The 57,671-nt window shown below is 65.7% G+C and carries 50 protein-coding genes (2 of these 50 only partly in view); 24 read left to right on the forward strand and 26 right to left on the reverse strand.

Translation table 11 applies throughout. From position 1 onward, the window contains the following. Both PDM28_RS00275 and PDM28_RS00280 read left to right on the forward strand, forming a co-directional pair. Positions 1-10 carry the end of a response regulator gene (locus tag PDM28_RS00275; protein ID WP_311183320.1) on the forward strand. It extends 413 nt beyond the left edge of the window, so the window shows 10 of its 423 coding nt (coding positions 414-423); its start codon lies off the left edge, out of view; it ends in the stop codon at positions 8-10. Beyond that, positions 7-366, forward strand: a complete 360-nt coding sequence (locus PDM28_RS00280) for a hypothetical protein (RefSeq protein WP_311183321.1) — start codon at positions 7-9, stop codon at positions 364-366. Before PDM28_RS00275 ends, PDM28_RS00280 begins: the two co-directional genes overlap by 4 nt. Before the next feature lie 15 nt (positions 367-381). On the opposite strand, the gene PDM28_RS00285 is transcribed toward PDM28_RS00280, so the two are convergent. Further along, entirely contained in the window at positions 382-1,266 is an 885-nt protein-coding gene (locus tag PDM28_RS00285; RefSeq protein WP_311183322.1) for a LytTR family DNA-binding domain-containing protein, read from the reverse strand. A 155-nt stretch (positions 1,267-1,421) separates the two neighbouring features. Here PDM28_RS00285 and PDM28_RS00290 point away from each other — a divergent pair, with 155 nt between their 5' ends. Continuing rightward, positions 1,422-2,672, forward strand: a complete 1,251-nt coding sequence (locus PDM28_RS00290; RefSeq protein ID WP_311183323.1) for an acyltransferase family protein — start codon at positions 1,422-1,424, stop codon at positions 2,670-2,672. Here PDM28_RS00290 and PDM28_RS00295 read toward each other — a convergent pair. Next, entirely contained in the window at positions 2,623-3,531 is a 909-nt protein-coding gene (locus PDM28_RS00295) for a LysR family transcriptional regulator (RefSeq protein WP_311183324.1), read from the reverse strand. The two genes, PDM28_RS00290 and PDM28_RS00295, sit on opposite strands and share 50 nt — an antisense overlap. 123 nt (positions 3,532-3,654) lie before the next feature. On the opposite strand from PDM28_RS00295, the gene PDM28_RS00300 reads away from it, so the two are divergent. Further along, complete coding sequence (locus PDM28_RS00300) at positions 3,655-4,404, forward strand: SDR family NAD(P)-dependent oxidoreductase (protein WP_311183325.1); 750 nt, start codon at positions 3,655-3,657, stop codon at positions 4,402-4,404. Positions 4,405-4,454: 50 nt separating this feature from the next. After that, positions 4,455-7,862, forward strand: a complete 3,408-nt coding sequence (locus PDM28_RS00305) for a response regulator (protein WP_311183327.1) — start codon at positions 4,455-4,457, stop codon at positions 7,860-7,862. 27 nt (positions 7,863-7,889) lie between these two features. Here PDM28_RS00305 and PDM28_RS00310 read toward each other — a convergent pair whose 3' ends face one another. Continuing rightward, entirely contained in the window at positions 7,890-8,999 is a 1,110-nt protein-coding gene (locus PDM28_RS00310) for an NADH:flavin oxidoreductase (protein WP_311183328.1), read from the reverse strand. 125 nt (positions 9,000-9,124) lie between these two features. Here PDM28_RS00310 and PDM28_RS00315 point away from each other — a divergent pair, with 125 nt between their 5' ends. Continuing rightward, positions 9,125-10,009, forward strand: a complete 885-nt coding sequence (locus PDM28_RS00315) for a LysR family transcriptional regulator (RefSeq protein ID WP_311183329.1) — start codon at positions 9,125-9,127, stop codon at positions 10,007-10,009. Positions 10,010-10,069: 60 nt separating this feature from the next. Here PDM28_RS00315 and PDM28_RS00320 read toward each other — a convergent pair whose 3' ends face one another. The 10 genes from PDM28_RS00320 to PDM28_RS00365 all read right to left on the reverse strand — a co-directional run bounded on the left by PDM28_RS00320 (position 10,070) and on the right by PDM28_RS00365 (position 19,429). Continuing rightward, positions 10,070-10,471 carry a GFA family protein gene (locus tag PDM28_RS00320; protein ID WP_311183330.1) on the reverse strand — a complete coding sequence of 134 codons (402 nt, stop codon included), beginning with the start codon at positions 10,469-10,471 and terminating at the stop codon, positions 10,070-10,072. A gap of 64 nt (positions 10,472-10,535) precedes the next feature. Next, on the reverse strand, positions 10,536-11,078 hold the full coding sequence (locus tag PDM28_RS00325) for a hypothetical protein (protein WP_311183331.1): 543 nt from the start codon (positions 11,076-11,078) through the stop codon (positions 10,536-10,538). Continuing rightward, entirely contained in the window at positions 11,078-11,269 is a 192-nt protein-coding gene (locus PDM28_RS00330) for a hypothetical protein (protein WP_311183332.1), read from the reverse strand. The genes PDM28_RS00325 and PDM28_RS00330 overlap by 1 nt, the downstream gene beginning before the upstream one ends. A gap of 186 nt (positions 11,270-11,455) precedes the next feature. Next, positions 11,456-11,980, reverse strand: a complete 525-nt coding sequence (locus tag PDM28_RS00335; RefSeq protein ID WP_311183333.1) for a DUF6622 family protein — start codon at positions 11,978-11,980, stop codon at positions 11,456-11,458. Between the two features lie 141 nt (positions 11,981-12,121). Beyond that, positions 12,122-12,544, reverse strand: coding sequence for a GNAT family N-acetyltransferase (locus PDM28_RS00340; RefSeq protein WP_311183334.1), 423 nt, complete (start codon positions 12,542-12,544; stop codon positions 12,122-12,124). 134 nt (positions 12,545-12,678) lie between these two features. Then, the gene (locus PDM28_RS00345) at positions 12,679-13,872 is read right to left on the reverse strand and encodes an acetyltransferase domain-containing protein (protein WP_311183335.1); all 1,194 of its coding nucleotides are present in this window, start codon (positions 13,870-13,872) and stop codon (positions 12,679-12,681) included. Positions 13,873-14,005: 133 nt separating this feature from the next. Then, on the reverse strand, positions 14,006-17,827 hold the full coding sequence (locus PDM28_RS00350; RefSeq protein ID WP_311183336.1) for a M48 family metalloprotease: 3,822 nt from the start codon (positions 17,825-17,827) through the stop codon (positions 14,006-14,008). 134 nt (positions 17,828-17,961) lie between these two features. Further along, positions 17,962-18,579: a CPBP family glutamic-type intramembrane protease gene (locus PDM28_RS00355; RefSeq protein WP_102946923.1), complete on the reverse strand. Its 618-nt coding sequence runs from the start codon at positions 18,577-18,579 to the stop codon at positions 17,962-17,964. Between the two features lie 30 nt (positions 18,580-18,609). Beyond that, positions 18,610-18,939, reverse strand: a complete 330-nt coding sequence (locus PDM28_RS00360; protein WP_311183337.1) for a hypothetical protein — start codon at positions 18,937-18,939, stop codon at positions 18,610-18,612. Between the two features lie 88 nt (positions 18,940-19,027). Continuing rightward, positions 19,028-19,429 (reverse strand): hypothetical protein, encoded by a 402-nt coding sequence (locus PDM28_RS00365; protein ID WP_146033493.1) that lies wholly within the window; start codon positions 19,427-19,429, stop codon positions 19,028-19,030. Between the two features lie 327 nt (positions 19,430-19,756). Here PDM28_RS00365 and PDM28_RS00370 point away from each other — a divergent pair, with 327 nt between their 5' ends. Then, the gene (locus PDM28_RS00370) at positions 19,757-20,125 is read left to right on the forward strand and encodes a YfeK family protein (protein WP_102946926.1); all 369 of its coding nucleotides are present in this window, start codon (positions 19,757-19,759) and stop codon (positions 20,123-20,125) included. 13 nt (positions 20,126-20,138) lie between these two features. Here the strand turns inward: PDM28_RS00370 and PDM28_RS00375 are convergent, their stop codons facing one another. From PDM28_RS00375 to PDM28_RS00390, 4 genes are all read right to left on the reverse strand, one after another. After that, on the reverse strand, positions 20,139-20,450 hold the full coding sequence (locus tag PDM28_RS00375) for a SymE family type I addiction module toxin (RefSeq protein WP_311183338.1): 312 nt from the start codon (positions 20,448-20,450) through the stop codon (positions 20,139-20,141). Positions 20,451-20,777: 327 nt separating this feature from the next. Beyond that, positions 20,778-21,488, reverse strand: coding sequence for a 2OG-Fe(II) oxygenase (locus PDM28_RS00380; RefSeq protein ID WP_311183340.1), 711 nt, complete (start codon positions 21,486-21,488; stop codon positions 20,778-20,780). 89 nt (positions 21,489-21,577) lie between these two features. Further along, positions 21,578-22,591 carry a class 1 fructose-bisphosphatase gene (locus tag PDM28_RS00385; protein ID WP_070207817.1) on the reverse strand — a complete coding sequence of 338 codons (1,014 nt, stop codon included), beginning with the start codon at positions 22,589-22,591 and terminating at the stop codon, positions 21,578-21,580. Between the two features lie 148 nt (positions 22,592-22,739). After that, on the reverse strand, positions 22,740-23,942 hold the full coding sequence (locus PDM28_RS00390; RefSeq protein ID WP_311183342.1) for an amino acid aminotransferase: 1,203 nt from the start codon (positions 23,940-23,942) through the stop codon (positions 22,740-22,742). Positions 23,943-24,075: 133 nt separating this feature from the next. On the opposite strand from PDM28_RS00390, the gene PDM28_RS00395 reads away from it, so the two are divergent. Further along, complete coding sequence (locus tag PDM28_RS00395) at positions 24,076-26,211, forward strand: TonB-dependent receptor family protein (protein WP_311184738.1); 2,136 nt, start codon at positions 24,076-24,078, stop codon at positions 26,209-26,211. 48 nt (positions 26,212-26,259) lie between these two features. On the opposite strand, the gene PDM28_RS00400 is transcribed toward PDM28_RS00395, so the two are convergent. Beyond that, complete coding sequence (locus tag PDM28_RS00400; RefSeq protein ID WP_311183343.1) at positions 26,260-26,586, reverse strand: hypothetical protein; 327 nt, start codon at positions 26,584-26,586, stop codon at positions 26,260-26,262. 179 nt (positions 26,587-26,765) lie between these two features. On the opposite strand from PDM28_RS00400, the gene PDM28_RS00405 reads away from it, so the two are divergent. The 3 genes from PDM28_RS00405 to ligD all read left to right on the forward strand — a co-directional run bounded on the left by PDM28_RS00405 (position 26,766) and on the right by ligD (position 30,779). Continuing rightward, positions 26,766-27,164: a hypothetical protein gene (locus PDM28_RS00405; RefSeq protein WP_102946931.1), complete on the forward strand. Its 399-nt coding sequence runs from the start codon at positions 26,766-26,768 to the stop codon at positions 27,162-27,164. A gap of 102 nt (positions 27,165-27,266) precedes the next feature. Further along, positions 27,267-28,229 (forward strand): non-homologous end joining protein Ku, encoded by a 963-nt coding sequence (gene ku, locus PDM28_RS00410; protein WP_311183344.1) that lies wholly within the window; start codon positions 27,267-27,269, stop codon positions 28,227-28,229. A 6-nt stretch (positions 28,230-28,235) separates the two neighbouring features. Further along, on the forward strand, positions 28,236-30,779 hold the full coding sequence (gene ligD, locus PDM28_RS00415; protein WP_311183345.1) for a DNA ligase D: 2,544 nt from the start codon (positions 28,236-28,238) through the stop codon (positions 30,777-30,779). A gap of 101 nt (positions 30,780-30,880) precedes the next feature. Here ligD and PDM28_RS00420 read toward each other — a convergent pair whose 3' ends face one another. Genes PDM28_RS00420 through PDM28_RS00430 form a run of 3 tightly spaced genes read right to left on the reverse strand, consistent with a single transcriptional unit; the run spans position 30,881 to position 32,949 of the window. Then, a complete protein-coding gene (locus tag PDM28_RS00420) occupies positions 30,881-31,264 on the reverse strand; it encodes a hypothetical protein (RefSeq protein ID WP_311183346.1) in 384 nt (127 codons plus the stop codon). A gap of 43 nt (positions 31,265-31,307) precedes the next feature. Beyond that, complete coding sequence (gene eda, locus PDM28_RS00425; protein ID WP_311183348.1) at positions 31,308-31,946, reverse strand: bifunctional 4-hydroxy-2-oxoglutarate aldolase/2-dehydro-3-deoxy-phosphogluconate aldolase; 639 nt, start codon at positions 31,944-31,946, stop codon at positions 31,308-31,310. Beyond that, positions 31,933-32,949 carry a sugar kinase gene (locus PDM28_RS00430; protein ID WP_425507618.1) on the reverse strand — a complete coding sequence of 339 codons (1,017 nt, stop codon included), beginning with the start codon at positions 32,947-32,949 and terminating at the stop codon, positions 31,933-31,935. Before PDM28_RS00430 ends, eda begins: the two co-directional genes overlap by 14 nt. A 271-nt stretch (positions 32,950-33,220) precedes the next feature. Here PDM28_RS00430 and PDM28_RS00435 point away from each other — a divergent pair, with 271 nt between their 5' ends. Then, positions 33,221-35,980: a TonB-dependent receptor gene (locus PDM28_RS00435; RefSeq protein WP_311183349.1), complete on the forward strand. Its 2,760-nt coding sequence runs from the start codon at positions 33,221-33,223 to the stop codon at positions 35,978-35,980. A 245-nt stretch (positions 35,981-36,225) separates the two neighbouring features. Further along, on the forward strand, positions 36,226-39,972 hold the full coding sequence (locus tag PDM28_RS00440) for a LamG-like jellyroll fold domain-containing protein (RefSeq protein WP_425507619.1): 3,747 nt from the start codon (positions 36,226-36,228) through the stop codon (positions 39,970-39,972). A 24-nt stretch (positions 39,973-39,996) separates the two neighbouring features. Here the strand turns inward: PDM28_RS00440 and PDM28_RS00445 are convergent, their stop codons facing one another. Then, entirely contained in the window at positions 39,997-40,830 is an 834-nt protein-coding gene (locus PDM28_RS00445; protein ID WP_311183351.1) for a PhzF family phenazine biosynthesis protein, read from the reverse strand. Between the two features lie 337 nt (positions 40,831-41,167). Between PDM28_RS00445 and PDM28_RS00450 the strand changes: the two genes are divergently transcribed. Further along, positions 41,168-42,712 carry an MASE1 domain-containing protein gene (locus tag PDM28_RS00450; protein WP_311183352.1) on the forward strand — a complete coding sequence of 515 codons (1,545 nt, stop codon included), beginning with the start codon at positions 41,168-41,170 and terminating at the stop codon, positions 42,710-42,712. A 7-nt stretch (positions 42,713-42,719) separates the two neighbouring features. Here the strand turns inward: PDM28_RS00450 and PDM28_RS00455 are convergent, their stop codons facing one another. From PDM28_RS00455 to PDM28_RS00470, 4 genes are all read right to left on the reverse strand, one after another. After that, complete coding sequence (locus PDM28_RS00455) at positions 42,720-43,121, reverse strand: hypothetical protein (RefSeq protein ID WP_311183353.1); 402 nt, start codon at positions 43,119-43,121, stop codon at positions 42,720-42,722. A 235-nt stretch (positions 43,122-43,356) separates the two neighbouring features. Beyond that, positions 43,357-43,947 (reverse strand): cysteine dioxygenase family protein, encoded by a 591-nt coding sequence (locus tag PDM28_RS00460; RefSeq protein WP_311183354.1) that lies wholly within the window; start codon positions 43,945-43,947, stop codon positions 43,357-43,359. 234 nt (positions 43,948-44,181) lie between these two features. Beyond that, on the reverse strand, positions 44,182-45,798 hold the full coding sequence (locus PDM28_RS00465; protein WP_425507620.1) for a carboxylesterase/lipase family protein: 1,617 nt from the start codon (positions 45,796-45,798) through the stop codon (positions 44,182-44,184). Beyond that, positions 45,795-46,796 carry an alpha/beta hydrolase gene (locus PDM28_RS00470; RefSeq protein ID WP_311183355.1) on the reverse strand — a complete coding sequence of 334 codons (1,002 nt, stop codon included), beginning with the start codon at positions 46,794-46,796 and terminating at the stop codon, positions 45,795-45,797. Before PDM28_RS00470 ends, PDM28_RS00465 begins: the two co-directional genes overlap by 4 nt. Before the next feature lie 146 nt (positions 46,797-46,942). Here PDM28_RS00470 and PDM28_RS00475 point away from each other — a divergent pair, with 146 nt between their 5' ends. The 10 genes from PDM28_RS00475 to PDM28_RS00520 form a co-directional block, all read left to right on the forward strand. After that, positions 46,943-47,764, forward strand: a complete 822-nt coding sequence (locus tag PDM28_RS00475) for a 2-keto-4-pentenoate hydratase (RefSeq protein WP_311183356.1) — start codon at positions 46,943-46,945, stop codon at positions 47,762-47,764. A gap of 37 nt (positions 47,765-47,801) precedes the next feature. Continuing rightward, complete coding sequence (locus PDM28_RS00480) at positions 47,802-48,806, forward strand: TRAP transporter substrate-binding protein (protein WP_311183357.1); 1,005 nt, start codon at positions 47,802-47,804, stop codon at positions 48,804-48,806. An 11-nt stretch (positions 48,807-48,817) separates the two neighbouring features. Continuing rightward, on the forward strand, positions 48,818-49,354 hold the full coding sequence (locus tag PDM28_RS00485; RefSeq protein ID WP_311183358.1) for a TRAP transporter small permease: 537 nt from the start codon (positions 48,818-48,820) through the stop codon (positions 49,352-49,354). Positions 49,355-49,357: 3 nt separating this feature from the next. Beyond that, the gene (locus PDM28_RS00490) at positions 49,358-50,641 is read left to right on the forward strand and encodes a TRAP transporter large permease (RefSeq protein ID WP_311183359.1); all 1,284 of its coding nucleotides are present in this window, start codon (positions 49,358-49,360) and stop codon (positions 50,639-50,641) included. 45 nt (positions 50,642-50,686) lie between these two features. After that, the gene (locus PDM28_RS00495) at positions 50,687-52,270 is read left to right on the forward strand and encodes a family 43 glycosylhydrolase (RefSeq protein ID WP_311183360.1); all 1,584 of its coding nucleotides are present in this window, start codon (positions 50,687-50,689) and stop codon (positions 52,268-52,270) included. 41 nt (positions 52,271-52,311) lie between these two features. Continuing rightward, a complete protein-coding gene (locus PDM28_RS00500) occupies positions 52,312-53,370 on the forward strand; it encodes a LacI family DNA-binding transcriptional regulator (protein WP_102946948.1) in 1,059 nt (352 codons plus the stop codon). A gap of 196 nt (positions 53,371-53,566) precedes the next feature. Then, positions 53,567-54,415, forward strand: a complete 849-nt coding sequence (gene kduI / locus PDM28_RS00505; protein ID WP_311183361.1) for a 5-dehydro-4-deoxy-D-glucuronate isomerase — start codon at positions 53,567-53,569, stop codon at positions 54,413-54,415. A gap of 66 nt (positions 54,416-54,481) precedes the next feature. Continuing rightward, entirely contained in the window at positions 54,482-55,237 is a 756-nt protein-coding gene (kduD, locus tag PDM28_RS00510) for a 2-dehydro-3-deoxy-D-gluconate 5-dehydrogenase KduD (protein WP_102946950.1), read from the forward strand. Positions 55,238-55,352: 115 nt separating this feature from the next. After that, on the forward strand, positions 55,353-56,459 hold the full coding sequence (locus tag PDM28_RS00515; protein WP_311183362.1) for a GDSL-type esterase/lipase family protein: 1,107 nt from the start codon (positions 55,353-55,355) through the stop codon (positions 56,457-56,459). Between the two features lie 262 nt (positions 56,460-56,721). Next, positions 56,722-57,671 carry the 5' portion of a Fic family protein gene (locus tag PDM28_RS00520; RefSeq protein ID WP_311183363.1) on the forward strand. Its footprint extends 118 nt past the window's final position, so the window shows 950 of its 1,068 coding nt (coding positions 1-950); its start codon is at positions 56,722-56,724; its stop codon lies off the right edge, out of view.

Raw genomic sequence — 57,671 nt, forward strand, 5'->3', positions numbered from 1 at the left:
TAGCGCATGAAAGAGCCCGTCGATGTGTTCACTGCCCTTCGCGATCTCCTGCTCCCCCATCGGCAGCGGTTGCTCGTTGTCCACGATGAAGACGGCCACTTCTACGCCAACTGCCAGAACGCAGATGCCAAGGGCAAGGCACAGTTCTTTGGTGCAGTGAAGACGTCAGGTCGCAAACACGTGCTCCACTTCATGCCCATCTATGACTTTCCGGAGTTGCTGGACACCATCAGCCCAGCGCTGAAGAAGCGCATGCAGGGGAAATCCTGCTTCAACTTCGACGCCCATGATCCAGCGCTTATGCAGGAGCTGCAGGCGCTGATCGAGCAGGGCGTTGCGCGCTACCACGAGGCCGGAAAGCTCTGACCCAGGGATCGATCCTCAGGCCGCCATCCCGCCGGCGTTGTCCCGCAGTTCCTGCCGATAGGTCCGGCTGCACGGCAAGGTGGTGCCATCGCGCAGGTGCACGCGTGCATCGCCGGTTTCCAGTGGCTCGATCGAGGCCACGTGTGGCAGGGCGACCATGTAGCTGCGGTGGATGCGCACGAAGCGCTGCGGGTCCAGCCGCGTTTCCACGCCGGCCAGAGTGCTGCGCAGCGGGTAGTCATGCCCGCGCACGCGCAGGTTCACGTAGTTGCCGGCCGCCTGCACCCACTCGATGTCGCTGGCGGCGATGAGGAACTCCCGGCCGAGCTTGCGCACCAGGAAGCGTTCCGGCCGATCTACCGGCTCCAGCGGGGGGCCCTGGTCCGGCGCGCTCAACAGGCTCACCTCGCCCTGCCAACGTCGCATCACGAACCTGTAGCCCTCCATCACCAGCACGATGGAGATGAAGCTGCGCACGTCCTTGAGGTACTCGTAGGCCAGCTCGCGCGGCCATGGGCCGAAGTCGTACTCCTGGCCGACCGCGCGGTACGCCAGCATCCGCAGCGCCACCATGGCAGTTACGTGTACCAGGCACACCGCCATGCTCACCGGGATGTACTGGATCAGGCGCCGACGCCAGTTGTCCCACAGCAGCGGGAAGCGGCGGGTGTACCAGGCCAGGAACGGGATCAGCACCAGCAGCCAGACCACCGCGCTGCTGGCCTCCCACACCACCGGCTTCCAGGTCTCGAAACCGGCATTGAGCCGGCGCAGGTCGATCACCGTGGTGATGCTGTTGCCCAGCACGTTGGTCCCCACCAGAAACACCCAGAAGCCCCACTCCACCCAGCGTCGCCAGGGGAGATACCGTTCGTAGGGCATGGGATCGGGATGGGTCATCGGGAAAGTGTAGGCCGCAGGCCGGTGGCACACCATTCCGGTTCGTCCCTGTGGGCCCACGGCTCGTCCCCCAGCCCTTGCGGGACGGCCCTTCGCGCTGGCGGCGCCGGGCGACTGGGCCCAGCGTTGGGCTACCTACCCACTGGAGAGCACCCATGCAACGCCGATACGACCTGGACTGGGTGCGCGTGTGCGCCTTTGGCGTGCTGGTCCTGTACCACGTGGGCATGTACTACGTGACCTGGGACTGGCATGTAAAAAGCCCGAATGCCAGCCACGCGCTGGAGCCCTTCATGGTGCTGACTGCGCCGTGGCGGCTGTCGCTGCTGTTCCTCGTCTCCGGCGCAGCGACCGCCTTCATGTTCGGAAAGATCGACGCCAGGGCGGGGGCTGGCGGCAGCCGACTGCGCCTGCTGGGGAGCCGCTCGTGGTTCCTGCTGGTGCCGCTGGTGTTCGGCATGGTCGTGGTGGTGACGCCGCAGTCCTACTACGAGGTGGTCGAGCAGCTGCCGGGTGGGTACCACCACGGTTACCTGACTTTCTGGGGCCAGTACCTTTCCGGCTACGAGGGCTTCTGCGACGCGGACGGCTGCCTGCGCGTACCCACGTGGAACCACCTGTGGTTCGTTGCCTACCTGTGGGTGTACACGGTGGTGATCTGGCTGCTGTGGAGCCTGGCGCCCGGTGCGCTGCGGGCGACTGGAACGGGAATGGAACGCATGCTTTCCGGGTACGGCGCGCTGATCTGGCCTGCCGTACTGTTGGCGGTGCTGCGGGTAACGCTTTCTGCCCGCTTCGAATCGACCCATGCACTGGTGGGCGACTGGTACAACCACGCGCAATACGGGGCAGTGTTCCTGCTGGGCTTCCTGCTGGCGAGGGCGGAGGCGTTCTGGAACGCCCTGGCCCGCTTGCGTTGGACCGCGCTGATCCTGTGGCTCGCCAGCTGGGCAGGACTGATCGCCTACTTCGTCACCTACTACGCCGAAAGTGAGCCGCTGCCGGCACTGCGCATGCTGATGCGGGCGGTGTGGGGCGTGAATCAATGGTGCGCGATCGTCGCGGTGCTGGGCTTTGCCCGGCATTGGAACCCCAGTGACAACCGCGCGCTGCGCTATCTCGTCCCAGCGGTGTTCCCGGTCTACATCCTGCACCAGACCATCATCGTGGTGGCCGCGCACAATCTGAAGCCGCTGGGTCTTGCGCCGCTGGTGGAGGGACCGTTGCTGGTGGTGGTGACGTTTGCACTGGCGTTCTTCCTCTACGAAGTCATCAGACGGATGACATGGGTGCGTCCGTTGTTTGGTCTGAAGATGCGTAGGCCCAGTGCGGCGACCCCGCTGCCATCGTCGCGGGTCAAGGTGTCGCCAACAACGGCGGCATCACCTCCACCAGCCAGTCGATGAAGACCCGCAGTCGATGGGTCACGTGTCGGTTGTTGGGGTACACCGCATGGAACGGATACGGCGCTGGCCGCCAAGGCTGCAGCACCTCCACCAGTGCCTTGCTGCGCAGCGCCGGGCCTGCCGCGTAGCTGAAGGTCTGCACCAGTCCCATGCCGGCAACGGCTGCCGCCAGATGCGCGTTGCTTTCATTGATGCCGAGGCGGTGCTCTGCCTTGATCTCGAACGGGCCCTGCTCGCCCCGGAAGCGGAACGGCACCGCGCGCCCGTTCGAGGGCAGCAGATAGCTCACCAGCCGGTGCCCGTTACGCAGCTCATCCGGATAGGCCGGTACCCCATGTGCCTTGAGGTAGCTTGGGCTGGCGCAGGTGATCAGGTGCGCATTGCCGAGGTGGCGGGCCACCAGTGACGAGTCGTCCAGCGCGCCGCCGCGGATTACGCAGTCCACGTTCTCGCTGATCAGGTTGACCGTGCGATCAGAGACGCCCAACTCGATACGGATGTCCGGGTAACGCGCCATGAAGTCGGGCAGTGCCGGGATCAGCAGGTCGCGTGCGGTGGAACCGCCAATGTCCACGCGCAGTAACCCGCGCGGCGCGCCACGGGCGGCACTGAAGGAGGCGTCGACGTCCTCCAGGTCGCGCAGCAGGCGACCCGCCTTCTCGTAGTACGCCTGGCCTTCGGCGGTAACAGACACCCGCCGGGTGGTCCGCTGCAGCAGGCGCACGCCAAGGTGGCCTTCAAGCTCGCGCACGAGCTTGCTCAGGGTGGTCACCGGCATATCCAGCGAGTCTGCGGCCCGGGTGAAGCTGCCGGCTTCGACGACACGCGCGAAGGCGCGGATGGCGATGAGTTGGTTCATGGCATTGGATTATGCACCTGCGTGCATAGTCAATGTAATTCGGCAGTATTTATCGGACTATCGCCCGCGCCCATGATTCCTCCACCCCGCTGCCACCTTCCGGCAGCCCCAACGGAGAACATCATGAGCACTACCCTCAATGGCAAGGTCGCACTGGTCACCGGCGGCACCACCGGCATTGGCCTGGCTACCGCCCGGCACCTGGCTGCGCTGGGCGCCAAGGTCTTCATCACCGGCCGCCGCCAAGCTGAGCTGGATGCGGCAGTCGCCGCGATCGGTCCCGCGGCAACCGGCATCCGCGCCGATGCATCACGGCCCACCGACCTCGATGCGGTCTATGCGCAGATCGCCAGGCAGGCCGGCAAGCTGCACATCCTGTTCGCCAACGCCGGTGGTGGCGACATGCTGCCGCTGGGCGCCATCACTGAAGAACACTTCGACCGCATCTTTGCCACCAACGTACGCGGCGTGCTGTTCACTGTGCAGAAGGCGCTGCCGCTGCTGGTAGACGGCGCTTCGGTCATCCTCACCGGGTCCACGGTGTCCATCCAGGGCACCGCCAACTTCAGCGTGTACAGCGCAAGCAAGGCCGCCGTGCGTAACTTCGCCCGCTCCTGGGCACTGGACCTGAAGGACCGCCATATCCGGGTCAACGTGGTCAGCCCCGGCCCGATCCGCACGCCGGGGCTGGGTGATCTGGTGCCGGACGAAGCGCGGCAGGGATTGTTCGATCACCTGGCGGCGCAGGTGCCACTGGGTCGGCTGGGCGAGGCGCAGGAAGTGGCCAATGCCGTTGCCTTCCTGGCATCGGATGAAGCGAGCTTCGTCAACGGCATCGAGTTCTTCGTGGATGGCGGCATGGCGCAGGTCTGAGCCTCCGGCCGTGCTAGCCTGCGCGGCTGCGCCCAACCACTCGCTTGCCCATGCCCTCGTCCCAAGCCCGCCTCGCCACCCGGGACACCGGATCCGCCTTCCGCACCCTCTGGCCGCTGTTGGCGGTCATGGTCTTCTTCCTCGGCAGCGGGTTCCTGGCCGGCAAGAACATCCAGACCATCCGGAAGGGCAGCGCCCTGGTTATCCGCTCCCAGGAGACGATGAACGCCATGGGCGACGTCCTCTCCGCGGTGCAGGACGCCGAAACCGGCCAGCGTGGTTACCTGTTGACCGGTGACGAGAGTTATCTCGAGCCCTACCGGACCGCGCTGGCCGTTGCCAGCACCCGGCTGGAGGCGATGGAAAGCGCGCTCTCAGACGATCCCGCGCAGCGTGACCGGCTCAAACTGCTGGCGCGCCGCGTCCAGGACAAGATGGACGAGCTGCGTGAAACCATCGACCTGCGCCGCAGCCAGGGGTTCGAGGCGGCGTTGGCCGTGGTCAACTCCAACAGCGGCAAGGCGGCCATGGATGACATCCGTGCGCGGCTGGCCTCCATGCGCGCGATCGAACTCGACAAGCGGGCTGAGCGCCTGGCGGAAATGGAGTCCGCCTACAACACGGCGCTGAGCTCGGGCACGGCCAGCGCGGTGCTGGGAACGGTACTGACCATCTTCATCGCCTTCCTGCTGCGCCGACACACCCGCGCCCGCGAACGCGACGCCTGGCTGCAGCGCGGCCGGCTGGAGCTGGCCACCGCGACCGGTGGCGACCTGGACAGCGGTACGCTGGCGCGCACCAGCCTGGGCTTCCTCGCCCGGTTCACCGGCGCCGAGGCCGGCATGCTGTTCGTGCCGGAGGGCACCGGCTTCAGGCAGATCGGTGCGGTCGGCACCGCCTCGCCGGCCAATGCGCCCGAAGGCGGCGAGCTGCGCGGCACCGGCAGCCTGCTCGGCCGCGCCGTGGACGAAAAGCGCGTGATCGTGGTTTCGGACGTGCCGCCGGGCTACTTCACGGTGGGTTCGGGCCTTGGCCAGGCCCAGCCGCGCCATCTGGTGATCGCCCCCAGCCTCCACGAAGGCGAAGTGAGCGGCGTCATCGAGCTGGGCTTCTTCGGTGCGGTGCCGGCCGAGGTGGTCGAACTGCTTGAGCGCGCCTCCGGAGACATGGCCGTTGCCCTGCGCTCCGCCGCGTACCGCGCCAGGCTCTCCGAGCTGCTGGCGAAGACCCAGCGGCAGTCCGAAACGCTGCAGGTGCAGAGCGAGGAACTGCGCGTTTCGAACGAAGAACTTGAAGAACAGAGCCGCGCGCTGCGTGCGTCCCAGCACGAGCTGGAAGAACAGCAGGCCGAGCTGGAGCAGACCAACAACCAGCTGTTCGACCAGTCGCAGCAGCTGGAAGACGAGCGCGACAAACTGGCCCGCGCCAATGCGGCGATCGTGGCCGAATCCAACAACGTACAGCGCGCCAGCCAGTACAAGTCCGAGTTCCTGGCCAACATGTCGCACGAGCTGCGCACGCCGCTGAACTCCGCGCTGATTCTGTCCAAGCTGTTGGGCGACAACCGCGAAGGCAACCTCAGCGCGGAACAGGTGAAGTTCGCGCGCACCATCCACGCCTCCGGTACCGACCTGCTCAACCTGATCAACGAGATCCTGGACCTGTCCAAGATCGAGGCAGGCCACATCGAAGTGCACGCCGAGCGCTTCGGGGTGGAGAAGCTGCTGACTGACATCTCGGCCCTGCTGGGTCCGGTTGCCAACGAGAAGGGACTGACGTTCGATGTCTCGGCGACAGCTGACTGCCCGGCAGTCATCGAGTCGGATCGCCAGCGCATCGAACAGATCCTCAAGAACCTGCTCTCGAACGCGTTGAAGTTCACCGACGTCGGCGGAGTCAGCGTGGTCGCCTCTGCAACGCATGATGGCAAGGTGGCGTTCGCGGTGACTGACAGCGGCATCGGCATTGAACCCGAACAGCAGTCGCGCATCTTCGAAGCCTTCCAGCAGGCCGACGGCTCCATCAGTCGGCGCTACGGCGGTACCGGCCTTGGACTGTCGATCTCGCAGGAACTTGCGCGACTGCTTGGCGGCGACATCAGCGTGCAAAGCGAACCCGGCAAAGGCAGCTGCTTCCGCCTTGTGGTGGCGGCCCGGTTGGCCAGTACGGAGCGCCCGGCGGCATCTGCAGCGGTATCCGTGCCTGCCGCAATGGCCCCCGTCCGCCCGGCCAAGGCGCAGGATACGCGTAGCCCGGCGCCCAGCAGCAACGGTCGTGGCCTGATCCTGATCATCGAAGATGACATCGCCTTCGGCGAGATCGTGAGCGACCTGGCACAGGAAATGGGCTTCCGGGCGCAGGTGGCACGCACCGCGAGCGAGGCGCTCGCGGCAGCCCGCAGCGAGCTTCCGCACGCCATCGTGCTGGACATCGGCCTGCCCGACCAGTCCGGTCTCTCGGTGCTCGACGTGCTCAAGCACGACATGCGGACCCGCCACATTCCCATCCACGTCGTCTCTGCAATGGACCATTCGCACAAGGCGTTGTCGCTGGGTGCGGTGGGGTACCTGGGCAAGCCGGCCACCCGCGAAGAGCTCGCCGGCGTGCTCGACTCGCTGGAGCGCCGTCTGTCGCAGCGCCCGCGTCGGGTGCTGGTGGTGGAGGATGACGCCGTGCAGCTGGATGCCGTGCGCGAACTGCTGGCGGTAGCGGATGTCGAAACCATCGGCGCGCGCTCCGCATCGGAGTGCCTGCAGGCGCTGGAACAGCACAGCTTCGACTGCATGGTGCTCGACCTCACTCTGCCCGACGCCTCCGGCTTCGAGCTGCTCGAGCTGCTCGCCGAGAAGAGCGTGCACGCACTACCGCCGGTGATCGTCTACACCGGTCGCGTACTCTCGCAAGCCGAAGAGATGCGCCTGGGCCGCTACTCCAGTTCCATCATCATCAAGGGTGCGCGCTCACCCGAGCGCCTGCTCGATGAGGTCACCCTGTTCCTGCACAAGGTAGTCAGCGACCTGCCGGAATCGCAGCAGGGCATGATCCGCACCGCGCAGCATCGCGACACCGCGCTGGAAGGGCGCCGCGTGCTGATCGTCGAAGACGACGTGCGCAACATCTACGCGCTGATGAACGTGCTGGAGCCGCATGGCTGCAAGGTCACCATCGCGCGCAACGGCCAGGAGGCCATCGACACGCTGAACAACGCTGTCGAAGGCCCCGCCCCCATCGAGCTGGTGCTGATGGACATCATGATGCCGGTCAAGGACGGCCTGACCGCCACCCGCGAGATCCGCCAGGACGGGCGCTTCAGCAAGCTGCCGATCATCGCCCTCACCGCCAAGGCGATGCCCGACGACCAGCAGCAGTGCATCCAGGCCGGTGCCAGTGACTACGAGGCCAAGCCGTTGGACGTGGACAAGCTGGTTTCGCTTATCCGGGTGTGGCTGATGGCGTGAGCTTCGCTGCCCGGGATTGCCAATGGCTCAGGAGCGCAGCGCCAGCTCCGAGTCCTTGATGTCTGCGATTGGCCCAAGGATCGACGGGTCGAACTGGCGAAGCGGCTCCCCGTTCTGGATTCGGCGGGGCAGGTCTGGATTGGCGAGGGCGCCGCGCCCCAACGCAACAATGTCTGTCCCCTGCTCAAGCAGTTGTTCGGCGCGCGACAGGTCATGGAGGCTGCCGTTGGCGATCAGGGGTACCCCCGGCGCATAGCGGCGAGCCAGCGCCGCCAGTGACTCGGTCTCCCCGGCAAACGCGGGTTTCCACGCTTCAAACTCCGTTACATGCAGGAAGTCCACGCCGGCATCGGCCAAACTGCCAAAGATGACTTCTGCATCCTGCTCGCCGCCCTCCCACTTGTGCAGGAAGTCGTTGACCTTGCCTTGCGAGATACGTATGCCCACCGGTGCCCGGCCTGCCACCCTTGCCTTCACTGCAGCGAGTACTTCCACCAACAGCGCCACCCGGTTGTGGATGGAGCCGCCCCAGCGGTCGCGCCGGGTATTGGTATGCAGGGTCAGGAACTGGTCCAGAAGGTAGCCGTTGGCGCCGTGGATCTCCACGCCATCAAAGCCGGCAGTGCCCACCGCGCGTTCGGCCGCGTCAACGAAACCCTGGATGGCGTCCTGGATCTGGGCGTCGGTCATCTGCGCCGGCAAGGGATATGCACCGTGTCCGTAGTAGAAGGACATCTGCTGGCCTTTGGGCTGCACTGCTGCAGCGCCAACGGTATCGTCGCGGAAAGCGTTGCCTTGGGACAACGCACCGGCATGCATGATCTGGGCGAACGTCATCGCGCCATGGTTGCGCATCGCGGCGGTCAGCGGAGCCCATGCCTGCGCCTGTGCTTCGCTGGCCAGGCCGGGCTGATTGAGATATCCCTGCGAATGGGCCTGATCGCTGTACAGCCCTTCGGTGATGACCAGGCCGAACCCGCCGGCCGCGAAGCCGGCGTAGTAGTCGCCCATGGTGGAGGTGGGCAGGCCGTCTGCGGTCGCAGTGACCCGCGTCATCGGCGCCACAGCGAGCCGGTTGCGGAGTACCGCACCGGAAATATCGAACGGCGTTAGAATCGTGGGGCGTGAAGTCAACATCGGAAGCAGCCTCTTTATGGGGAATTGGCCACGTGAGCTGGCCTCATGAAGCCATGCTATCGGCTTGAATCCTCAGTCCCAGTCCCGTAAAAGAGATGCCGTCATATCTTTCCGGGATATAAACCGTGCAGATCTCCGATGTGCGTATCTTCTTGGCCGTGGTCGCAGCCAAGGGACTCGCCGCTGCATCAAGACAGCTGGATCTCGCGCCCATGCAGGTCACGCGACGGGTCGCCGCGCTTGAGGACGAACTGGGCGTCAGGCTGCTGCACCGGACAACCCGGTCGGTGTCGCTGACAGCGGAGGGGGAAGCCTTCCTGTCCTATGCCACCGCGATGCAGGAGGCCGAAGACAGTGCCAAGCGCGAGCTCGGGCGATCGCCCACGCAGGTCACCGGCCACTTGAAGGTTTCCGCACCCACCGTGTTCGGGCAGGCCGTGATCGTGCCGCTGCTGGGCCCCCTGCTTCGTGAACATCCGGAACTGCGCATCGAACTGGACCTGTCGGACCGCGTGCTCGACATCGTGGCGCAGGGATTCGACCTGGCGATCCGTATTGCAACGCTGCGCGACTCGGAGCTGGTGGCGCGGCGCATGGCCGACAATCCGCGCGTGCTCTGTGCCTCGCCGGGGTATCTGGGCATGCGTGGCACGCCCCGGATCCTCTCAGACCTGGAACGCCACGACTGCATCCAGCTCAGTCCCGTCTCGCACTGGCCCTTCATCGTCGCTGGAAGCGTTACCCGCAAGCGGCTGCATGGGCGCGTCGCCACCAATAGTGTTGAAGCTGCGCGCAGCGCTGCACTTCAAGGGCTGGGCATTGCAATGCTGACCTACTGGGACGTGCACCAACAGCTGCTGGACGGCACGCTGGTTGAAATCATTCTGGACGATGCCGGAACCGAAGCCCTCGCTGTATGGGCGGTCATGCCAACCCGGCGCTTCGTGCCCGCCCGGGTCAATGTATTTCTGGATGCGTTGGCGCAGGCAATGAAACGGACAGCGCCGTAACCGATTCACCCACTGGCGCAATCACTCAAGCCGTACGTTCACGCCCTGAAGCGCCGGTGCTCAGCCCGTTCTGTCTGCCGGATGATGGACCCCATCCTCAACTGGCACGTCCGGAATGGCGAACGGGTTGATACCTTCCAGACAACCTACGTTGAAGCCGTACTGCTCCGGGTTTGAACGGCGCTGGTGGTGCGTGTAGATCCCACAGATACCACAGAAGTAGTGCTTGGCCGCGTGGGTGTTGAACTGGTAAAGCTTCAGGTGTTCCGCCCCCTTTACAACGCGCAGCCCGGCCAGGGGCACGGACGCCACCACAGCGCCCTTGCGCCGGCAGATGGAGCAGTCGCATCGGCGCGGGCTCACGATGCCATCGGGTAGGTCAAGCTCAAGCTCTACCGCGCCGCAATGGCAGGTCGCGCGGTGTTTTGGCTGGATGGGGACGCCGCCTACTTCCTTCAGCATGTGTCGGATCTCCGTGAGTTCGCCAGAAATCTACCAGAGGCGGTCCAGCCAGTCTCGCGCGACTTCAGGGCCCGTCCAACCCCGGGAGTGACTGAGGCTGAGGTGATCGTGGTGCGGGCACACTGTCCCGAATCTCCACTCCCATGACCTCGCCAATCACATGGAAGGCACCGAACTTCGAGCTCCAGGCGACGAAGACGATCACGCCAATGAGAAGAACGAACAACACGGAAGAGAACAAACTCTGTGCGACACCCAGCCAGAAGTTTGGACGAAATGATCTGACCAACCGGTTCAGCTCCTGATCGCTGCGCTCTTGAACTTCGTCAACTTCCCGGGCAAGCACAGTGCGAACAAAGTCCCGCGCCAGAGAATCGGCCTTGGCGCGGTACATCGCAATGGATGCAGGACTATTGGAAGCAATGTGGAACGCGCGCAGTTCTGCATCGTGCGGAGCGCGATCATGCTCGGCACTGAATGCCTGCATGAACTCGATCTTCTGCTGTTTGTAGAAGGAGTACGCGACGATGCCGAGAAGGTCGTCGGGATGTTCTACGAGGGTGCTGTAGATGTAGTTGAAGCCATCCACTTTCCCCGAAGTGCTCATCAGGCGTTCCTGAGCTTCCGGGACGCGCTGATGAAGGCGGCCTTCAGTTCTTCATGTGAAATGAACCTGACAACCACGCCCCTTGGAGCAAGAAACTCCGGATGCCCCCGGCTTGCAATCATCTTGCTGTTCGCAGCCCTCACCGTCTGGGTGCTGATGTAATCGCGCTTGGTTCTGCTGGGCTTGTCCATGGGGGCATGCTACCAAACGTTATCTTTCTGCATGATCAGTCAAAAGCGCCAAGCGATGTAGGGCTTGGCTGAGACTGGGATGGTCAAGCTATGCCGAGCGTCAATTGCGACACTCGCATAAACCGCTTCCGATGCAGGACTCGTATCAGTTGCGGCGTATGAACACCTGGGCAAGCTGATAACCCCTCAGCTGGCCGCACCCAAACGCCCTTCCGTGGCTCGCCGCGACGCACGCAGGTAGCGGCAGTACTTCCCGATGAATATCCCGGTGAACCCACCGGACAGCAGCAGATAACCAGCACTGAACGTGACATTCGCGCTCAGCGACGGTGACACCGCCAGTGCAGACTCGAAACCATACTTCACTGCGAATGTGATCAGCAGCAGCGGCAGCAACGTGAAGTCCGCGCTGCGCCACAGCTTGCCCGTGGCCGGGTTCAGGGTCAGCGTGGCGCGACGCAGCAGCATCCAGCCAATGCCCATGCCTGCAACGATGCCAACCAGCCATTCACCCCAGGCGACCCAGGAAGCACCGTAGCGCTGGCTGATCGACCACAGGCCCCAGACGGTGAACAGCGCGGGCACGATCGCCAGCTTGGCCAGCGAGGTTTCCCCGGGCTTCATGGCGGCGATGCCACGGGTCAGCAGGAAGATGAGAAGCGCCCAGACCCAGATCGGGGTATGCGACGCAAACTGCTGCAGCATGTTCATGGGACGTCCTTGGCTTGGATGGGGCGCCGGTACAGCGCCTCGGTGTAGGCAGATTCTCCCGTTGGGCTACCCCGGGGCCAAGTGACAGCTGTCAACCATCGCGGCGTACACCCGGAGGTAGAGCCGGGCTCTGCCCGGCTGTCAGAGTTCCGTCCGGAAGTGGAACGAACTCACCGTAAGCCCCTCCCGGAAATAAAATCGGTGCGCCAACGCGCGCTGCACCCCGGAGTCCAGATGGAGCTGCACGCATCCCCTGGCCCGCGCCTCGGCCTTGAGCCAGTCCAACAGAGCACGCCCATGGCCGCGCGAGCGCTGACGCGTGTCGGTACTCAGGTCATCCACGTACATCAGCGACCCACCGGTATAGAGCATCTCGAAGATCCGGAAACCTCCCACGGCGCGCACCTCGCCCTCCTCGAACACCCCCGCCTGACGGTAGCCGCCTTCCATCATGCGCCGAACCGTGGCGAGGTAGTCTTCGGCCGCAATGTCCGGGCGAAGCTGCCGCATGACATCGCGGGCGGCAAGAATCTCGTCATCGGAGCGCAGTTCGGCAACGTTCATGGCAGATCGCCTCGTGTTGAAACAGCGGTGTACGTCGGACGTCGAAGAGACCGTCAGGAGACAACCACTGATGGCCGCCGCCAGTCTACCGCTGCATACGGCCGGGTTTCATGTGCCCTTCTGCGCCCCGCCGCTTACAGGTATTTCAACCACGCGATATCACGCCGGGCAGCCTTGAAGCGGGAGAACCAGGCGGTCGGGATGTACAGCGGAATGATCAGCGCCACGTACCAGGCCAACACCCAGCCGTAGTTCCCGACGCCGAACACGCTCCCCTGGTTGGGCCCCCAGAGGGCGAGGGCACCGTGGTAGAGCAGGCGCAGCACGCTGAGGTGGAGCAGGTAGAAGAACATCGGGGCGCCGCCGAACACCGCCAGCGCCGCCGAAATCCGGCCTTCGCGCAGCAGCTCGAAGGCGGCCAGCAGCAACGCACCCACGCCCAGCGTGAGCAGCAGGAACAGCAGCGAAGGTGGGTACTTGGTCAGCGCCAGGAAGCTCATCACCGTGCGCATCGGGTCGCCTTCCACCACGAACCAGGGCGTATCGCCGTAACCGTTCCACAGGCGCACCAGGAAGAACGTCAGCAGCATGGCCGTGCCCAGCCAGATCAGCCGACGCCGACGCGCAGGAGCGGCGACACCCGGCGAGAACCACGGGCCAATGGCAAAGCCGAGCACGATCACGCCGATCCACGGCAACACCGGGTAGGTGGTCTTGGCGACAAATCCAAAGGGAAGTTCGATGACGTCACGCTGGTGCAGCATCGCCCACGGCGCGAACAGCGGATGACCCGGTTCCAGCCGGATGCCGTCAAGCAGGTTGTGCCCGCACACGATCAGCAGGCCACCGGCCAGCAGCAGCCGGCGCGGCATTCCGATGAGCAGCGCCAGCACGATCATGCACACGCCGATGCACCAGATGACCTGCAGCCAGAAGGTGGGCGCGGCAATGCCCCAGTACAGCTCGGACAGGAAGAACACTTCAAGCGCCATCAGCACCAGCCCGCGCTTGACCAGGTACATGCGGGTCTCTGCCAGCGTGTGCTTCGTACTGAACAGGTAGGCAGAAATGCCCGTGAGCGCCACGAAGATGGGTGCACACAGACTCACCGCCAGGCGCGCCCAGTACATCGCCGGCAGCGCCGTGGTGGCATCGATGGGATCGGCCACCGGTACATGCAGGAACCAAGTCTCGCGCAGGTGGTCGAGCAGCATCAGGACCATGACGAAGCCACGCAGCGCGTCGATGCTTTGCAGGCGACCCGCACCCGGCTTGGGGCCGAGGGGTGCATTCATCCCCATCGGCATGGCAGTCGGGGTACCGGTCATCTGTTCTCCTTCGCGGGGAAAATGGACCGGAATGTTATAATATTCCAATTACAGAGACAAACCTTGAGCGGCTTGCCCCGCTGCACCAACCCGGACGTGCGCCAGGCAACCTGCCCGGCGCACGTTGACCATCTCACATCAGGTGCGGACGCTCCGAACCGAACAGCAGGCGCTTGGCCCCTTCGCGCCATACCTGCGGGCACGATTGGCCGCGCACTACGGCTGCAACGGTATAGGCGTAGCCGCGGTTGCTCGGATTGACGTGGCCAAGCACGGCCTCGGCCTGCTGTACGGAGGCGTTTGCCCGCACGGCATCCACGAACGCCACCATGCGAGCCGCCTCGTCCGGGTCGGTGGCCAGTACCTTCTCGCGCCACGTTGCTTCATCGCGGCCGTGCCGCAACGCCAGTGCCCACATGGTCCAGATGGAATCCCCATCCACACCCGCTTCGGCCGGGAGCCCCCATGCCTTCTCGGCCACGTCGGCCGACGCGCCATCGGACGCGGCAACCAGGCGAACCATGCGGGGCAACAGTTCGGCATCGGCCTGCGCCAATTCCAGCGCCTGCGCGTACTCGCCCCGCCCAAGCGGTAGATAGGCATCGTACGGCGAGCCGGTAGCCTCGCCGCTGTCGAGCGCCAACATGTTGGTCAGGTGGGCCGACTGGGACGCCAGCGACTCGATCTCGCCCGGGCTGGCGCCCAGCATGCGTTTGATGCGTGCCAACTCCGGTGCCACGAACTCCGCCGTCTGCTCCGACATCGCCGACTTCGACAGGACCTCGTTGGCGCCGGCCCAGTCGCCGCGAGCGGCAAGCACGTAACCGCTCGCAAGCGCGAACCACGGCTCCTGCGGCCAGCGGCGATGTCCAGCGGAGAACGCCTCGTCCTGCTCCGGACCATCAGCCATGCAGCGCACCGCCAGATAGGCCAGCGACGAAGACTCCGGTTTACGCTCGGACATCTGCCGCTGGCGAGCACACACTGCCTCGTGCGCTTGGCCCTCGCCGAGCTCCTGCTCCATGCGCAGCGTCGCCACGTCCTCGGGATACCGCGTCAGTCGATCTGCAATGAGGCCCGGCATGTTGTCCGAGTACATCGCAGCTGCAGAAAGCCACGTTGTCAGGTGGCGCGAGCCCGGCGCATCCCAGCGCGCATGGGCCATGACCAGGGCCGCACGCTGCTCGTCGCTGTTGACGAAGCCCAGCTGCTGCTGCGGAGACAGATCGCCCATGGCCGTCAGCACCGAACGGGTGCCTCCGGTTCCATACTTGGTCGAAATGGAGGTCGGCGGCGTCTCCAGCACGACGTCGGCATCGGTGGCCGACCAGCGCTGCGCACCCAGCTTGCGCTCAGGGGCGCCCTCTGCACCGCCATAGACCGCCGTCCACTCCACCAGCGGCGCCGCACCGGCCACGTTGTACGTGAAGTGCGAACGGCCAGGCATGCGCTCACTGTCGAAGGACTCGATCAGCTGCCCGTCCGCGCTGTGCGTGACCACCTTGTGCGCGGTCCCCGGTGCCACGTCCATGGTGGCGCTCTGCTGCGGCTGCAGCGCGACCGTAGTGCCGTCGACGGTCACCCGCACCGCTGTGGCCAGGCCGTTGTACAGCGAGACCGTCGCGGTGCCGGTGTGCATGCCGAACACCAGCACGCCGACCACGATGGCCGCCGCAACCGACGCACGCACGACGCTGGCCGCCCAGCCGTCGGCGGTCTGGAATCGATCCCACCAGCCCAGCTTGGTCTGCAGCTTGCGCTCCTGGCCGGGGACCAGCACCGGGTAGCCCGCGGGAACCCGCGACGGCGTCGGTGCGGCGGGCGCCGCCTCGCCGGAATCCAGGCGCCCGACCACGGCGTCTTCGTTCGCCAGCAGCGCCTCCAGCGCCGCCGCGCGCAGCAGTGAGAGTGTGCCGCAGGTATGCGCAACCCAACCGCCCGCGCGCTGCACCCAGTCGTTGATGTTCTGCTGCGATGGTCCGAGCAGGCCCAGCTCGCCCAGCGCCTGCGCCAGGGGCTGGCCACCGTGCTCGACCACGGTCGCGTCGACGACGCAGTCCCCGGCGCGGCCGTAGATGAATTCGAGGGCGCGCTGCACGCGATCGGCGTCACCGAGCAGTCGGCGCATCTCCTTGTCGGAAACGCGCTTGTCGGCCGTCACCACGTGCAGCGTGTTGACGAAGACCCCGTACACATCGCGCAGGTCCGCCTCCACGTGTTCGCAGAAGTGCAGCAGGGCGACCTGGCCTTCCAGCACCGCTTCCCAGCCCTCGCTGTTGCGGCGCGCGGCCAGCCGGTGCAGGCTGCGGCACTCCTGGTCGTGCTGGACGACGGCCTGGCGCAGCGGTGCGATCTCTGCATCCAGGGTCGCGATGGCCGGGCCGAGGCGCCGGGCGTCCAGCACCTGGCCGCGCCAATGCACGCGGTTTCCCGACGCACGCAGGTGACCCAATCGGGCGGCGTCCAGCGTCGCGCGCTCTTCTTCCAGCACGCGCAGCTGCTGCAGTGCCTGGCCATGCCGGGCTGCATACAGGCCGGCAATGCGCTCGCGCACCTCGGTGTTGTCCAGCGGCGTCAGCGTACGCAGGAACAGCTCGGCTGGCGTGGCGACACCACGCACGAAGGAGCGACGCAGGTAGGTTCCCTGGTAGCGATGGTGCATGGCGCGGATGTCGAACTCGGCGTCGAGCCGGCTCAGCGTTTCCGCACCGTCGGCGAAGGCCGGCGGCGTCTCGCGGAGCATGTCGCGGGTGATCTGGTGCCGGAGCGCGTCCGCATCGCGGAACAGCAGCATGGCAGGGCGTTCGTCGATGGCAGCCGCCACGTAACGTCGCTTCAGGTTGTTTTCGCGGTCGGCGTTGGCCGGATGCGTGGACCACATCTGCGGCACGCGCACCATCGCACTGCGGAACACGCGATGCTGCTCGCGGTCGCTCTCCGGCAGCTGCGGTGGATCGGCATACAGCGGGTCGGGCGACACCCGGCGCAGGTTGGCGAGCATCCGCGTCTGCACCGCGAACAGGTCGGCCACGGCACGGCCGGCCTCGAACTCGCGCGAGGCGAAGGCCACCGACCGGTCCCAAGCTTCGTCCGCCGCGCCCAGCCGGTGCAGGGCATGCACCAGCGCATCGCTGCCGGCCAGCGAGGCGGCCACCAGGTCGGCCTGGTACTCCATCTCGCGCGACAGGGCACGCTCGGACAGCGCGACCACGCTGAAGGCGGTGTCCACCAGCGAGCGGATGGCCCAGACCACGAGCGAGAGCAGCCAGCCCACCCAGGCGATGCGGAAGTCCGTACGCGAAAGGCCGGCCAGGAAGGTATCCAGCGCATCGCGCCGGGCCACCAGCTGGCTGGCGATCTGGTGGGCCACGTACACCCAGCGCCCCACCGCCATCGTGCGCTGCGCGAAGTGGCCGAACTCATGGCCCAGCACCGCCTTGAACTCGGTCAGGTTCAGCGCATTGACCAGCGCCAGCCCGATGTCCAGGTTCTTGCGCGAGGGCAGCAGCAGGTTGAACAGCGAAAGGTCGTAGAAGACTCCGGCGTTGACCCGCGAGGACAGATACACGCGCTTGGGCCGCGGCGCGCCGGCCTCGTCGGCCAGGCGGCGCAGGAATGCGAACAGCTCGGGCTGGTCGGCCGGCTTGAGCTCCAGCTCCTTGGAGGCCTGGCCACGCTTGAGGAAGATCAGCCCCTTGGCCATGAACGCGGCCAGGAACAGCGCGCACACGCCCACGATGATGTTCACCAGCGTGTTGCCGCCCTCGCCGGACACAAGCGTGCGGAGTACACGGAACGCGGTCCAGCCAAACCAGCCCATCAGGGCAAAGTAGGCAGCGGCGAAACTCAGCAGGCCGGCCACCGCAAGCCATGCATGGCGTCGGTACGCGGAGCTGGGTGCGGTCAACTGAGCAGGCACGGCCGAAGGCCCCGCCGGATAAAGCGAATCCAACATGATCATCCCCCTGTTGTAGTGCCCCGCGCGGTCCCCCCGGACATGGCGCGGAACGTACCCGGCGTCATGCCCGGTCCCGGGGCGATTGTGCACTTTGTCTGGCGGGTGCGATATAGGCCCAGGCCTTTATCTGATTACAGATTTGGATAGACCGGAACCCAGTGTGTAATCACCAGGTTGATTACCCCGTGGATAACCGCCCGCTGCAGGGTATCCAGCTTGAATGAGTACACGCTGGCGCAGAGGGCCACCGAGACGAGGAAGGCAGACACCATTGCATCGGTGTGGACCCATGCGAACAAGGCACTAACGCCCAGGGAAGCGAGGAATCTGCCGAGGTAATGCGCAGAGCCGGACCGCAGCAGGTGCCTGACCACCTTTTCCTCGAACAGGGGCGCGACAATACAGCCCGTAACCAGACCAAGCAGGTAGTAGGCGACCGGGACCTTGTCCCATGTCAGCCACTGCGGGTTGTGCCGGTCCGGATAGCCTACGAACGCTACCCAGAGAGCACCGCCCAGAAGGCCAAGCGAAACCAGGATCAGGACAAGCTTCCCCGACCATGCCGCGCGCTCCTCACGGGGGAACAGCCACATGCAGACCAGGAAGGCGGCCAGCTCCGTCATCGCCTTCGAACCGAAGACGTCGAACGCGTTGAGCAATCCCTGTCCCGCGCCAACGGCGATGGTTGCGATGGCCGCGACGAAGATCCTGTTCTCGGGTTTGCTGACAGGCCGCCAGAATGAAGCCACGGAAGGACTCACAGAAGAGGTCGATCTGGATCATTCATCGTCCCAAGGCCCAACCCTGAAGCTAACGCGCCCCTCCTTGATGCTCATGATCCAGGTTGACTTGAACTCTTCACCAAGACACCGCACCTCCAGCATCCCATCGGTAACCAATGGGGCCATCTCTGCAAAAAGGGTCTGGAGATAAGCGGGGTGTAGGTTGCAGCTAGCCTCGCCCTGTTCAAAGGATTTACGCAGCTGATCGAGCACGTCCGGATGAACACCGTCGCGCTTCAAGTTAGAAGCAACCTCGGCTTCCACAGTTTCGAACGCAACCTCTAAGTCCCCGACGTTCGACACTTGGACGATCGTGTACCAACTCATTCCACGCTCCTTGTGATCACTTCTGAAAATTTGGCCATTCCCAAGAAACGCCGATTAATGCTGTCAGGTCCGCCTGGGCTGCTGAAGGCTACTTTTTCCTGATCCGCTCAACCGGTTGGAACTGGCCGTTGCCCATGCGAGCTATGTGGATAAAATCCAAGTCTTCTGGAAGCTCAACACGCACCACTTCTTCAATCCATTCGTCAGAGTAGTCAAGACCTTCCTCGGGTTCGAAGGACGGATTCCATGATATCTCGTACATGGGAAGCGTCTCGGAAATCAGGTAGCGAACAGCAAACACTGCGAGAGGGCTTTGTCGCAGACCAATCCGACGTGCTTGTCTCCAGAACGCCGGATACTTCGCCGACGAGACCTCCTCTGCTTTGGCCAAAGCGTGACTGACGTCAGCGAAAGCGCTATCTACACTGATCTGCGCGATGCTCAGTTGCTGATCCATCGGATGGGCAGCGTCGTACTCCACGTAGATCATGGTTGAGCCATGCTGGAACTCGCATACGCTCGGATCTGTGTGTGTCCAGTTGCCCAGCATCCTGGCGGGGTGAAGCGATACAGTCACTTGAAAAAGCCCCAGAATTTGTACTTACCAGATCAAAGAGGTCGATAACTCACAACGGGTAGAGCCCTGCTATACAGCCCTGGGGAGTGGCAAACTGCTTCACCAACGTGTAGCTGCGGTAAGGCACGCTCTGCCCCGTCACCACTGGCCCTTCTCGCTGTGCTTCATGCGTGATCCTTCACTTGCGATGCGAGAAGTAGCACATTATCCGATTCAAGTATGACTGGCGGAGCTAACCCGATGAAGATCAGATTGATCCTGGCCATGGCAATAGCTCAAACGGCGCTCACCGGCAGTGCGACAGCCGCGCCGAGCGAAGCGGCGCGCGGCGAAATCGAGTCCTTGATCGGCGCCTTGGACGGTTCAACCTGCCGCTTCCAGCGCAACGGCAGCTGGCACGATGCTGCCGAAGCCCGGGCGCACCTGCAGCGCAAGTACGACTACCTGCTCAAGAAGGACAAGGTGGATACCGCCGAGCAGTTCATCGAGCGGGCGGCCAGCCGCAGCAGCATGAGCGGCAAGCCCTACCGGATCGCCTGCCCGGGGCAGCCCGAGCAGACTGCGGCGTCGTGGTTTGGCGCGCGGCTGCAGGCGCTGCGGACGCGCTGAACCCGGGCTCCTCTCAGTCCGCGACCTCGCCGTATCTCACAGCGAGCACTTTGGCATTTTCGGGCGGCGCATCGCGCCAGTTCGGCCGCACGGTGATCTCGTCGACCCTGCCCTCGATCCTGATCTCCGACCCCACCTCGAACCCCAGGCCACGCAGCCAGGCGCCGCGGATCATCACGAAGGGGATGGGGCCGTACTCGTCGCGGTCGAGGGCGTTGATCTGCGGCACAGCGCGTACGCTGCGGAGCTGGACGGCCTTCAAGGTCTCGTCGCGGGGAGTGAGCCGGCTGTCGTCCGGGTGAACCTGCTTCAAGTTCGCATTCATGGATGTACCTCCAATTCCAACAGGGAATGGCCCTCGCCGGTAAGGGCGAGGGCGTCGGGAGGTCAAAAACCGAAAGCAACCGATCGGCGGGCGTATTCCCCCGTGGAGGGTCTTGTATTAGCCGCCCTCCCGACATGGGTTATCCACAAGTTTGGTTGCTTTGGAGTTTTTGCGCTCCGGCGCGAACCTTGCGGAGATCGAGCGGGAAACACAAAGCGTTTGTTTCTGTTGATTTTTCCGTTTCGATAGACGGCGCCTACTGATTGACGCGTCTGACCCGTGCAGCATCCAAAATGCTGTATTCACATGTGAACGCGGTCGCAGTTCTCACCCAGCGCCAAACAGCTTCTGTGCGTTCTGGAACAGGATCCAGCTTGTCGCAATGAACTTGTCCCCGCCCTCGGGGCGGTTCCCCCGGTGGGTGTGCGTGAAGGCCGTGGGCGCGATCAGCAGGCTGCCGGTGCGTGGCGCGATCTTCCGCTCCTGGAACAGGAATTCGGTTTCCCCCGCGTCGAATTCGTCATTGAGGTACAGCGTCCATAGCAGGTGGCGATGCAGGGTCTCTCCTGCGGGGTCTCGCGGATACAGCTCGCAATGCCAGTAGGGGTAGCCGCCCTCGCCTGCCGCATACCACTGCAGGTTGATGGCGCCCGGGCGCAGGCACGTGCGGGCCAGTTCGGAGAGCGCGTTGTCGTCCATGCCGGGAAAATCATCGGCGCGCAGGCGGCGTGCGCTGCCATCGGTGTCTTGGACCTGCAACATGAGCGGAGAAATCAGCGCCTGTGGATAACGGCGTAGATAACTCAAAACCCCGCTGAATACTGCCTGCTGCAGCTGGATTTCCACCTGGCGCCATTCCGGGCGGCCGCTGATACGGAGATCCTTGCTGTGCTTGAGTTCCGGGAAGACGCCGCTGCCAACCTCGCCGGGCACCAACTGTGCGCTGGCTCGCATCTGGGCCAAGATGGCGGCGCAGGCGTCGGCGGGAATGGCGTTGTGGATTACTTCGATGAAGTCGCGCGGTGTTTCGGCCGTCATGGGGTCATCCGTGGGCGTTTGAGCCCGATGGTGACCTGTGTTGGTGCACGTGTCACCCCGTTGCCATGTGGCAACGGGGTGGCGCGCGGTCAGGCCTGCGCGTCGTGCTCGCGGTGGTAACGGGTGGCTTCGGCCACTTCGTTGCGCGAACCCAGGAACACCGGCACGCGCTGGTGCAGCTGGTCCGGCTGGATGTCCAGGATGCGCTCGCGGCCGGTGGTGGCGGCGCCGCCGGCCTGTTCCACCAGCAGGCCCATCGGGTTGGCTTCGTACATCAGGCGCAGCTTGCCGGCCTTGCCCGGGTCTTTCTTGTCCCACGGGTAGATGAAGATGCCGCCGCGGGTAAGGATGCGGTGCACGTCCGCCACCATGCTGGCGATCCAGCGCATGTTGAAGTTCTTGCCGCGCGCGCCTTCCTTGCCGGCCAGCAGGTCCTGCACGTAGCCCTGCATGGGGGCTTCCCAGTGCCGCTGGTTGGACATGTTGATGGCGAATTCCTGGGTGTCTTCGGGAATCTGCATGCCGCGCTGGGTCAGCACGAACTCGCCGGTTTCACGGTCCAGGGTGAAAGAGTGGGTGCCGTGGCCGGTGGTCAGCACCATCTGGGTGCTGGGACCATAGATGCAGTAGCCGGCGGCAATCTGGGCGGTGCCCGGCTGCAGGAAGCTGGCGTCGGTGGGCTGCTCGGTACCGGCCGGGCTGCGCAGCACCGAGAAGATGGTGCCGACCGAGACGTTCACGTCGATGTTGGAGCTGCCGTCCAGGGGATCGAACAGGAGCAGGAAGTCGCCGCGCGGGTAGGTGTCCGGCACCGGCTGGCAGTGGTCCATTTCCTCGGAGGCGCAGGCGGCGAGGTGGCCGCCCCAGGCGTTGGCTTCGAGAAGGATCTCGTTGCTGATGACGTCCAGTTTCTTCTGCGCTTCGCCCTGTACGTTGCCGGTGCCTGCATCGCCGAGTACGCCACCCAGCGCGCCCTTGCTGACCGCGATGGAGATGTTGGTGCAGGCGCGGCCCACCACTGCAATGAGCTGGCGCAGGTCGGCGTTGATGCGGCCGGCGTGCTGCTCTTCGATGAGGTACCGGGTAAGCGACGTACGGGACATGGAATGGCTGCCAAAGACATTTCGGGGGCCGTATTGTGGCCCGTCGCTGGCGGTATTACGAGGCAGGTTTCCCCGTAAACGGTTTCATGGCGGCCAGATACAACAACGGCCGCACTGGGCGGCCGTTGTGTTCAAACCGTTACGAAGCTCAGCCCTTGGCGACGGTCGCCACGGCCTTGGCCACGTACTCCAGGTTGCCCTGGTTGAGCGCGGCCACGCAGATGCGGCCGGTGCCGACGGCATAGATGCCGTACTCGTCGCGCAGGCGGTCCACCTGCGGGCGGCTCAGGCCCGAGTACGAGAACATGCCGGCCTGGTCGTTGATGAAGGCGAACTCCGGTGCACCGGCGGCCACCAGCTTGTCTACCAGGCCATGGCGCAGGGCGTGGATGCGCTCGCGCATTTCGGTCAGTTCCTGCTCCCACAGCTGGCGCAGCTCGGGGCTGGTCAGCACGCCGGCCACCAGTGCAGCGCCGTGGTTGGACGGGCTGGAGTAGATGGTGCGGATGATGCGCTTGACCTGCGACTGCACGGCCTTGGCCGCGTCAGCGGTGGGCGCCACGATCGACAGCGCGCCAATGCGTTCGCCGTACAGCGAGAACGACTTGGAGTACGAGTTGGCGACCACGAAGCTGTCGATGCCGGCCTCGGCAATGATGCGCACGGCCGCGCCGTCCTGTTCGATGCCCTTGTCGAAGCCCTGGTAGGCCATGTCGATGAAGGGGAACAGCTGGCGTTCCTTCAGCAGCTCGGCCACCTGCTTCCACTGGGCCACGGTGAGGTCGGCGCCGGTGGGGTTGTGGCAGCAGGCATGCAGCAGCACCACGGTGCCCGGCTGCAGCTTGTTCAGGTCGGCCACCATGGCGTCGAAGTCCACGCCGTGGGTCTTCGGGTCGAAGTAGCTGTATTCCACCACTTCGAAGCCGGCCGCGCCGAACACCGCGCGGTGGTTTTCCCAGCTGGGGTTGCTGATGGCGATGGTGGCGTGCGGCAGCAGGCGGTGCAGCAGGTCCGCGCCAACGCGCAGGGCGCCGCTGCCACCAATGGTCTGCGAGGTCGCCACGCGGCCGGCAGCCAGCAGCGGGGAGTCTTTGCCGAACACCAGTTCGCGGGTGGCCTGGTTGTAGGCGGGCAGGCCGTCGATGGGCAGGTAGCCGCGCGGCTTGGCCTCGTTGGCCAGCTGCTGCTCGATCTGCTTCACGGCGCGAAGCAGCGGAATACGGCCGCTTTCGTCGTAGTAGATGCCCACGCCCAGGTTGACCTTGGTGGGTCGGCTGTCGGCGTTGTACGCTTCGGTCAGACCCAGGATCGGGTCGCCCGGGACCAGTTCCACATTTGCAAAGAAGGACACGGCGGTACTCTTTCGATGACGGAGGGGGGGACCGCATCGTAACAAAGCCGCAGCGGGGGCGCGGCGCCTGCCGTCACGTTGAAGTCCGTACCCTGTCGTGCGGTACCTGTTTTCCGGAGAGCCCCCTCTGAATATCTTTCGTTTGACCCCCCTGGCGCACGCGTGTGCGCTGCTTTCGGCCACGGCCCTGCCGAACCTGGCACAGGCCCAGGCCACCGCGCTTCCGCCCGGCTCCATCGAGCGCCTGCCCACGGTTCAGGTGCAGGCTGCGCGGGGCCAGCAGGTGGCCGATGTGGACCTGCCGGCCTCGATCAGCACGGTCTGGCTGGATGACGACGTCAATGGAAACCTGGCCCAGATCGCTGACGCTTTGAGCGGGGTGCCCGGCGTGGTGGCGCGTGATCGGCAGAACCTGGCCCAGGACACCCAGCTGTCGATCCGCGGGTTTGGCGCGCGTTCCACCTTCGGCGTGCGCGGGGTGCGGGTGCTGGTGGACGGGGTTCCGGCCACCATGCCCGACGGCCAGGGCCAGCTGTCCCACGCCAGCATGCTCTCGGCACAGCGGGTGGAGGTGCTGCGCGGGCCGTTCTCGGCGCTGTACGGCAACTCCTCGGGCGGCGTGGTGCAGATCTGGAGCGCCGACGGGCAGGCCGGGGACCCCTGGCGGGTGCGGATGGCCGGCGGCAGCGACGGCACCCTCAGCACCGGCGCGCAGCTGCGCGGCGAGCAGGGGCCGGTGCGCTACAACGTGGCGGCCAACCATTTCCGCACCGACGGCTGGCGCGACCACAGCGCCGCGCGGCGCGAGTCGGTCAACGCGCGGCTGGGCACGGACGTGGCCGGTGGCACGCTGGACCTGGTGCTCAACTACTTCGATTCCCCCGACGCCCAGGACCCGCTGGGCCTGACCCGCGAGCAGGTGCGGCAGGATCCTCGGCAGGCCACGGCCGTGGCCACCCAGTACAACACCCGCAAGTCCGCGCGCCAGGCCCAGGCCGGACTGGTGTTCACCCGCACCGAAGGCGCGCAGACCTGGCGCGCCATGGGCTATGCCGGGCAGCGCAGCGTGGAGCAGTACCTGGCCATCCCGCCGGGGCCGCAGGCCAACCCGCTGCATGCCGGTGGGGTGATCGATCTGGAGGGAGGCTACGGTGGGCTGGACCTGCACTGGGGCTGGCAGGGCCACTGGGCGGGGCGGCCGCTGGAAGTGGTGATCGGCGCCAATGCCGACCAACAGCAGCAGGATCGGCGCGGTTACGAGAATTTCGTGGGGTCCGAGCTGGGCGTGCGTGGCGCGCTGCGGCGCGACCAGAGCGACCGGGTGCGCAACGTGGACCAGTTCGCGCAGGCGTTCTGGCAGTGGGCGCCGCGCTGGTCGCTGCTGCTCGGCGTGCGCCACAGCGAGGTGCGCTTCCGCTCCAACGACCACTACATCACCGCGCGCAACCCGGACGACAGCGGCGCGCGCGACTACTCGGCCACCACCCCGGTAGCGGGCGTGGTGTTCCATGCCAGCGACGCATGGCGGGTGTATGCCTCGGCCGGGCGCGGATTTGAAACGCCCACCTTCAACGAGCTGGGCTACCGGGCCGACGGCGCGCCCGGGCTGGCGCTGAACCTGTCGGCGGCGCGCAGCCGGAACCTGGAGCTGGGCACCAAGTGGCGCGGCAGCGGCGGCGCGGCGTTCGAGGCCGCTGTGTTCCGCGCCGATACCGATGACGAGCTGGCCGTGGCCAGCAACACCAACGGGCGCAGCACCTACCGCAACATCGGGCGCACCCGTCGCCAGGGGCTGGAAGCCACCCTGCTCTACCCGATCAGCACCGAGCTGGAGGCCAGCCTGGCCTACACCTACCTGGAGGCGACGGTACGCCAGCCCTACCTGGTCTGCGCCAGTACCGGCTGCGCCACCCCGAACACCACTGTGCCGGCCGGCTCGCGCCTGCCGGGCGTGCCGGAGCAGCAGTGGTTCGGCCGCCTGCAGTACCAGCCAGGCGCGTGGCAGTGGGCGGGCGAGGTGGTGGCCTCAAGCGATACGGTGGTCAACGACCTGGCCACGGACAGTGCGCCGGGCTATGCGCTGCTCAACCTGGAAGCGGCGCGCCGCTGGACCCTGGCACAGGGCGCGCTGCGGGTCTTCGCGCGGGTCGACAACGTACTGGACCAGCGCTACATCGGCTCGGTCATCGTCAACGACGGCAACCAGCGCTACTTCGAGCCGGGCCCGGACCGCCGTTACAGCGTCGGCGTGCAGTGGGCCTGGCTGTAATTTCCGGCAGGGCACGACCGTTGGTCGTGCCGTTCCGGAGGCTCGCATTCACTTCGGAATCTTGGCCGGTACAAACGGCGACGTAGGATCGCTGGCGGGGAATGTCTCCTCCAGCGCCTCGTCCTGGTTGTCGCTCTCATGCGCCTTGCGCGCGGCGCGGTGGTGCGGATGTTCCTCGCAGTCAGCGTTCGGCTGGCCGGAAGGATCCTTGCGGTCGCGCGAGGCGTGGACCTCGTCGACGCCGGTGCGCAGGTGTTCGGGGGCTTCGGAAGGCGACATGCCGGCGCCGCGGTCTTCGGCGTCCTGCAGGTCATGTTTGGCGCGCTGTTCGCCGGGAACCGGGGGTGTGGCTTCGCGCAGGGGATCGCGTGGCATGGTGATGGGCTCCACAAACAAAGGGTGAAACACGGCCCGATGCCGTGCGGAAAAAGCATACGCACCACGGGTGGATGGCCGACGTGAAGCAATGCCAAGACCACCACAACGCATCTGTCACGGCTGGATAACGGCGCCGGGGCTATTCCTGCCAGCCCCACCCTCGCCGGAGACGTGTCATGCCCCGCCTGGATCGCCGCAACGCCCCCGTGCTGTTCAACGCCTACCTGCAGCCGGACCGGAGTGCGCGGCGGGGCCGCCGCCCGCGCGCTGAAGAGCCCGAAGCGGTGGCGCAGGACTACCTGCAGTACATGCGCAACGACTACGAGCGTCGCCGCAGTCAGGGAAGGCGCAGCTGGAAAGACCTGTACCCGGCCTACACCTTCGCGCTGACCACCCACTACGCCGACTGGCCGCGTGGCGACGACGACGACACCGACGGCGAGCTGGCCGAACATTGGGAGCAGATGCGTGGCCAGTCGCGACTCGGCTGGTCGCAGGCGCGCGCCATCGTGGAAGACGCCTGGATGGCCCTCGACCACATGCCCGCAGCAGCCGTCCACGGCGCCCTGCAGTAACCCACGCGGTGCCAGACACACCCGATACACAGCCCCACCACAACCGTTTCACACCCCCCGAGCTAAAGCTGGCGCCTCTCTCTGCACTGGAGTGGCGCCGCCATGGCCCGACCGATCTGGACCGGAACCCTGTCATTCGGGCTGTTGAACGTGCCGGTCTCGCTGATGTCGGGCGAGCGCAAGGTCGACCTGCAGTTCCGCATGCTCGATTCGCGCGACAAGAAGCCGATCCGCTTCGAGCGGGTGAATGCGGACACCGGCGAAGAAGTGCCGTGGAAAGACATCGTCAAGGCTTACGAGTACGACAAGGGCAGCTATGTCGTTCTGGAAGAGAGCGACATAAAGTCCGCCGCGCCGGAAAGCCATGAAACGGTGGAAGTGGAAACCTTCGTTGACGCGTCCCAGATCGACCCGCGCTACTACGAGAAACCCTACCTGCTGGTACCCGGCAAAAAGGCCGAGAAGGGCTATGTGCTGCTGCGCGAGACCCTGCGCAGCACCGGCAAGGTCGGCATTGCGCGCGTGGTGGTGCGCACCCGCGAATACCTGTGTGCGGTGATGCCGAATGAAGATGCCCTGGTCCTGATGATCCTGCGCTATCCGCAGGAACTGGTGGATCCGGAAGAACACAAGCTCCCCACAGGCTCGCTGTCCGACTACCGGATCAGCAGCAAGGAAACCGCAATGGCCGAGCAGCTGATCGAGTCGATGTCGGGCGAGTGGAAGCCGGACGATTACCACGATGAGTTCCGCGAGCGCCTGCAGACCCTGCTGACCAAGCGCATCAAGTCCAAGGGCGGTACCACCACGGTGGAAGACGAGCCGGCCCCGCGTGAAGATGCCGCTACCAACGTAGTGGACTTCATGTCGCTGCTGCAGAAGAGCCTGGATGCCAAGAAGCGCACCCCGGCCAAGAAAAGCGCGGCCGTCTCGAAGGTGGTGAAGAAGGCCAAGCCGGCTAAAAAGGCAGCCAAGGCCACCAAGTCCGCGAGCAAGGCCACCAAGGCAACCAAGGCCACGAAAAAGACGGCCGCCAAACGCGCGCCGACGCGCAAGGCGGGATAACCCACCATGTCGCTGCAGGAATACCGCCGCAAGCGCCGCTTCGGAGAAACACCGGAGCCGGACCATGACCCGCAGGGCGCCACGGCACGCCGCCCGATCTTCGTGGTGCAGCTGCACCATGCGAGCTCGCGGCATTACGACTTCCGCCTGGAAGCCGACGGCGTGCTGAAGAGCTGGGCGGTGCCGAAGGGGCCGTCCCTGCGCGTGGGCGAGAAGCGGCTGGCGGTGGAGGTGGAAGACCACCCCATTTCCTATGCCACGTTTGAAGGCGACATTCCGAAGGGCCATTACGGGGCCGGGCACGTGGACGTGTTCGACCACGGCACCTGGGCCTGCGAGGGCGACCCGCTGGAGGCGATCGCCGCCGGAAAACTGGACTTCGTGCTGCATGGCACCCGGCTCAACGGTGGCTGGAAGCTGGTACGCACCGCGATGAAAGGCCGCCAGCACCAATGGCTGCTGATCAAGCGCGATGACGGCGAGGCGCGCGATGCCGATGCCGACGCACTGCTGGAGGAACCCGTGGCGAAGACGAAGACCACTCGATCCACGAGAACCTCGACGACCTCAAAAGTTGCAACGAAGACCACGAAGACCACCACGACCCGGACCTCGAAACCGGCGTCCCGCCGCAATGCGGACGCGCGCTGGGCCAAGCGCGCGCTGCAACTCGAGCAGGCACGCGAAAAGCCCTACCCCCACGACTTCAAGCCGCAGCTCACCGACCACCGTGACAGTGCGCCCAATGGCGATGCCTGGCTGCACGAGATCAAATGGGACGGTTACCGCCTGCTGGCCGACGTTAGCGAGGGCGTGGTCTCGCTGCGCTCGCGCGGTGGATTGAACTGGAGCAATGATTTCCCCGAAGTGGTCCAGGCCATCACCGCTTTGCCGGTCACCGACCTGCGCCTGGATGGCGAACTGGTGGTGCTGGATGCCGATGGCCGTAGTGACTTCACCGCGTTGCAGAAGGTCATCGACGGGACCAGCAAGCAGCCGCTGCGCTATGTGGTCTTCGACATGCCCGGTATCGCGGGCGTGGACATCAGCCGCTCACCGCTGCTGGACCGCAAGCAGCTGCTGAAGGACCTGCTGGGCGATGTGCCTGGCACCCTGGCCTACAGCGACCATGTGCTGGACCATGGCTCGGAGGTGTTTGCCGCCAGCGGCGCTGCGGGGTTTGAAGGTATCGTCAGCAAGCGGGTGGACGCGGCGTATGTCAACGCGCACTCGCCGACATGGGTGAAAGTGAAACACGAGAACACCGACGAGTTCCTGATCGTGGGCTACACCGATCCGAAGGGATCGCGCAGTGGATTCGGCTCGCTGCTGATGGCCACCCCCGATAAAAGCGGCCTGCGTTACGTAGGCCGCGTGGGAACCGGCTTCGACGACGCGAAGCTGGCGGCCATGCACAAGCAGCTCAAGGCGCTGGCGACCGACAAGGCGGCGGTGGCCCTGCCTTCGCACGTGCCGTTCAAGGCCAGCAGCGTGCATTGGGTGAAGCCCACGCTGGTGGCCGAAGTCGCGTTCCGGGGCTGGGCCAAGGAAGGGTTGCTGCGCCAGGCCAGCTTCAAGCGTCTGCGCGACGACAAGCATGCGAAGGATCTGGGTGTGGCGTCGACGAAGCCCGCCGGCAACGCGGTGCCAGCGAAATCAAAAGCCAAGGCAAAACACCGAGGCGATGACGCTGCGGACGTAACCATCAGCCATCCCGAACGCGTCGTCTTCGCCAGGGCGAAGCTCACCAAGGGCGACGTAGCCTACTACTACCGGCAGATGGCGCGATGGATCCTGCCGGAGGTCGGGCGTCGCCCACTGTCGCTGCTGCGCTGCCCCGACGGCGTGGATAAGCAATGCTTCTTCCAGAAGCACCACGGCACCGGCCTGGGCGACGCCGTGCAGGCGATACCGCTGCAGCAGAAGAGCGGGCGCGAGGAGTACCTGTACGTCGAAGATGTGGAAGGGCTGCTGCAACTGGTGCAGATGAACACCCTGGAGCTGCATCCGTGGGGCGCCACGGTGGACGACCCGGAACATCCGGACCGGCTGGTGTTCGACCTGGATCCGGGCGAAGGCGTGACCTGGACCGCGATCAAGGCGGCCGCCCGTGACATCCGTGCGCGGCTGCAGGAAGTGGGACTCGAAAGTTTCGTGCGTCTCTCTGGCGGCAAGGGCGTGCACGTGGTGGTGCCGTTGAAGCCCAGGGCGGACTGGGCGCAGGCCAAGGACTTCTGCGAATCATTCGCGCAGGCCATGGCCGAGCACGCGCCGGAGCGCTACGTGGCCACCATGAGCAAGGCCAAGCGCAACGGCGTGATCTTCATCGACTGGCTGCGCAATGCGCGTGGCGCAACGAGTGTGTGTTCGTGGTCCTTGCGCGCACGGCCGTCAGCGGGCGTTGCGGTGCCGCTGCGCTGGGAGGAGCTGGGCAGGATCACTGCCGCCGATGCCTTCCCGTTGGCGAAGGCGCTGCAGCGGGCGCAGCGGCTGAAAGCCGATCCCTGGGAAGGGATCGAAGACGTGGATCAGGTGTTGCCGACGGTGTGATGCGGTGTTCGCATCGCGTGGAGCCGGCCGGCGGCCGGCACTACGGCGTGTCGCGCGGCCGCTGCTGCGTAGTGCCGGCCGCCGGCCGGCTCCACGGAATGCTACCGAGGCCGATAGCGCGCCCCAATCCAGATCCCAACTGCCTGCACCGGCAGCGACACCAGCAGCGTCACCACGAACCAGAACGGGAAGTCGTTGCCCAGGTCCCACGCCGCAAACGCGGACGCACCGGCAATGAGAAACCACACCACGCCGCCATGCACGTACGGCGCATTCGGCGCATAGCGCGCAGCGAAGGCCGTGGCCGCCACCCCACCGGCGATGGTCCAGGCCAGGTCCCACGCCAGCCGCAGCTGGCTGTCGCCCAGTCCCACCCACGGCGCGGTCCAGCCGGCGATGCCACTGACCATGCCCAGCACGAACAGCGCCACCACCACCGACAACACGGACAGCACTACGGTTCTAGCGATCGACAAACCAGACATGGGTCACACAGACGGCAACGGAACTGCCGTCATTATGAGCGCCTCAGCCGACCAGCGCAGCCGATGCCCTTGCCAGACCTTCAATGCCCGCCCAGTCCTTCGCCTGCAGCAGCGCACGCGTGGTCAGCCACGAACCGCCCACGCACAGCACGTTGGGCAGGTGCAGGAAGTCGCGCGCAGTCTGCGCGCTGATGCCGCCGGTGGGACAGAAGCGCACGTCGCCGAACGGGCCGTTCCAAGCCTGCAGCATGCCGATGCCACCGGCCTGCACTGCGGGGAAGAACTTGAAGGTATCGAGCCCCTGTTCCAGGCCCAGCATCAGCTCCGACGAGGTCGCCACGCCCGGCAGGAACGGCAGGTCGGTGTCGCGCGCGGCGGCGTACAGCCGCTCGGTAGCGCCCGGCGCCACCGCGAACCGTCCGCCCACGGCCTTTACCTTCTCCATCTGCGCGGCCGTCAGCACCGTGCCCGCGCCCACCACCGCGTCCGGCACGGCTTCGACCATCGCCTGGATCGCATCCATCGCCACGGCGGTGCGCAGGGTCACCTCGATCACGGGCAGGCCGCCGTTGAACAGGGCCTGGGCCACCTGGACGGCTTCGTCCACGCTCTCCGGGGTGTACACCGGAATCACCGGGGCCAGTTTCAATACTGCGCGTACGCGCGGATCAGCGCCGGACATCGAATCGCTCCTCGCCCGTCAGGGCCAGTACGTCAGCTTCACTGACGGGGTTGAAATCACCGGGGATCGAATGCTTCAGGCTGGCCGCAGCCAAGCCGAAACGCACGATCGCGTCCGGTTCGAAGCCCTGCATCATGCCATGCAGGATCCCGGCAGCGAATGCATCGCCACCGCCGATGCGGTCGACAATCCCGATCATCTCGCGGGTAGGCGCCACCGCTCGCGTACCGTCGCGACCCAGCAGCATCGCGCCCAACGCATGGTGGTCCACGCTGTGCGTGGTGCGCTGCGTGCAGGCCATCCACTGCAGGCGCGGGAACGCGGCGAACGCCTGCACGGCGGCGGCGTCCACGCGCTCGGCCAGCGCGGCCTGCTCGAACTGCCCGCCCAGCACCACGCCGATGTCGCGGTAGTCGGCGAAGGCGACCGTGGCGCAGGCGAACAGCTCACGCAGGATGGCCGGCGCATCGCCTTCCCAGCGCGCCCACAGCGAGGGCCGGAAGTTGCCGTCGAAGGACACCTTGACCCCACGCTCGCAGGCGGCGCGCGCGGCCACCAGGGTGGCCTCGGCCATGGCCGGGTTCAGCGCCGGGCTCACCCCGGAAAGGTGCAGCCACTGCACGCCGCGCAGCAGGGTGTCCCAGTCGTAGTCGCTGGCCTGGCCCAACGAGAACGCCGAGTCCACGCGGTCGTAGACCACTTCGCTGGCGCGCTGCACCGCGCCAGTGGTGAGGAAGTACACGCCCATGCGGCCCGGGCGGGTCTGCACGTGGGCGGTGTCCACCCCGTGCCGGCGCAGTTCGCCGGCCACGTACTGGCCCAGCGGATTGGCCGGGAGCGTGCTGACCATCTGCACACTGTGCCCGAAGTGGGCCAGCGACACGCCCACGTTGGCCTCCGCGCCGCCGGCGTGCACCGCCAGCTGCGGCGTCTGCAGCAACAGTTCACGGCCCGGCGCACTCATGCGCAGCAACAACTCCCCGAAACAGACAACACGACTCATGGCGATGGATCCTTCGTGGTGGTCATGACCCGGGGACAGGCCCCGAATCGCAATGGCTAGCGGTGTCATTCTAGCGGTGTGGCGCGCTCCGTCCACCGGTTCGGAAGGCAGAACCTTTGTCCCGCAGGCGTCTACGGGACATTGCAGGTCTGTTGCGGTGCAAGATGCTCGATTCCCAACGGACTGTTAACGTCGGCTCTGACCAGCGGTGTCATTGCACTGACATGTCGCCGGATAGCTGTTTCATGTAGCACCTTGGGAGAGGGAAAACATGCAATATCGAAACATCCATAAAAAGACACCGGTTACCTTGCTCGCCCTGTCGATAGGCCTGGCGCTGAGCGGAACCACCCTGGCGCAGGACCCGGCCCCGGCTTCGGCCACCGACCTGGACACCGTCACCGTCACCGGCTACCGCGCCAGCGTCGAGAAGGCGCTGGACATCAAGCGCGGCGAAGCCGGCGTGGTCGACGCCATCGTCGCCGAAGACATCGGCAAGTTCCCTGATCTGAACCTGGCCGAGTCGCTGCAGCGCGTGCCCGGCGTGGTCATCACCCGCGAAGCCGGCGAAGGCCGCAACATCTCGGTGCGCGGCTTGGGCCCGGACTTCACCCGCGTACGCATCAACGGCATGGAAGCGCTGACCACGGTCGGCGCCGGCGACCAGAGCGGCGGCACCAACCGCGGCCGCGGCTTCGACTTCAACGTGTTCGCCTCGGACCTGTTCTCGCAGCTGCTGGTGCGCAAGACCGCCTCGGCCGACGTGGAAGAAGGCTCGCTGGGTGCCACCGTCGACCTGCGCACCGCGCGCCCGTTCGACTACGACGGCTTCACCTTCGCCGCCAGCGGCCAGGCCAGCTACAACGCGATGGCCGAAAAGGCCGACCCGCGCGTGGCCGCGCTGATCTCCAACACCTGGGCTGATGGCACCTTCGGCGCGCTGCTGTCGGTGGCCTACTCCGAGCGCCAGGCGCTGGAAGAAGGCTCCAACACCGGCCGCTGGGCCAACGGCCCGAGCAACGGCAACTTCAATGCGGCGTCGCCGTTCACCCAGGCGCGTTCGGCCAGCGTGTACCACCCGCGCTTCCCGCGTTACGTGCAGATGGAGCACGAGCAGAAGCGCCTGGGCGTGACCGGCACCCTGCAGTGGAAGCCGACCGACGCCACCGAAATCTCGCTGGACACGCTGTACTCGAAGATCGACGCCAAGCGCGACGAGCACTACATCGAAGCCATTTCCTTCAGCCGCGGCACCAGCACCACCCCGCGCCTGGTCGGCAAGCCGGCGATGATCGTCAAGGACGGCGTGATCGAGAACAACGCGCTGGTCTACGGTGAATTCGACAACGTCGACATCCGCACCGAAAACCGCCACGACGAGTGGAGCACCGAGTTCAAGCAGATCGCCCTGAACGGCCAGCACCGTTTCGGCGACGACTTCACCTTGTCCGGCAAGGTCGGCATCTCGCGCTCCAAGCACGAGAACCCGATCCAGACCACCATCATCATGGATAAGTACGATGTGGACGGTTACAGCTACGACTACCGTGGCAACAGCCGTTTCCCGAAGCTGAACTACGGTATCGACCCGACCAACCCGGTGGGCTGGGAACTGGCGGAAATCCGCCTGCGCCCGCAGTACGTGGACAACGACTTCGACACCGGCCAGGTCGACTTCAACTGGAACCTGAGCCCCGGCTTCCGCCTGAAGGGCGGCATCCTGGCCAAGAACTACACCTTCGACACCGTGGAACTGCGCCGCGCCAGCGAGCTGGCCGTGCCGAACTTCCCCAACGGCACCAAGATCGTGCCGGTGGACATGACCCAGCAGGCCGGCCTGAAGGGAATCACCGGTACGCCTGACCAGTGGGTGGTGCCGAACCTGGACGCCATAGCCGACCAGTTCGACATCTACAGCAACAGCGGTACCTTCGCCGTCGCCCCGCGCGCCAACAACTCGCGCAGCGTCGAAGAAGAAGACCGTGGCGGCTACCTGATGGGCGAGTTCTCCACCGAACTGGGCAGCATTCCGTTCTCGGGCAACTTCGGCGTGCGCTATGTAAAGACCAAGCAGAGCTCCACCGGTCTTTCCACGCTGGCCACCGGCACCGTGGCAACCACGGTGGATCGTGAGTACGACGACACCCTGCCCTCGTTCAACCTGGTCGCGGAAATCACCCCGGACTTCCTGATCCGCCTCGGTGCGGCCAAGGTGATGAGCCGCCCGGGCCTGGGCAGCCTGACCCCGGGCGCCACCGTGGCCGTAGCCGGCGGTGCGCGCACCATCTCCAGCGGCAACCCGTACCTGGACCCGATCCGCGCCAAGAACGTGGACCTGGGCTTCGAGTGGTACTTCTCCGAAGGCGCGATGGCCGGCATCGGCCTGTTCTACAAGGACATCGAAAGCTTCGTGCAGACCACCCGCGAAGTGGCGCCGTACAGCGCCAGCGGCCTGCCCGACTCGCTGCTGATCGGTACCGGCGCGTCGCCGTCGGATGACTTCACCTACACCAAGCCGGTCAACACCCCGGGTGGCGAACTGCACGGCGTGGAAGCGAACTACATCCAGCCGTTCACCTTCCTGCCGGGCAACTGGTCGAACCTGGGCATCCAGTTGAACTACACCTGGGTCGAATCGCAGATCCAGTACATCAACTCCAGCGGCCAGCCGGTGATGAAGGCCGACCTGACCGGTCTGTCCAAGTCGTCCTGGAACGCCACGCTGTTCTATGAAGGCACCGTCTGGTCCGGCCGCGTGTCGGCCACCAACCGCGACGACTACCTGACCCAGGTGCCCGGCACCGAAGCAGGCTTCAACGTGGACGGTACCCACGGCATGACCGGCACCACCTTCATCGACGCCTCGATCCGCTATGCGATCAGCGACCAGCTGGAGCTGAGCCTGGAAGGCATGAACCTGACCAACGAGGCCAGCGACGAGTGGGTGTACTCGCCGGCCACCGGTCGCCTGCCGCTGCAGTACACCGAAACCGGCCGGCAGTACCAGCTGGGCGTTCGTTACAAGTTCTGAGTGCGCGTAACCGGCAGCGGCGTGGGCAACCACGCCGCTGTTGCGGCGCAAGATGCCGCACTGCTTCCCGTTTGCTAGTTTCTGGCGGCCCTGCGCACACGCTGCGGCCGTGGTGATGTGCTGTGGAAAGGAAAGGTCACATGGTGCTTTGGGGTGGGGTGGTTCGGGCCGTTTCGGGCGTTGACGGGTATGCGAGGGTCGGCCGACGGCCGACGCTACCGCGAACGTTGGCACTGGCGGTGTTGGTGGCCTTGTCCGGTACCGCCGCCGCGCAGAGCACGCCACAGCTGCTGTTCCATGTCTCGGCCGAGCACGGCCTGGAGGCCGACCACGCCGAAGGCGATGCCGTTCCCAACTTCGTCGACAAGGTCACCACCGTGGCCGACGGTGCGCGTGGACGCGGCATCCAATGGGCCGACGACGGTGTGCTGTCGTGGAACGCCCCGGGCAATATCCAGGCGCAGCGCGGGACCCTGGGTTTCTACTGGCGCCCGCGCTACGCGGTGGGCGAAGCGCCGTTCGTGATCTTCCGGGTCGGCTACGCCGACCACAGCAGCTGGGACATGGCCTGGCTGCGCATCGACTGGAACGGTCACGGCTTCGATGCCTTCGTGACCGACGCCAACCTGGCGCGCACCCGCGTGTCGTTCAAGCTCGACAAGACGCCCGATCCCCAGCAGTGGCAGCACATCGCCTTCGGCTGGGACGAAAACCACGGCGTGCGCCTGTACGTGGACGGCAAGGAGGTCGCCCGCGCGGAGACCACCGCCGACTATGACGCGGCGCTGGACCAGCTCGGCCTGGCCGGGCGGGTGATGGCGCCCTACCAGGTGCAGAGCCGCTACAACTTCCTGCGTGGCAGCGATTTGGACGAGATCCGCGTCTACGATCGCCTGCTCGACCCCGCCGGCGTGGCGGCGCTGGCTGCCAACAAGGCGCCGGGCAGCAGCGTGGCCGACACCGGTCCGACGCGCGCCTGGAACCATCGTTTCGGGTGGGACAACGCCGCACCGCCGGTGCTCAGCGCACCCACCACGACCATCCGCAAGATCGAGTTCGCCGATACCAAGGACCACAAGCAGTGGATGTGGAAGGCGACCGACGGCATCGCCGAAACCACCTGGCCGGGCGTGTACAACCGCTCGCGCCTGCCCGGCCGCAACGACTACTTCCAGCTGCCGGACTGGAACACCTACGTGGAAGGCGGCCAACAGCTCGACCTGACCGTTCCCGCCGGCGAGACCGTCAACCGCGTTGAAGTGCGCGGCGCGGCCTTCGGTGGGCTCAGCCACAGCGCCGGCGATGCCGCTGCCACGCCGCTGCTGCAGCGCCCGCAGGGCGTGGTGCGCAGCGTGGACGACATTCCGGCGCAGACCGGTGGCGTGCTGCACTTCCGCAATACCGCACAGGAAACGCCGATCCAGGAAATCTGGGCTTACCAGGTCAGCGACGCCGCCGAGCCGGAAGGCACGGTGAAGCAGCGCTACCTGATCGACAGCCAGGCCCTGCCCGACTACCTCAACATCACCACCCTGCGCGAGTACATCGACGGCCGCTACCCGGCCGCAGAGCGCAGCACGGTGATGGCGCTGCCCAAGGGCGCCGGCTCGCGCCGTCGCGGTGCAGACACGCTGCCGGCCCATCCGCTTCCGATCGTGCACGTGCTGATTCCTTCCGGCGTGGGCGACGCCCCGGCTGCGCAGCCGCTGATCCGCAGCTGGGCGCACAGCTGGGAGAACATGTACGACGGACTCGACGGCGTGGCCATCGACCTGCCGGCGCTGGACCTGCCGGCCGCGCGCGATGGATTGATCCCGCTCAACATCCGCATCAAGGACCCGATCTGGCCGGCGCGCGACATGATCGATGTGTCGGTCTCGGTAAAGCCGAACCAGAAGCGCACGCTGTGGCTGGACCTGCGCGACCGCATCCTCACCGCCGACAGCCTGTGGATCAGCATCGCCTCGGGCGCGCCAGGCTTCAACGCCGGCTCGCTGGACGGTGCGGAGATCCGCATGGTCTACAAGGACCGCGCCGAAGCGAAGAAGGAACACGTGGCCGACCGTTTCAACCAGGCGCGCGACAACTGGGGCTTCCTGGTCGAAGAGCACACCACCTCCAAGCGCCAGCGCCTGTATGCGCGCGTGTACGCGGACCTGAGCGACCTGCTGCGGGTGGACCCGGACCACGCGCTGGGGCGCCTGTACTGGAACTACATCAGTTACAACAGCCAGGGCAAACCGCCGTTCACCCAGCCCGAAGCGCCCAAGGGCGTGCCACTGTGGGCGTTCCGGCAGACTGAAGACCTCAAGTACGTACGTCGCTTCGTGGACTGGTGGATCGACAACCGGCAGATCGCCTACGGCGACTTCGGCGGCGGCATCTCCGACGATACCGACCTGACCCAGCAGTGGCCGGGGCTGGCGCTGATGGGCGTGCAGCCGGACCGCCTGAACCGCTCGCTCACCGCGTTGTCCGACGCGGTGTACCGCAACGGCATGTTCTCCAACGGCCTGAGCACCATCGAAACCGATGAGCTGCATTCCTACGAAGAAGGCATCAACGCCAACAGCGCGATGCTGTACCTCAACTGGGGCGATCCGCTCACCCTGGAACGCCTGATGGAAACGGTGAAGGCGTTCGACGAGCGCATCATCCTGCCCAATCCACAGGGCAACCTGCTGTTCTCCAGCAACTGGTTCGGCGGCAACAAGGTGTATCGCGAGCCGAACTGGCAATGGCAGAAGCCGTATTCGTTCCCGGCGCTGCACCCGGCCTTCCTGGTCGGCCAGTACAACGCCGACCCGACCGGCCGCAAGCTGGTCACCGGGCTGGCCGACAGCTACCTGGCGCACGCCTACACCGACGACAAGGGCCGCTGGGCGCTGCCCAACGAGATCAACTGGCAGACAGGCAAGGTGCGCGGCGGTGAGCTCAACAACGGCTCGGGCGGCGGCGATGTGATGCACACGTTCTGGGCGGCCTGGCGCTGGAGCGGCGACGACAAGTATTTGAAGGCGTTGGACTACCGCGTGCAACGTGGCGGCCCCGGCGCATTGGCCAACCTGGGCGAGAACTTCGTCGAGGTGCTGGGCAAGGGTGCCGAATGGAACCCGAAGCTGGTGGCCGATGCGGACGCCGGCAACACCGGGTTCTCAAGCCTGATGGCGTGGCAAGCCACCGGCGACAAGAAGTACCTGGAAGCGCTGCATGCCGACGGCATCCAGGCCAAGGCGCAGCGCGAGTACATGAACACTGAAGGCCACTGGTGGTCCGACCGCGTGGAAGCGCCGAGCGAGTTCCTGCAGCGGGCACGCCTGGGTGGCATTGCCCTGAAGCGCAACCAGAGCTGGCCCGGGCACACGGTGAGCTGGCGCTTCGCGCAGCCTGACGCGGCCGAGCAGGTGGCGCTGCTGGTGCATGCGCCGTCCACCGAGCACTTCAAGGTCATTGCGTACAACACCGGCAAGCATGCGGTGGATGCGGAGATGAGTACCTGGAACGTCACCGCCGGGCAGTGGCGGATGACCAGCGGCGTGGACCGTGACGGCGACGACCGCATCGATGGCAAGGGCGAAACGCGTGAGGTATCGCTGGAGCGCAGTGCAAGCCTTCCGCTGCGGTTCGCACCGGGCGTGGCGCAGGTGTTCGAGTTCGAACTGATCAAGGCCGGTACGCCGGTGGAGCTGCGCCCCGACCTGGGCGTGGGTCGTGGCGATGTGCGCGTTGACGGACGCCAGGTGCACGTGACCGTGCACAGCTTGGGGCACGTGGGCACACCGGTGGGCACGGCGGTGCTGGAGGACGCGAACGGGCGTGAGCTGGCGCGTATCGAGATTCCGGCGATGGAAGCGCCGGTGGATCTGGTGCCGAAGACGACCACGGTGAGCCTGCCGTTGCCAGCGTGTAATCGCAGCGGCCTTCGCGTGCGCGTGGAGCTGCAGGATGGCGGCGCGGAAGTCACCCAGCGCAACAACACCGTGACCTTCTGACGTAGAGCCGGGCTCTGCCCGGCTCTACAGCGTGACGGTGCCCTCGATGCAGGTCACGCACGTTCCCCCGATCCACAACGCATCGCCATCACGCTCCACCTGCACCCGCCCCGCACGCCCCAACACGGTGCCCTGGCTGATCACATACCGCGTCGGCGCCTCGCCCAGCAACCACCGCGCAATGCCCGCATTGAGGCTGCCGGTCACCGGATCCTCCGGCGCCGCCTCGCCGGCGATGAACGCACGCGACTCGTACTGCGCGTCTACGCCGTCGCTTTCGCTGCACGCGGCAAACACGCCCACCATCAATCCGTCCAACGCCGCGTAGTCCGGCCGCACCGCCAACACGGCTGCCCGGCTTTCCAGGCGCACCACGATCCACGGCGGCCCGTTGTCCACCCACCGGGCGTCCACCACGTCGTCGGCGGCCACGCCAAGGCCTGCAACAACGCGCTCCCGCAACGCGGGCACCAGCGGCCCCTCGCGCAACAGCGGCGGCGCATCGAAGGCAAATCCGGTCTCGCTTCGACGAATCCGCACCAGCCCGATCCCGCACTCCTGCACGATCTCTGCGCCCCGCGGTACGCCACCATTGGTCAACCAGGCATGGCAGCTGCCCAGGGTGGGATGCCCGGCGAACGGCAACTCGCCCAGCGTGGTGAAGATGCGCACGCGGTAATCCGCTCGCGGGTCGCGCGGTGCGGAAACGAAGGTGGTTTCGCTCAGGTTGGTCCAGCGGGCGAATGCCGCCATGCGGGCGTCGCTCAGCCCTTCGCCGTTGAGAACCACCGCAAGCGGGTTACCCAGCAGCGGATCGGTGCTGAAAACGTTGACCTGGGTGAACGGGTGTGTGGACACGGATACTCTCCTGTCATGCGATGAATACGTTTGCGCAGATCGCGTCAGCCAAGCCTGTCAATCCAATGCCGTGGCAGCCATGGTCCATGCAGTTCGCGACAAAGTTTGGACCTCTCGCCCTGTTAGGAATGAGTGTAGTTCACGGCGCGCCAAAGTGTGAGCGAGTTCGCGAGGCGCCTAGAAAACCTTGCGGTTTGTAACACCTTATAACTTGTCATGCCGGCCTGCAGCTCTCCATGAGTTGATGATTCTCTGAAAAGCTCAGGGCGCCATTGCCATCATTTCGCCCCGTCGATACCGTCCGCGCCTCGTCAGTGTTCAAAAGAGGGAACAGCCCATGGAACGGTGGAAGCGCAGCTTTGAAATGAAGCTCCCCATTGAGTCAGTTGGCTTCGTTCTTGCCGCCGCTTACGCGCTGTCCTGCTGGGCGGCGAGGCAGGTATCGATGGACCAGTTTCACCTTCCAGCTGGACTTCGTGTTGCTGCGCTTCTGATGTTTCCCATGCGCCTATGGCCGTACCTGATACTGGGTGAGTACGCGTACTTCGCGCATATGCGCTTTCCCATGATCGATACATATGGTTTGGCGTGGACTATTCTGTCTTCAGCATTTCTAATGCCTGCGGTTGCCCTGATCCTGCACTGGCATCGACGGTTGATGGATGCGAGAACAGACGCCTGGTTCATATCCGCCGCAATGACTTCCGCGGTGGTGGTAACACTGCTCAATCTAGGATTCTCGCATCTGCTATGGCCCGTTCCCCACCGCAACGATTTCCTGACAGACGCCACAAGAGGCGCGTTGGGCCAGTTCATAGGCATCCTCACGCTCGCGCCGCTGGCCCTGCTCTGGACACGTAGGAAGTCCGGCTGGGAGTGGAATCGACGATACGCTGCTGCGACCGCTGGTGCTGCCACCGTGATCGTGGGGTTGGGGCTGTTGACGCTTCTGGTTCCGGCCAGTGCACCATCGCTTAAAATCACGTTGCAGTTGCTGGTCGCGCTGCCTGCCATTGCCCTGACATGCATGCATGGATGGCGCGGTGCCGCGATAGCGGTCCCATTGGTGAACATGGTCATCGGATTGACAAGCAGAGGCAGCGAACCTTGGTCGTTCGACTCATCCACGTTCGTGGCACAGCAGATACTGATGATTGCGGGCGTGGCTTTGCTTACACTCGGGTACAGCATCAGTCACTACTATCACCACTACACAAGTGGTCGAAAGAGGGAGCTCGTAACGGCCGCGCATGCGAGGGCGTCGCACTTCGCCGGCGAGATGGACCTGCGTCGCCGCGTACTGGAGATGCGAAAGATGGGGGATGGCATCGACCATTCCCTAAGCGAGATTGCATACTACCTCCGGGACAATGGTCACCCGGACATGGCGCACTCGCTGCTGCAGGTGTCCGTCGCGAATTCTAGGAGATTTCGGGAGCACACGAGCCTGGTATACCCCACCGCTCTGGAACATGTTGGCCTTTACCTGAGCGTACAGTTGAGCGGCCTGGGAGAGCACTGGAGAAGCTCGCGTCGCGTGTTGTCTCCCCGGATGGTGGGCGATCCATGCGGGATGAGTACCGGTTTGCAGCTCGCTGCGTACCGTGTAATGGCGGAGGCAGTCTCGGTACTACTGGAGCACGAGGAAGACCGGATAAAGGTACATGCGCGCTGTGGCCAGATCGGCGACATGCGGGGAATCTTCGTTGTTGTCTCGCTGATCGACCCGCAAAGGCACATCGCGGAAGGGACAATGGGTATCACCATTGAGCGGCTTACAGGAAGGACGCTGCCCTACGGCGGCACTGTTCAGTGCCGCCGCAACCGGGTTCGGATTCTGCTGGTGGAATCCAGCGAGGTGGAGGAGCCGCCCCTGAAGTGAAGAGCCTTCAGGGGACCTCTTCCACCGACCAGACGGTGTTGCTGCCGTCCTGGTAGTGAATCAGGGAGATCTCCTCATCGGAGTAGACAAGGGTAGGCACGGCCTCTTCGGAAATCTTGAGGCGCCACGAGGGGAGCGAGGTTCTGGCGGATGGCTTGCCGGCAGGCAGCGCCCACATGATCTCGTCGACCTTTCCGACCACGACGTGGACGTTGTCGTTGCGATCATTGACCTGGTAATAGCGGATGCCATCGCGGTCGAAGCGGTAGGCCTTCCAGTTGTCGCTCAGACTCACGTTCGCGGTCGATGGGTGGGGGTGACCCAACCCCTGCGCCTCATTGCCATTCCAATCCTGTTGGGCATTTGAGACGGCAGGGGCGATGGTAAGCAGCAACGCAGTGGTGGCCATGACAATTGCTCGATTTTGCATGCTGTGCTCCAGCACTGGTGACGGGAAAATCCCGCACGATGCTAGGTAGCAGTGGCATCACAAGCTCTACACAATCTCTGATACGGGCCCGGAAAGGCCCGGAAGGAATGGACGCATCGATACGTGCGTCCTGCCGGCCGAAAGTCATGCGGGTCGATCACGTCAGCAGGGAAATCGCGTTGTCTAGAAAGCGAGTTTTTGAGGTTCCAGACGATCAGGCGTCGTCGGTTTCCAGTTCTTTCAGGCGGCGTTCGTACCAGCCGTTGCCTTCGGGTTCGAAGATGGCGGTACGGATCATTTCGCCCTGGTAGACGTGCACGGACACGGCGAGCTCGGTGTCGCTGGCGTTGCGGATAGTGTGGTATTCATGCGGCGGGATCAGGCTGCCGGCACTGCCGCAGCCGCCGACCACGGAAGGCTCGGCCTGGAAGCGGAAACGTTCGCCGTCGCGCTCGAGCAGGGCGTACTGGGTGACTTCCAGCTGGCCCAGCCACACCCCTTCCACGCACCACAGGCCGCTGTGGTCGTGCAGCGGCGTGCCCTGCCCCGGCGCCCAGCTCATTGCCACGATGCTGTAGCCCAGGGTCGGGCTGCGGTAGAGCTCGCGGCGGGCGTAGTGGTCGCTGATCGGCTGGTGCACGCACGCCGGCAGCTGGATGCGGCTGTCGGCGATGGCCTCGCACAGTGCGCCGCGCAGGGTCATGGCGATCTGCTGCGGATCGTCATTCTGGACCGCGTGATCGACGGCGGCGATCAATCGATCGCGTCCATGGAACCGCGGAAAGGCATCGCAATGGGCTTGCATGCCTCCAGTCTAGGCGATGAACGTTAAGGCGATGTTTGATCTGGATCACGGCAGATCGCCGCACGTTGGCCGGAAAATCAATCGATTTCCGTTGTTCGGTAGACTCAGCCTATCGGTATGCCCGGAAAGCGTGCCATTCACGACAACCGCGTAGCGACACGCCATGCGTGTCCCACGGATGGCTGGCCACGTTCTACACACGCATGGCGTGTTCTGGACACGCATGGCGTGTCCCTACGCGGTGCCGCGTTGGACGAACGGTGCCTGCTGGTACAACCTGCGCTCCCCACCCCGCGGGTCGTCGACCTGCTTCGACGTGGTGTCGAACACCATCGTCTGCCGCCGCTCCAACCCGTACGTCTCCCACTGCGGCAGGCCGCGATGGTTCGGGTTCCCGGTGCGGGCAAACGCCAGCAGCGCCTCGCTCATCACATCGGCCATGCGCTGCGCATCGGCCCCCTCCCCGGTGCGCGAGCCTTCCGCTCGCGTGTTATCGAACACCAGCGGGATATCCAGCGTATGGAAGGCGCCTAGTTTCCCGCCGTCCAGTGGTGATCCCCAGTCCAGCTGGTAGGCCCAGGTCGGTGCCCCCTGCCGGGCCCGCGCCTCCAGTTCCTCCACCGCGCCGCGCCAGGAACGCCCGGCCGTGGTGGCGGCAAAGAACACTTCCGACGGCGTGTAGTGCGGATACAGGCGCCGATATTCGGCGATCACCACCGAAGGCAGCAGGTCCACGAACTGCTCCTTTTCCAGCTTCGCCGGCAGCGTTTCCCAGCTCAGCGCGAAGTTGGCCGGATCGTTGCCGAGGAAGGCGCGGGTTTCGTCATGGGTGTTGCCGATCACCATCGGAATTTGTGCGGACTGCGCCGGCGCCTGTGGCCAGAACGGGTGCACCGGCAGGCTGCCGCCGTCCACCACCGGGCCGAAGTACAGCGAGGTGCTCTCCACCCGCGAGGGATCACGCGCGCGGGTGGCGGCCAGCAGGGCGTCGGCCGGGAGGGCCAGCAGCGCGTCCACGTCGCGCGCGCCCACCGCGTCCATCGCAATGCGTGCGCGCTGGGTGGCGGCCCGCGGCCCGGCGGCGGTGACCTGCTGGCCGCTCATCGTCCACGCGCGCTGGAACAGGCCGCGCGCGGCCGGCATGGCCATCAGCGTGGCGATCTTGGCGCCGCCGCCGGACTGGCCGAACACAGTGATGTTGTTGGGGTCGCCACCGAATTCGGCGGCATGTTCGCGAACCCACTGCAGCGCCTGGATCAGGTCGAGCTGGCCGACATTGCCCGAATCGACGAAGCGCGCGTCGCCCAGCTGCGCCAGATACAGGTAGCCGAACACGTTGAGCCGATGGTTCACCGTGACCACCACCACGTCGCCACGCCGGCACAGCGCGCTGCCGTCGTACTGCGGGTCGCTGCCCGATCCGTTGTTGTAGGCGCCACCGTGGATGTAGAACAGGATCGGGCGCGGTTTGCCATCGCGCAGCGCCGGGGTCCACACGTTGAGGTACAGGCAGTCTTCGCTGCCAGGGCCGTCGTCCTTGCTGCCCTGTGGCGCGGCAGGCCCGTAGGCCAGCGCGTCGCGCACGCCGCGCCATGGCAGCTCCTGCAGCGCCGGCTGAAAGCGGCGGGTGGCGGTGTCGGCGCCGTAGGGCACGCCCCGGAAGCTGTGCACGCCCTGCATGTAACGACCCCGCAAGCGCCCACTGCGGACCTTGGCCAGTGAATCGGAAGCGGCGCCGGCAGGTGCGTTGGCCAACGCAGCGGCCATCGGCGACGAACCGGCCGCCAGCATCAGCGCGTAACGCGCGCTGTCGCGCAGGAAACGGCGGCGCTGCAGGTCGGCCGGACTCATGGCGTGCCCTCCCCGCCCTGCGCCTGCATCCAGCGCAGCGCGAGCGTGGGCCATTGCGTGGTGGTCAGCGCGGCGGGAATGCGCACGCCGAAGCCATGGCCGCCGTGCGCGAACAGATGCATTTCACTGGGCACGCCCGCGTCGATCAGCGCCTGGTAGTACAGCAGGCTGTTCTGCACCGGCACCACGCTGTCGTCCTGCGCGTGCACCAGGAAGGTAGGCGGTGTCTGCGCGGTAACCTGGGACTGCTGGGAGAACTGCCTTTCCAGCGCGGCACTGGGCCGTTCGCCGAGCAGGCGGGAGCGCGAACCCGTGTGCGCATGCGCGCCCATGTCGATCACCGGGTACAGAAGCAGGGCGAAGTCCGGGCGCGCGCTGACCGCGTCCACGGCGTCACCGATGCCCGGGAGCGCGGTGGCGAATCCGGTGCTCAACCGCGCGGCCACGTGGCCGCCGGCGGAGAAGCCCATCACCCCGATCCGGTGCGGGTCCAGCTGCCACCGGCGCGCATTGCTGCGGATCAGGCGCAGGGCGCGCTGGGCGTCAGCCAGCGCCGCCTGGCGGTCATCACGGCCGGTCGGCAGGCGGTACCGCAGCACGAACAGGGTCACTCCGCCCTGCTCCACGAAGGCCGGCACCAGCGCAGTGCCTTCCTTGTCCAGCACGATGCGCTGGTAGCCACCGCCGGGAATGACCAGCAGCCCGCTGCCGTTGGGCCGGGCCGGGCGATAGGCCACCAGGTAAGGCGCACTGACGCTGTCGATGTAGCGGTCCGGAAGCGCGCTGTTGTCGCTGCGTTCGACGACGTTCGGCGCGCTGGCCGCACGCGGTTCACCCGGGACCTGACTGGCCGGCCACAGGTCGATGCGGTCTGGCGCGCCGGGAGCGGGCTCGGTCTGCGGCACTGGCCGTTCGGCCGCATCGGCCGGCAGCGGGACAGAGGCGAGGGCGGAAAGCAGGCAGCCCGCCAGCAGGGGCATCAACACGAGACAGCGCATCCGGGGATCCTTGGTATGGGAAACGACCGCGTGCCGGGCGCTGGCAGCTTCTGATGCGCTGCACATTGCCAATGACACCGGTTTACCATATACAGCTCATCCAAGCACTGTCGATGGGCAGTGCAACAAAACAACGGGAGACCCGCTTGAGCAACGATCAGGGCAAACAGGATCTGCCAGAACAGGGATTGGGCGACATCGCCCAGGCGTTCGTTTCGGCCCGCCAGCAGGGCCGGTCACTGCCGGATTTCCCGGGAACCATCCCGGACGACCTGGTCACCGCCTACCAGGTGCAGGACCACGCCATTGCGCTGTGGGACGCCGGGGTCGTGGGCTGGAAGGTCGGCTACATCGCCGCCGAGCGCCGCGATGCCTCCGGGGACGACCGCCTGCTGGGCCCGATCTTCTCCAATCGGCTCTGGAATGCTACCGGTGGAACAACCGACATTCCGGTGTTCGTGGGCGGCTTCGGCGCGGTCGAGGCTGAGTACGTGTTCCAGCTGACCGAGGACGCCCCCGCGGACAAGCTGCACTGGACCCCGGAAGAGGCCGAAGCTCAGCCGGCGCGGCTGTTCATCGGCGTGGAAGTGGCCAGCAGCCCGCTGGCCACGATCAACAAGCTTGGGCCGCTCGTGGTGGTCTCGGACTTCGGCAACAACAACGGCCTGGTGCTGGGCCCGGAGATTCCGGACTGGACAACGCTGGACGATGCCGACCTGCGTGCGGAAACCCGCATTGACGGCGAAGTGGTGGGTACCGGCGGCGCCACCCTGCTGCCTGGCGGCCTGCGCACCGCATTCGCCTTCGCCCTGGGCCGCTCTGCCCAGCGTGGTCGTCCGCTGAAGGCCGGCGATCTGATCGCCAGTGGCAATGCCACCGGTATCCATGACATCGCCGTAGGCCAACAGGCACTGATCCGTTTCGCCGGTTACGGCGACATTACCTGCAGGGCCATCGCCGCCGGGTAACCGGTCGGCCATGGCGAGTACGCTTGGGAGGGCGCAGATGATTACTCGCAGAAAGTTCCTTGCCACCAGCGTGGGCGCGCTCAGCGTGCCCCTGCTGTCGGCGGGGTGTTCACGTTCCAGCGCCGCGCCCGGTGGCGCGCGCCTGCTGACGGCCACGGATGTGCATGTGGCCGACTACCCCACCGTGACCGCGGTGAAGTGGATCGGCCAGCAGCTCGAAGAAAAAACCGGCGGCCGGCTGAAGCTGCGCCAGTACCACTCCGGCCAGCTGGGCCGCGAGTCCGAAGCAATCGACATGGCGCGCTTCGGCGTCATCGACATCACCCGCGTGTACGCCGGAGCGCTCAACAATGCGTTCCCGCTGACCCAGGCGCTGTGCCTGCCGTACGTGTTCGAGTCGGTGGCGCACATGCGTCGCGCACTCGATGGCGGCATCGCCGACGACGTGCTGCGCGGCCTTGAAAGTCGCGGCCTGGTGGGCCTGGCCATCTACGATTCCGGCGCACGCTGCTTCTACAACACCAAGCATCCGATCGTGGAACCGAAGGACCTGCACGGCCTGAAGCTGCGCGTGGCCTCGTCGGACATCTTCATCCAGCTGATGCGCCTGCTCGGTGCCAACCCGACCCCGATGTCGCTGGGCGACACCTTCTCGGGCATGGAAACGCACATGATCGACGGTGCGGAAAACAACATGCGCAGCTTCCATTCCAGCCGCCATTTCGAAGCGGCGCGCTACTGGTCGCAGAGCGATCACTCCTATGCGCCGGACGTGCTGCTGATGTCGCGCCGCACCTTCGAGGAACTCAGCCCGGCCGACCGCCAGCTGCTGCTGCAGACCGCGCGCGAATCGGTGGGCGTGATGCGCCAGCAGTGGGATGCTTCGGAAAGCACCGCGCGCCAGGCCGTGGCCGACTTCGGCATCCAGTTCAACGAGGTCGACATGCCGGCCTTCCGCAAGGCCGCCGACCCGTTGCTGCAGCAGTACCTGCAGCGGCCGGAACTGGCCGCGCTCACCCGTCGCATCCGCGACTTCGCCTGAGGACCAACGCGATGTCAGAGACGACTTCCGGAATCATCGCCGACGTTCGCTCGGCGCCCCAGCGTGCGCTGGACCTGATTGCCGACATCACCATCCATATCGCCGTGCTGGCGCTGCTCGGGCTGGTGGTGGTGCAGGGCTGGCAGGTGTTCGCGCGCTATGTGATCAACGATTCGCCGAGCTGGACCGAGCCGGTCACCCTGCTGCTGCTGGCCACGGCGATGAGCCTGGGCGCGGCCACCGGTGTGCATACCCGCCGCCACTTCGGCTTCTACCTGCTGGCCGCGCACATGCAACCGGGCCTGCGCCGCGCGGTGGACGTGTTCGGTTCGCTGGTGGTGGCGGTGCTGGGCGTGGTGATTGCCTGGTGGGCCGGGGTGCTGCTGATGGACGGGCTGGACATCAAGGCCGCCGGCGCCAACCTGCCACAGAGCATCAACTACCTGCCGCTGTGCATCGGCGGCGCGCTGATGGCGCTGTTCGCGGTGAACCAGATGGTGCAGACCGTGCAACCGGCTGCTGTCGCAGAAGCAGAGGGAGACCGCTGAGTCATGGGTATTACGATTCTTTTCACTGTATTTGCGGTGCTTCTCCTGCTCGGCGTGCCGGTGGCGTATGCGCTCGCGGCGGCGGCCCTGGCTACGCTGTGGTACCTGGACCTGCCCACGCTGGTGCTGGTGCAGCAGATCTCGGCCGGTACCGGCTCAGCGTCGTTGATCGCCATTCCGTTGTTCATCTTCGCCGGCGAAATCATGATGCGCGGCGGCATCTCCGAGCGCCTGATCGCGCTGGCCTCGTCGCTGGTCGGGCGCCTGCGCGGCGGCCTGGGCCAGGTCTCGATCCTGTCCTCGCTGTTCTTCGGCGGTGTGTCCGGCTCGGCGATTGCCGACGTGTCGGCGGTCGGCGGCACGATGATTCCGCAGATGGTCAAGCGCGGCTATGACCGCGACTTCGCGGTTAATGTGAGCATCACCGCCGCGCTGGTGGCGCTGCTGGTGCCGCCGTCGCACAACCTGATCCTGTTCTCGGCCGCCGCCGGTGGCGGGCTGTCCATCGCCGACCTGTTCGCGGCGGGCATCGTGCCGGCGCTGCTGATGACGGTGACGCTGATGGTCACCGGGTACATGGTGGCGCGCCGACGCGGCTACGGGGTGGAAGTGTTCCCGGGCTGGCGCGCGGTGCTGCTGCGCATGGTCTCCGCCCTGCCCGGCCTGGGCCTGGTGGCGCTGATCTTCATCGGTATCCGCGCCGGCATCTTCACCGCGGTGGAGAGCGCGGCCATCGCCGTGGTGTACGCGCTGCTGGTGACCACCGTGCTGTACCGCCAGCTCAACTGGCGCGAGTTCATGGCTACGGTCACCCATGCGGCACGCAGCACCGGCGTGATCCTGTTCGTGATTGCCACCGCGGCCGTGTTCGGCTGGCTGCTGGCCTACCTGCAGGTGCCGGCGGCGGCGGTGGAGTTCCTGCAGTCGTTCGCGCACAGCAAGTTCATGGTGTTGCTGATGATCGTGGTGATGTTGTTGCTGCTCGGCACCTTCATGGACCTGGCACCCATGATCCTGATCTGCACGCCGATTTTCCTGCCGGTGGCCAAGGCCTACGGGATCGATCCGATCCACTTCGGCCTCGTATTGGTGCTGACCGGTGGCCTCGGGCTGGTCACCCCGCCGGTGGGCTCGGTGCTGTTCATCGGCACCGCCATCGGCAAGATCAGCGTAGGCGAAAGCATGCGCTCGATCTGGCCGTTCTGGTTCGCCGCGGTGGCCGTGCTGCTGATCGTGACCTTCTTCCCGCAGCTGTCGCTGTGGTTGCCGGCGCTGCTGCGCGCCTGATTGTGTGGCGGCTTCGGCCGCCACGCTGTTGATGGAGAAACACCCATGCATCTGAAGACCCTGCTGGCCGGGCTGGTGACCGCTGGCCTGTTGCTCACCGGCGCCGCACACGCGGCCGACGCTGCCGCACCCACCTGGAAGCGCGGCATCGAAAACCAGCGCCAGGCCGACCTCGGCAACGGCACCTTCCTCAACCCCGTGTTCGCCGGCGACCGCCCGGACCCATCGGTGCTGAAGGACGGCGACGACTACTACCTTACCCTGTCCTCGTTCGACGCCTACCCCGGCCTGCCGATCTGGCACTCGCGCGACCTGGTGAACTGGCAGCCGCTGGGCCACGCGATCACGAAGAACGTGGGCGCGATCTGGGCGCCGGACATCGTCAAGCATGAAGGCCGCTACTACATTTACTTCCCGGCGCGCACCGGCGAAACCCGCAGCAATTTCGTGGTCTGGTCCGACAGCATCCGCGGGCCGTGGAGCGAGCCGATCGACATCGGTCTGGGCGGCTACATCGACCCCGGGCATGCAGTGGGGGAAGACGGCAAGCGCTACCTGTTCCTGAGCGGCGGCGCTTATGTGCAGCTGGCGGATGACGGGCTGAGCGTGGTCGGCACGCCCAAACACGTCTACGACGGCTGGAAGTACCCGGAAAGCTGGGACGTGGAGGCGTACGCGCAGGAAGGCCCGAAGATCAATTTCCACAACGGCTGGTACTACATGACCACCGCCGTGGGCGGCACCGCCGGCCCGCCGACCGGACACATGGTGATCACCGCGCGCTCGCGCTCGATCCATGGGCCATGGGTGAACGCGCCGAACAACCCGATCACGCGTACGAAGTCGGCGGCCGAGCCGTGGTGGTCGCGCGGCCACGCCACGGTGGTGGAAGGCACCGACGGGCGCTGGTGGATGATCTACCACGGCTATGAGAACGGTTACTGGACGTTGGGTCGGCAGGCCCTGCTGGAACCGATCGAGTGGACCGACGACGGCTGGTTCGTGGCCAAGGGCGGCGACCTCGGCCAGCCGCTGGCCAAGCCCTCGGGCGAATCGGTGGGCCAGCACGGCATGGCGCTCTCGGACGACTTCGGCGGCAGCACGCTGGGCGCACAGTGGAGCTTCTTCAACCCCGCCCAGGACGAGTACAAGCGGTTGGGCTTCAGCGCCGACGGCATGACCCTGCAGGGCAAGGGCGACACCCCGCGCGACAGTTCGCCGCTGACCGCCATTGCCGGCGACCAGGCCTACCAGTTCGAGGTCGAAATGGACATCGAACCCGGCGCGGTGGGCGGTGCCCTGCTCTTCTACAGCGACCGCCTGTACGTGGGCGTGGGCAGCAACGGCGAGAAGTTCATCATGCATCGCTACGGCGAGGAGCGCCCCACCCGGCTGGAGCGCAGTGCCAAAGGCGGCAAGCTGTGGCTGCGGGTGACCAACAACCGGCACATCGTCACGATCCATTCCAGCACCGATGGCAAAACCTGGAAGAAGTACCCGGTTCAGATGGAAGTCTCCGGCTACCATCACAATGTGGCCGGGAAGTTCCTCGCCCTGAAGCCGGCCCTGTACGCTGCCGGCGACGGCAAGGTCCACTTCCGCCAGTTCCGCTACCGCGCCCTCGATTGAGTGGGCCGGTAGACTCTTTCGACCTCTCTCGGTTTGAACACATGTCACTGCGCAGCAAGAGCGACCCGGCAACGAACGGGTTGACCAAGGGCAAGGCCGCCACGATCAACGACATCGCGCGGCTGTCGGGTGTTTCCAAGAAAACGGTTTCTCGGATCATCAACAACTCGCCGCTGGTGCGCAAAGACACCCGCGAGAAGGTCGAAACGCTGATGCGCGAGGTCGGCTACACGCCCGACCCGCTGGCCCGTGGCCTGGCCTTCCGCCGCTCCTTCCTGATCGGCATGGTCTACGACAACCCCACCGCGCAGTACATCGTGGACATGCAGTACGGCGCGCTGGACGCGCTGCGCGGCTCCAGCTTCGAGCTGGTGGTGCACCCCTGCGACTCGCGCAGCCCCGGCTACATCGAAGGCGTGCGCCGCTTCGTGCAGCAGCAGAAGCTGCATGCGGTGATCCTGGTCCCCCGTGCTTCGGAAGACCAGGCACTCGTGGACATGCTGGACGAGATCGGCTGCCGCTTCACCCGCATCGCCTCGGCGGCGCTGGATGAAACCTCGCAGATGGTGGTCACCCACGACCGCGACGGCGCCGCCGAAGCGGCCGACTACCTGCTCTCGCTGGGTCACCGCGACATCGCCTTGGTCACCGGTCCCAGTGCCTACCGCTCGGCCCACGACCGCACCGCCGGCTTCGTGGAGGCGTTGGCGCAGCGTGGCATCGAGCTGCCGCCGGGGCGCATCATCGAGGCCGGCTACACCTTTGAGTCCGGCGTGGCTGCCGCCGAGAAGCTGCTGCTGGGCAAGACCCGCCCGACCGCGATCTTCACCGGAAACGATGAGATGGCCGCCGGTATCTACAAGGTGGCGCTGCGCACCGGGATCAGCATCCCAAGGCAGCTGTCCATCATCGGCTACGACGACAGCCCGCTGGCCTCGCGCCTGTGGCCGTCGCTGACTTCGGTGCGCCGCCACACGCGCGACACCGGGCGCACCGCGGCTGCCATGCTGATCCAGCCCGAGGGCCAGGCCGCGCTGCAGATCGCCAGCGTGCGCCCGCACCTGATCGTTCGGGATTCCTGCCAGCCGCCCGAGGATTGACCGCATAGCGGTCAGTCCCCGGGCGGCTGTAGATCATGGCCGCTGGCCATGATTCCTCAGCCCTGTAACCCTGACCCTCCTTTCCGCCGGGCCCACCCCTACCGCACCGCAAAATGACACCGGTTTCCTGTCTCGCTACAATGCAGGAAATCGCGCCGGGGCCGACCCGTCGGCCCACCCCTGCTCTGGAGACGCCATGTACTGCAAGACCCACTACGCCACCCATCCCGACGCCATCAAGGGCGCCAGCAACGACGACCTGCGCGAGCTGTACCTGCTCGACGGCCTGTTCAATGCCGACGCGGTGACCCTGAAGTACACCCACTACGAGCGTTTCGTGCTGGGCGGCGCCGCCCCGGTGAAGGGCCCGGTGTCCCTGCCGAAGCAGACCGAACCGGCCTCGGCCGCCGGCCATGCCTTCCTGGAACGCCGCGAGCTGGGCGTGATCAACGTGGGCGCCGGCAGCGGCACGGTGACCGTGGATGGCACCGTGTACAAGTTGGGTCCGAAGGACGGCCTGTACGTGGCGATGGGCAGCGAAGACGTGGTGTTCGCCTCGGATGACGCCGCCGCTCCGGCGCAGTTCTACCTGGCCTCGACCCCGGCGCATGCGCGCTTCGAGACCAAGCAGCTGTCGATCAAGGACGCGGTTGCACTGGAGCGCGGCGCGCTGGAAACCAGCAACGAGCGCACCATCTACCAGTACATCGTACCGGCGACCTGCCAGAGCTCGCAGCTGCTGCTGGGCCTGACCGTGCTGAAGCCGGGCAGCGTGTGGAACACCATGCCGCCGCACCTGCACGACCGTCGCAGCGAAGTGTATTTCTACTTCGACCTGGGCCAGAACGACCGCGTGTACCACTTCATGGGCGAGCCGGACGCGCAGCGCCACATCGTCATCCAGAACAACGAAGCGGTGGTGTCGCCGCCGTGGTCGATCCACATGGGCGCCGGTACCAGCAACTACGCCTTCATCTGGGCGATGGGCGGCGAAAACCTGGACTACACCGACATGCACGTGCTGGACATCTGCCAGCTCAAGTGACCCACACCGCGCCGTCTGCAGCACGCGGGCGGCGCGCGTCCCGCATTGGATAAGGAACTACCCGTAATGGCTAATCCGTTCAGTCTGGAAGGCAAGATCGCCCTGGTCACCGGTGGCAACACCGGCCTGGGGCAGGGCATCGCCGTCGCGCTTGCGCAGGCCGGCGCCGACGTCGCAGTGGCCGGCATCGCGCCGCCCACCGAGACCATCGCAAAGATCACCTCGCTGGGCCGCCGCTGCCTGGCGGTGGAAGCGAACCTGATCAGCATCGAGCCGGTGGAGCGGGTGATCCGCGAAACCGTGGAAGGGCTGGGCGGCTTGGACATCCTGGTGAACAACGCTGGCCTGATCCGTCGCGCCGATGCGGTGGACTTCAGCGAGCAGGACTGGGACGACGTAATGAACGTCAACATCAAGTCTGCGTTCTTCATCTCGCAGGCGGCCGGTCGTCATTTCATCGCGCAGGGCCGCGGCAAGATCATCAACATCGCCTCGATGCTGTCGTTCCAGGGCGGCATCCGCGTGCCGTCGTACACCGCGAGCAAGAGCGGTATCGCCGGCATCACCCGCCTGCTGGCCAATGAGTGGGCCAGCAAGGGCATCAACGTCAACGCGATCGCCCCGGGTTACATGGCCACCGACAACACCGCCGCGCTGCGCGCCGATGAGGACCGCAACAAGTCCATCCTCGACCGCATTCCGGCCGGGCGTTGGGGTACGCCGGAAGATCTGGCCGGTACGGCGGTGTTCCTGGCGTCGAGTGCGTCGGATTACGTCAACGGGTCGGTCATTCCGGTAGACGGTGGCTGGTTGGCGAGATAATGCTTCGGTACCGACCAACGGTCGGTACCAACCGCGTAGCGCCGGGCTCTGCCCGGCCCACGCACCCTGACATCATGCGATCGCCGGGCAGAGCCCGGCGCTACGGGGCACGACCATGCTGCGTTCTTCGTTGTTGCTGTGTCTGTTCCTGCTGGCCACCAGCGCACACGCCGCGCCGCACCGCATTTTCATTGCCGGTGATTCCACTGCCGCCGAATACGGGCCGGAACGTGCACCGCTGACCGGCTGGGGCCAGGCACTTCCAAGCTATCTGGATCCCGCGCAGTGGGAAGTACGCAACCACGCCAAGGCCGGGCGCAGTGCGCGCAGCTTCATCGAGGAAAAGCGGCTCGACGCCATTGCCGCCGACATCCAGCCCGGCGACGTACTGCTGATCCAGTTCGGCCACAACGACGCCAAATTCGAAGATCCCACGCGTTACGACGACCCGGACACCGCCTACCCGCAGTACCTGATGCGGTACGTGCAGCTGGCTCGCGACAAGCGCGCTACGCCGGTGCTTATCACGCCGGTGGCGCGGCTGCTGTATGACTTCGGTTCGCTGCTGGACACGCACGGGCTGTACACCCAGGCGGTGAAACAGCTGGCCGCGCGGGAGCAGGTGCCGTTGATCGACCTCAATGCCAGTTCCACGCGCTGGATCCGCGAACTGGGCGAGCAGGGCGCCAAGCCGTACTTCATGTTCGTACCCGAGCAGAACAGGGCCGACGGCACCCATTTCAGTGCGGCCGGCGCGAATGCGGTGGCGTGCCTGGTGGTGCGTGACTGGCTGGTCCTGAAGCCCGAACTGAAACCGGCCCTGAAGCGCGACATCGACTGCGACGTGAGCCAGCCCGCAGGGCAGGGAAGCGACCCGGCCAAGCCGTCGCGCGTGGTGCATGAGCGTGACATCGCGATCAGCCAGCCTGGCCCGCATGGCGGGGCCGGCCCGACCACGGCGTATCCGTTCTTCGCCGAGGACAAAGACCTGCCGTTCGTGCTGCGCAAGCGCGTGCTGCACAAGGGCGCGGGCATCGGCCTGCACCCGCAGCACAAGGATGAGATCTATTACATCGTAAGCGGGCAGGGCAGCTACGTGCTGGATGGCAAGCAGTACGACGTCGCCGCCGGCGATGCGCTGCTGACCCGGGTGGGCAGTCTGCATGCGCTGCAGCAGCGCGGGGAGCAGGATCTGGTGGTGCTGCTGGCGTACCCGCGGTAATGCCGCAGGCGTGCCGCTAACCTTCAAAAGCTCCGGAGACTTTTGAAGTTTATTTGCCCAACCTTCAAAAGCGTGAGAGGCTTTTGAAGGTTAGCAGTCACCCACCTTCCTGCTCCCGGGGTCCAAAATGCGCAGAGAAGACATTGCCGGGCCCCTTCGGGCCTACCTCACCCCGGTAGAGGGGCGCCCCAATCTGCTGGCAATGAGCCCCCCGCCGACGCCACGGCGGCTGCCAGTGGGACACTCAGGATCATTCAGCCTGATGGCAAACGCAAACTCTGCCCTTGACCGGCTAGGCGATGCCATGCGGCATTGGCGCGCGCCTGAGCTGGTGACACGGACGCTGGCGCGTCGGGAGGCGGTACAGAGCTCCCAGATTGAAGGCACCCAGACCGACCTGGATCAGCTGCTCGTCTATGAGGCCACATTGGGCATGGACGGTCTGCCAGTGGACGTACTGGTAACCGAGCGTTACGTGCAGGCGCTTCAGCACGGCCTGGACGCGGTCAGGGAAGGTGGCAGGGCGGCGCTCACCCTGCAGCTGGTCAATCAACTGCATGCCATGCTGATGCAGGATGCTCCCGACGACTTTCCAAAAGGGGTTTATCGAACGGAGCAGGCCATCATCGGCGCCTTGGGCAGCCGGCCGGCAGACGCCCGTTTCATTCCGTCGCCGCCGGACAGGATCGAACCGGCCATGCAGGAACTGGAGCGCTCCATGCTTCAGTACGAACGGCACGAAGACGAGCAGGGCGAGCTGATCGTCATAGCGCAGCTGGCCATCGCGCATGCGCAGTTCGAAACCATCCATCCCTACAAGGATGGCAATGGTCGAACCGGCAGATTGTTGATGCCGCTGATCCTCGCCGCCGAGGGCCATCCGCCGCTGTACCTGTCCGGTGCACTGCTGCGCAGCAAGGATGCGTACTACGACGCGCTCAACCAGGTGCAGATCAAGGGCAACTGGGCACCTTGGATGGACATGGTGTGCAAGGCGATCGTGGAATCGGCAAACGACGCGATATCGATTGCCGACGATATGACCACGTTGGCGAAAAAGTGGGCCGAACAGATGCAGGGCTACCGCCGTGACTCGGTCGCCCATCGCCTTCCCAGCCTGCTCATCGGGCATCCCGTGGTGACCGCGTCGCAGGTTGCTGTCCTGCTGGGTGTTTCAGAACGTTCTGCACTGACCGGCATCTATGCGCTGGA

Origin of the sequence: Stenotrophomonas aracearum (assembly GCF_031834615.1) — a bacterium.
GTDB lineage: Bacteria > Pseudomonadota > Gammaproteobacteria > Xanthomonadales > Xanthomonadaceae > Stenotrophomonas > Stenotrophomonas aracearum.

Bases quoted from the DNA above. Each gene is read 5' to 3' on its own strand.
- PDM28_RS00280 (WP_311183321.1), top strand. From the start codon at position 7: ATGAAAGAGCCCGTCGATGTGTTCACTGCCCTTCGCGATCTCCTGCTC.
- PDM28_RS00285 (WP_311183322.1), bottom strand. From the start codon at position 1,266: ATGACCCATCCCGATCCCATGCCCTACGAACGGTATCTCCCCTGGCGA.
- PDM28_RS00290 (WP_311183323.1), top strand. From the start codon at position 1,422: ATGCAACGCCGATACGACCTGGACTGGGTGCGCGTGTGCGCCTTTGGC.
- PDM28_RS00295 (WP_311183324.1), bottom strand. From the start codon at position 3,531: ATGAACCAACTCATCGCCATCCGCGCCTTCGCGCGTGTCGTCGAAGCC.
- PDM28_RS00300 (WP_311183325.1), top strand. From the start codon at position 3,655: ATGAGCACTACCCTCAATGGCAAGGTCGCACTGGTCACCGGCGGCACC.
- PDM28_RS00305 (WP_311183327.1), top strand. From the start codon at position 4,455: ATGCCCTCGTCCCAAGCCCGCCTCGCCACCCGGGACACCGGATCCGCC.
- PDM28_RS00310 (WP_311183328.1), bottom strand. From the start codon at position 8,999: ATGTTGACTTCACGCCCCACGATTCTAACGCCGTTCGATATTTCCGGT.
- PDM28_RS00320 (WP_311183330.1), bottom strand. From the start codon at position 10,471: ATGCTGAAGGAAGTAGGCGGCGTCCCCATCCAGCCAAAACACCGCGCG.
- PDM28_RS00325 (WP_311183331.1), bottom strand. From the start codon at position 11,078: ATGAGCACTTCGGGGAAAGTGGATGGCTTCAACTACATCTACAGCACC.
- PDM28_RS00330 (WP_311183332.1), bottom strand. From the start codon at position 11,269: ATGGACAAGCCCAGCAGAACCAAGCGCGATTACATCAGCACCCAGACG.
- PDM28_RS00335 (WP_311183333.1), bottom strand. From the start codon at position 11,980: ATGAACATGCTGCAGCAGTTTGCGTCGCATACCCCGATCTGGGTCTGG.
- PDM28_RS00340 (WP_311183334.1), bottom strand. From the start codon at position 12,544: ATGAACGTTGCCGAACTGCGCTCCGATGACGAGATTCTTGCCGCCCGC.
- PDM28_RS00345 (WP_311183335.1), bottom strand. From the start codon at position 13,872: ATGACCGGTACCCCGACTGCCATGCCGATGGGGATGAATGCACCCCTC.
- PDM28_RS00350 (WP_311183336.1), bottom strand. From the start codon at position 17,827: ATGTTGGATTCGCTTTATCCGGCGGGGCCTTCGGCCGTGCCTGCTCAG.
- PDM28_RS00360 (WP_311183337.1), bottom strand. From the start codon at position 18,939: ATGAGTTGGTACACGATCGTCCAAGTGTCGAACGTCGGGGACTTAGAG.
- PDM28_RS00365 (WP_146033493.1), bottom strand. From the start codon at position 19,429: ATGATCTACGTGGAGTACGACGCTGCCCATCCGATGGATCAGCAACTG.
- PDM28_RS00370 (WP_102946926.1), top strand. From the start codon at position 19,757: ATGAAGATCAGATTGATCCTGGCCATGGCAATAGCTCAAACGGCGCTC.
- PDM28_RS00375 (WP_311183338.1), bottom strand. From the start codon at position 20,450: ATGAATGCGAACTTGAAGCAGGTTCACCCGGACGACAGCCGGCTCACT.
- PDM28_RS00380 (WP_311183340.1), bottom strand. From the start codon at position 21,488: ATGACGGCCGAAACACCGCGCGACTTCATCGAAGTAATCCACAACGCC.
- PDM28_RS00385 (WP_070207817.1), bottom strand. From the start codon at position 22,591: ATGTCCCGTACGTCGCTTACCCGGTACCTCATCGAAGAGCAGCACGCC.
- PDM28_RS00400 (WP_311183343.1), bottom strand. From the start codon at position 26,586: ATGCCACGCGATCCCCTGCGCGAAGCCACACCCCCGGTTCCCGGCGAA.
- PDM28_RS00405 (WP_102946931.1), top strand. From the start codon at position 26,766: ATGCCCCGCCTGGATCGCCGCAACGCCCCCGTGCTGTTCAACGCCTAC.
- ku (WP_311183344.1), top strand. From the start codon at position 27,267: ATGGCCCGACCGATCTGGACCGGAACCCTGTCATTCGGGCTGTTGAAC.
- ligD (WP_311183345.1), top strand. From the start codon at position 28,236: ATGTCGCTGCAGGAATACCGCCGCAAGCGCCGCTTCGGAGAAACACCG.
- PDM28_RS00420 (WP_311183346.1), bottom strand. From the start codon at position 31,264: ATGTCTGGTTTGTCGATCGCTAGAACCGTAGTGCTGTCCGTGTTGTCG.
- eda (WP_311183348.1), bottom strand. From the start codon at position 31,946: ATGTCCGGCGCTGATCCGCGCGTACGCGCAGTATTGAAACTGGCCCCG.
- PDM28_RS00430 (WP_425507618.1), bottom strand. From the start codon at position 32,949: ATGAGTCGTGTTGTCTGTTTCGGGGAGTTGTTGCTGCGCATGAGTGCG.
- PDM28_RS00435 (WP_311183349.1), top strand. From the start codon at position 33,221: ATGCAATATCGAAACATCCATAAAAAGACACCGGTTACCTTGCTCGCC.
- PDM28_RS00450 (WP_311183352.1), top strand. From the start codon at position 41,168: ATGGAACGGTGGAAGCGCAGCTTTGAAATGAAGCTCCCCATTGAGTCA.
- PDM28_RS00455 (WP_311183353.1), bottom strand. From the start codon at position 43,121: ATGGCCACCACTGCGTTGCTGCTTACCATCGCCCCTGCCGTCTCAAAT.
- PDM28_RS00460 (WP_311183354.1), bottom strand. From the start codon at position 43,947: ATGCAAGCCCATTGCGATGCCTTTCCGCGGTTCCATGGACGCGATCGA.
- PDM28_RS00465 (WP_425507620.1), bottom strand. From the start codon at position 45,798: ATGAGTCCGGCCGACCTGCAGCGCCGCCGTTTCCTGCGCGACAGCGCG.
- PDM28_RS00470 (WP_311183355.1), bottom strand. From the start codon at position 46,796: ATGCGCTGTCTCGTGTTGATGCCCCTGCTGGCGGGCTGCCTGCTTTCC.
- PDM28_RS00480 (WP_311183357.1), top strand. From the start codon at position 47,802: ATGATTACTCGCAGAAAGTTCCTTGCCACCAGCGTGGGCGCGCTCAGC.
- PDM28_RS00485 (WP_311183358.1), top strand. From the start codon at position 48,818: ATGTCAGAGACGACTTCCGGAATCATCGCCGACGTTCGCTCGGCGCCC.
- PDM28_RS00490 (WP_311183359.1), top strand. From the start codon at position 49,358: ATGGGTATTACGATTCTTTTCACTGTATTTGCGGTGCTTCTCCTGCTC.
- PDM28_RS00495 (WP_311183360.1), top strand. From the start codon at position 50,687: ATGCATCTGAAGACCCTGCTGGCCGGGCTGGTGACCGCTGGCCTGTTG.
- PDM28_RS00500 (WP_102946948.1), top strand. From the start codon at position 52,312: ATGTCACTGCGCAGCAAGAGCGACCCGGCAACGAACGGGTTGACCAAG.
- kduI (WP_311183361.1), top strand. From the start codon at position 53,567: ATGTACTGCAAGACCCACTACGCCACCCATCCCGACGCCATCAAGGGC.
- kduD (WP_102946950.1), top strand. From the start codon at position 54,482: ATGGCTAATCCGTTCAGTCTGGAAGGCAAGATCGCCCTGGTCACCGGT.
- PDM28_RS00515 (WP_311183362.1), top strand. From the start codon at position 55,353: ATGCTGCGTTCTTCGTTGTTGCTGTGTCTGTTCCTGCTGGCCACCAGC.